This window comes from Metabacillus idriensis (assembly GCF_009674765.1).
GTDB lineage: Bacteria > Bacillota > Bacilli > Bacillales > Bacillaceae > Bacillus_P > Bacillus_P idriensis.
Genome location: NZ_WKKF01000010.1, coordinates 57672 through 105824 on the forward strand (window position 1 = coordinate 57672; position 48153 = coordinate 105824).

Genomic DNA, 48153 nt, shown 5'->3' on the forward strand with positions numbered 1-48153 from the left:
TCGAAAAAGGCTTCGCAATATTTGGAGATGAAAAATCAATGGTCAATACCTTTGTTTTTTCAGGAATCTGATAGGGAACCTTCATTTTTAGACATTCCTTGCTTATTATCTCTCTGTTAAGATGAAAATTGACATAGGGCCCTGCAGCTGTTGCACTTGTAATAAATTCATCTTTGATTGTTTCTGCAAGCTGGCGTGCAATTTGAATCGGATTTTTTTTATAAATTGAAGCAAGGGCGAAACAAGGTAAGCTGTAATCTCCAAACTGTCTGGTCTTCGGAATTTCAAGAATATCCACTATTGTTTCAAGGCTAAAATCGTTGTGTAATGAGGAATGAATAATGGATCCCAGTTTCTTTTTCATTTGTTATCCTCCTTTATAAAAATAGGCTGTTTTCACATAGAGTGTTGTTTTTCATGATAAATGTGGTCCGTTCCTTGTAGCGAGAGGAACTTGCTTTCCGCGGGGAGCATGGGAGCCTCATCGGCGCCTGCCTGTGGGGTCTCCCAATTTGCTCTATTTCCCGCAGGAGTCAAGTTTATCCTCTGCAATCCACTCAAGTTTTTTAACATTTTTTCTAATAGCAACAATATTTACGAAAAGAGCCTAAAAATAAAAACGCCCGTCTCTTTTTTTACAAAAGAGACGGGCGTTTTCCCGCGGTACCACTCTGATTGTTCATTTCTGAACCACTCGCAGCGTATTAACGGACAGCCGGCCGGCATGCCCTACTGGAAAAATTTTCAGGCATGCTCCTAGAAAGTGCGCTTCATCATTCCGTTCATTTTAGGCTTCCACCATTCCTAAATCGCTGATAGATGAACTTGATATGACTACTCTCTTCATCATGGGATTTTTTTCTATTAAGAGTTATTATATGTGAATCATTGAGGATTGCAAGAGTTTTTTGATTTACCCATACAATTTAGGCAGCGGACCATCTGGATTGGTGATATCCTGCAGATCATAAATGGAGATCGGGAAATACAGAAATCCATAGGCATAAGCTGCGATTTCATAGAGCTGAAAATAAATGACAAGGGACTTATCAGCTAAATAAAAATCCTGATCAGGGCGAATCGATTTAAAGGGAGGATCAAGTAAGGTAATCTCCCTTTCTTTAAGCTGTTTTGCAATAATAGAAGATAAACGTTCAATATAGGCACTGTCTTTTTTAAAAAGATCCTGAAGCTTATATTTCTTTCCTGTCTGGGTATCGTATGTCAGCCCTTTTAGAAAAGACATGCCATGAGCGCCTCCGGAATACACATAATTCAGCAGCGTTAGGCTTAACAAGTCACGCTCATTCGTCTTGAGTTCATACGTTCCTTGCATATCCGTCTGCACTCCGCCGTCATACCCACCAAAATGAATCAGATCCTGAACATTCTTAAGGATGTCTGCATTGATTTTTTGCTGACTGAATGGTTGGGGACCAATTATAGAAGGATAGAAAATCAAAAGGTTTTTCCCTTCAATTTTATGTGTTATGACTCCGGCCGGCAATACAGTCATCTGGTCGCCTCCTTGTTGCTTTTATACAATCATATGACTGGATTTGAGCAATCATCCTTTTAAGGCAGATTGTTTTTTTGAACAAAAAAAGAAGCCTTAATGGCTTCTTATTTTAAGTAGCGTTTTGCTCCAAGGTATCTTGCTTTCCAATAAGAATTATCTAATTTAGAGATCGTAACACCTGATGAACTCGCATGAATAAATTCTCCATTGCCAAGATAAATTCCCATATGAGACGGGCCTGCCTTGTATGTAGTGAAATAAACGAAGTCACCTTTTTGCGGAGAGCTGACTGACGTCATAATGTCCCAATATCCAGCAGTGCTGAGACGGGAGACAGACGTCACTTTGTTCAGTACATAGTACATGAATCCGCTGCAGTCAAATCCAGAAGGAGTATTTCCAGCCCAGCGGTATGGAACTCCAACATGTTTCTTGGCTTCAGCAATCATCGTGTCTATTTTACTGTTTGCAGATGGCTTTGTTTCTTCCACCTTACTAGGCGAAGCTTGGCTTGAACCTTTCACTTTAAGGACCTGGCCAGCGTAAATCACATCTGATTTAAGATTGTTCATTGCTTTTAATTCAGGAACGGTAAGATCGAATTGATTTGCGATCTTTCCAAGATAATCACCAAGCTGCACTTTATATGTTGCTGCAGCAGGCTTACTGGCAGCTGGTTTCGGAGCAGCAGCGGCTGGCGCTTGTACAGCACTTTTGCTTACTTTTAAAGTCTGTCCTGGACGGATCAAATCTGACTTCAATCCGTTTAAACTCTTAAGCTCATTCACTGATACATTATGGTTTCTTGCAATGACCCAGAGGGAATCGCCTGATTTCACTTTGTATGTAGAGACAGAGGTTTTAGCAGGAGCAGCAGATTTTTGAACACTTGATGCGGTTTTTTCAGCAGTTCCGGATATCTTCAGGACTTGCCCTGGAAAAATCATATCTTTAGAAAGCTTGTTTGTCATTTTAATAGTTTCAACTGATGTTTTATACTCGCGTGACAACTTCCATAACGAATCGCCTTTTTTAACGGTTATGCTGTCTGCAGAAGCTGCGGATCCAAGCAAGCCGGAACCGATGACTGCTGAAGCAGTTAACCCAATAATTTTCTGTTTCATTGTTCGCTAAGTACCTCCTTTTTTCTTACATGATTATTTTAATAGATTAGGGCATTAATTACTACAAATTTCTAAAAATAGCACTATATTCTTACTAAAATAGCTAATTTTCTCTCTTGCTATCCCGATTTTCTTGCAAAAATTGACAGCATTAGTCATTTTTGGCCGATTTTTGAGATAGCATATCCAAGCTGAATTTCATATAGTAATAAAAAAGAAACAGGGTGTTAAAAATGGCGAAGAGAAATCGGGGAAAGACTTTATACAAAATGGCTTCAAGAGCCCGCGGCACTTGTCCAATTTGCGGAACAGAGAGAATTAAACTGCTCTACCCTAATCTGCAGGCGGATGGGAAGAAGCTTACAGTTTGTAAGAAATGCAGAGAGAAATAGAAAAGCGGAACCGCCCAAATTAGATATTAAAGCATGTTGTCTCCCTCCAAAATCGGCATTTTGACGAACGAACTTTGGTTTCCAGGTGTAATTTCGTGCTGCAAAATCGGTTATGACGGTATTTTCACTTCGCCGGCAGGATCTTCCGCTCCCCTCTATATTCCACGGGATTCAAGCGGATACAGTGAAGATCCACATATTTATCTCATTATTTCTAAAGCAACAAACTTTAAGAAAACAGCCTTATAGATACACAAAAAAGAGAGGAGCTCCCCCCTCTCTTTTACTTGCTTTCACTTAAACTGCCTACTTCTGTTTTTTGAAAATATTTCATTCCATAGGTGACGACCATCAAGAGCGATAATGTTCCAAAGATAAGCACCATGAACTGCAGGCCGATTGTATCAAGGAACAGACCCGTACCGAGGAGAACAACCTGGAACATCACCCTGTCAAGCATATTTCTAAACGAGAAGAAGCGGCCGTGATATTCTTTTGGGATCTTTGTTTGGAAAATGGTCGAAACAATCGGAAAAAAGCAGCCTACCCCAAGTCCGAACAATCCAAATGAGATGAGCGACATCCACATGATATCACTGAAAAATAAGCTTAGATGTGCGATTGAAATGATTAGAGCAAACGCAAACAGCATGTGAACGGATGAAAACCGGTGGGTTATTTTTTTGACAAAAAAAGCGCCGATCATAAACGCTATGCCTTCTACTGTATATAGGAGCCCTTTAATGGACGTGCTGTCCTGAAGCTCGCTTATGTTTATCACCATCAGATTAAATCCTCCGATGAACAAAACAGGAATGATTGTCAGGACTAGAGCTGTAATGGCGATAGGCGTCGCTTTTAATACGGGAAGGACTTCTTTAAAGCTGCCGGACTTCCCTGATTTTGACTGCTCTCTCTTCTCTTCTTTAAAATCAAGCAGAAAAGTAGCACCAAAAAGAACGGCGTATGCAGCCATCGACAGGGCATAAATAGAGGTCAGACTCATAAAGACTAAAAGCGCGCCGGCAAGTGCTGTGCCGATGACTCTTGCTATAGTCGCAACATTCATGTGCACCCCGTTCATCTGTATCAGATCATTGTCTTTTACAATAATCGGAATCACTGCCTGAAGAGCAGGAAAATAAAAGGCTGCAGATAATTGAATGCTGATCATAAACAGGATCATAAAGAAAAGAGAATCAAATTGTATCGCCATAAACATAAAGATGACGCTGAGCATTCTTCCAAGCCCTGAGTAGATAAGCACCGTTTTTTTGGAGCAGCTGTCAATCATTTTCCCCGCAAGCGGCCCGACAAGCACCCCCGCGAGCAGCCCAATAAATAAAATAAGCGATTTCATAAAATCAGATGGTACGTTTTTCTGCATAAATTCCAAGTTTCCAATTATGCCAAACCATAAACCAAGACCGGCAATAAATTCACCGCTCAGCACAATCCAGACGTTTTTATTTTTCCACATGGTGAGATCTCCGTTTTCTGTTTTTTTACTATATCTACTATAGCATCTGAGCATTTATTTCGACCAGCGAAACTTTTTACAAACAAGAAAAAAGCCCTGAATAGGGCCGGTCAAATCATCGTATAGAAATTAATCAAGAAGGCAGCTGTAATGACATACATCATCCAATGCAGTTCTTTTGTTCTGCCGGTAAAAACTTTTAATAATGTGTAAGAGATAAAACCAAATGCCACCCCTTCTGCAATGCTGAACGTGAGTGGCATCATAATGAGTGTTAAAAAGGCAGGAATCAATTCGGTTAAATCATCAAAATGAATCTCCTTCAATTCTGTCATCATAAAGGCTCCAATGATAATTAATACAGGTGCTGTCGCAGCGTTTGGGATGAATTGAATCAGAGGTGTAAACAAAAGCGTGAGCAAAAACAGCAGAGCAGCAAATACTGCTTTTAATCCTGTCCTTCCTCCTTCTGCGATTCCGGTCGCATTTTCAATGTAAGTATTCATCGCTGTACTTCCAAACACCGCACTGATCATTGTGCCGAGCGCTCCGGTCGTCAATGCGCGTTTCATGTTAGGTGTTTCGCCATTTTCATCATTCAAATTTGCTTTTTTTGTTAATCCGATCAAGGTAGCCAATGTATCGAATAATTCTACGATCGTAAATGAGAAGATGACTGAGAAAATACCGTATCCGATGGCAGCCATTATATCAAGCTTCATAAATGTTAATTCAACAGAAGGCCAGTCAAAGGACAGAATATCCCCTGCTGAATTAGGCACAGGCGAGTGGCCGATCAGCATGGACAGTGCGGTAATGACAAAGATACTTAAGATCAAGCCGCCTCTGATATTTCTGGATACAAGCACTGCAGCAAGGATCAGCCCTGCAAGAGCTAGCCATGTTCCCTGATCAGCAATATTTCCGAGTGCCACATATGTAGCTTCATCAGGAACAATGATGCCCCCGTTTTTCAGGCCAATAAATGCTACAAATAATCCGATTCCTGCTGTAATGGATGCTTTTAATGTTTTAGGAATAGCAGAGACAACTTTTGAACTGACTCCTGTGACAGATAATAAAAAGAAAACAAAGCCCGAAATAAATACGGCACCGAGAGCCGTTTCCCATGATAATCCCTGACCGAGGACAACCGTATATGTAAAAAAGGCATTTAACCCCATGCCTGGCCCAATGACAATCGGCAGGTTTGCCCATAACCCCATTAAAAGTGTCGTGATCACGATAGCTAAAATGGTACCGGCAAGCGCTGCTTCCTTTGGCATCCCGGCTTCAGATAAGATAATCGGGTTGACAAGGATGATGTAGCTGACAGTCATAAATGTTGTCAGAGCAGCAATAAATTCCATTTTTACGGTAGTTTTCCGTTCATCTAAACGGAAAAACGAGTTTAAAAACGAATGTAGGTTTTTCTTGTCTTGCATTTTTTCTTCCTCCTCATAAATAGAAGAGCGCTGTCTTATCATGCTGATGGCTGAAGCAAATCATGAAGGCATAGCTCATAAAGTAAAAACTACATTATAAAGGATTTTTTTTAATATGAAAAGCATTTATTCAGAGCTGAATGGATACAGCCCGCCATTTATCGCAAATGACATCTTCCCTGTTTCTTCCGATACAACAAGCGCGATCGCATCTGTTGATTCTGTAATGCCAAGGGCAGCCCGATGCCTTGTTCCGACCTTATCATCTGAGGTTTTCGTTGAAAGCGGAAGTACATTTGCTGCTGAAATGATTTTGGTTCCTGAAACGAGTACGGCTCCATCATGAAGCGGATTTCCCGGATAAAAAATACTTTCAAGCAATGACGCCGATAAATAAGCATCAATCGGCACGCCGTTTTGAAGAAATGAGATAAGAGGATCTTTTCTTTCTATCACTATTAAACCGCCGTGTTTATGATCAGACAGCTGCTGAATGACTCTAGATAGCACGGCATAATGCGGAGTGTATTCAGATAAATAAGACTGCAAGTAAAAAGATGATGCCTGCGACTGCAGCTGCTGAAATATCTTATGGAGGTCTTCCAGCTCACAAAGCAGACAATGGTCTTTCTCATGAAGTGAGTTCATCAGCTGCCGAGATTCTTCAATGATGTTTCCCAGCTGGTCATAAATATGTTTTTTTATCGGATCGATTAATTCGTGTTCCAAAACGTACAGCTCCTCTCCGCCATGTTTCACCGTTTTTCTTATTGTTTGAAAAATCTCCGCATTCCATGCAATAATTTCCCATTTGGGGTTCATACTAAAATAAAAAAAACAGCAGTCTTGTCCAAGCTGCTTACAAAACGGAGGTTTGCTTTATGACAACAGTTAAAATCTTTCAATATCTTTTTTCTGGTATGGGTGTAATGATCTTAAGTTATTTTTATTATCAAATGTTTAAACCCGAGAAAAAAGAGCTTGAAGAGAAGTCGAAATAGTCACGAGTTCTATTTTTTCATGTTATAATTCTTTCGTTACTCTACGAAATCGAGGATATTTAACATGAATCAAACCTTCACTCTTTGGGAGAAAGGCAAGCAATTTTCTCTCATCCTTTTGCCGATTTTGATTACACAGCTCGCTCTTTACTCAATGAATTTCTTTGATACGACCATGTCAGGAAAAGTCAGCCCTGGAGATCTTGCAGGCGTTGCAATTGGATCAAGCATCTGGGTTCCTGTCTATACCGGACTAAGCGGCATCCTGCTTGCAGTAACTCCGATTGTTTCCCAATTTGTGGGTGCAAAACAGAAGGAGAAAATTCCTTTTACGGTCATTCAAGGCCTGTACCTTTCCGTTTTACTGTCCATTGTCGTTGGAGTAATCGGAATTTTTGTCATTGACCCTATTTTAAACACAATGACACTCGAGGATCATGTCAGAGAGACGGCTAAGCTTTATCTGGCTGCTTTGGCTTTTGGCATTCTGCCGCTCTTTGCTTATAATGTATTGCGGTGTTTCATAGATGCGCTCGGGTTTACGAGAGTCTCCATGATGATCACTTTATTATCTCTGCCGATCAATGTTGTATTCAATTATCTATTTATCTTTGGAAAGTTCGGTTTTCCGGCTCTGGGCGGCGTAGGAGCTGGTGTTGCTTCAACCATTACATACTGGAGCATTTTTCTGATTTCCGCTTTTGTCATCTTGAAAAAGGACCCTTTTGTGAACTACGGCATTTTCAAGAAACTGTATCCTGCTTCTGCAAAAGCATGGATTAGTCTCTTAAAAATCGGAATTCCAATAGGGATTGCCATATTTTTTGAAACCAGTATTTTTGCAGCTGTTACCTTATTGATGAGCAATTATGACACGGTCACGATTGCCTCCCATCAAATCGCCATCAATTTTGCCTCTCTTCTGTACATGCTTCCGCTGAGCATTTCAATGGCGCTGACAATTGTCGTCGGTTTTGAAGTGGGCGCGAAACGGTACAGAGATGCGAAGCAGTACAGTTATCTGGGGATTGTCATGGCTGTTATTCTGTCGCTTATTACCGCAGCGGTTATCTATTTCCTAAGAAGTGAAATTGCGGCGATCTATACGAACGAAGGCATTGTCATAAAACTCTCGGCTCAGTTTTTGATCTATGCGATTTTCTTCCAGCTGTCAGATGCAATAGCCGCTCCGATCCAAGGAGCACTGCGGGGCTACAAAGATGTGAATGTCACCCTGGTGATGGCGCTTGTTTCTTACTGGGTTATAGGTCTTCCTACGGGATACTGGCTCGCAAACAATACGGCTTTCATGGCTTTCGGCTACTGGATCGGCTTGATTGCAGGTCTTGCCGCTGCCGCTGTTGCACTGTCTGCAAGGCTGTGGTTTATTCAAAATAAGGTTTATACACTAAGTGAAAAACAAGAATAAGCATTGAACATAAAAAAGATGATCTCGAAGTAACGAGATCATCTTTTTTATTCATCATTCCATTTATACGTCCAGAAAATCTCCTGTTCCACCCAATGCATGACTTCAGGATCTTTATTCTTAAACTTTTCTTCCATTTGCTTAAGCATGCCTTCTGTCTGGCTGCGATGTGCGCGCAAAGCATTTAACTTCATTTCAGCAACACTTGAGATATCAATAGTGACATCATGCTCGCCAAGCACTTCTGCACGATTTCTCGTAATGGCAACACAATAAGTCTCAGGACGCTCTTCAAGCGGCATTCTGCTTAATGCGCGAATGGTTGCAGCGCCTGTTGCATCATGATCAGGATGTACACCGTGACCAGGGTAAAACGTAACAACTAGAGTCGGCTTCACTTCCTGAATAATTTCTTCAATGATATCTGCAAATCGGTCGATATCTTCAAATTCAAGTGTTTTGTCGCGCAGGCCAAGCATTCTTAAATCCTGAACATTAAGTGCATCACATGCATCTCTCAGTTCTTTTTTGCGGATTTCAGGCAGGATCTCCCGGTTTGCAAACAGCGGATTACCCATGTTTCTTCCCATTTGGCCAAGTGTTGCACAGGCATATGTTACAGGAATCCCTTCATTTCGTTTTAACGACATTAAACCTCCAACTCCAAATGACTCGTCATCCGGGTGAGGCAAAACGACTAATACATGCTCTCTCATTTTCATTCTCCCTTTCTACTCTGCAAACGGAGTCTCGCTGATTTGAAGCGCAATGGCAAGCTTTCCTTCGCGATCATGCCCTGCCATCAGCAGCTGATTATTTTCATTGTATACCCAGTCTGTCAGGCCTTCTGCATAAATCCAGCCATGATCTATTTTAAGACCTACACGGTAAGGACCCTGTCCGGTGATCTTAGCCTGGTCAAAAGAAACCTTTGCATTTCTGATAAATGCCACGACTGTCATATTATTTTCATTCATATGGGCAGAGTAAGCGCCTGTCGTTGTTTCGAGGTGAACATAAACTTCCTTGTTCACCAGAACATCTAAATGTTTTTGAATGTCATCTTTCGTAATGGGGACCATCATTCTGCTCCTTTTTATGTAGATTGTCTGATTTCTTCATACACTTTTATATGCAGGTCAATCAGGATCAGCTTTTCCTGATCGCCAAGGCTTGCCATGGAAATACGTTTGACTGCTGAAAAAAACTTCTGCTCTGTATTTTTCCGCAGGCGCGGATGGGTCAATTCATCCTGCAGTTCAACTTTAATGGCGCCGAGAAGTGTCTGCATATCATCATCACTGACCTCAAGCTGCCGATTTGACCAAAGCTTCCGGTATACCTCTAAAAGCTCGCGGTTCTCCGTCATCTCCTGTCATCATTCCTTTCCTGACTCTCTTATTGTATACTGAAAAATCATTTCAATGAAAGAAAAAAGCCTTGCACAGGGCAGGCTGTTTTACATCTCCATTGTTTTCTTCTTCTTCAGCTTCCATGCATGTTCCTTCATTCCTCTTACATGTGAGAATGAAAAGAGCACAAGTGCACTCCAAATTAACGAAAACGTAATAATTTCAGTGCTCGTAAATGATTCATCATATATTAATACTCCAAGTAAAAGCGTGATGGTTGGGGCGATATATTGTAGAATGCCAACCATGAACAATGGAATATGCTGTGCTCCTTTTGCAAACAGCAGCAATGGAACCGCCGTCACGATTCCCGCTCCAATTAAAAATGCATTTGTACCTATACTAAAGGCGAAAAATGCAGACTCCCCTTTATTTGCAATCGTGATTAAATAAATAAGGGCAACAGGCATGACCATCATTGTCTCAAGTGTAAGTCCGATTGAAGCATTTAATTTCGTTACTTTTTTCGTTAAGCCGTAAAAACCAAAGCTCAGTGCCAGTATGATTGCTACAAATGGAAATTTCCCATATTGCATGGTCATGAAAAGAACACCAGCCGCAGCAAGGATAAACGAAGCATATTGCCATCTATTAAGTCTTTCTTTCAAAAACACCATGCCAAGGAGAACACTGATTAAAGGATTAATATAATACCCTAAGCTAGTTTCCAGGATGTGATTACTATTAACGGCCCAAATGTATAAGAACCAGTTAATGCTGATCAATACTGATGATAGAATAAGTGAAAGCAGAAGAAGAGGTTTTTTTATCATTCTCTTGCAGACTTCCAGCAGCTGCGCCCATTGTTTATTGAGCTGAATCAGCCCCATCATGAAGAGAAACGACCAGAATACACGGTGCGCCAGAATTTCTTCAGCCCCGACATGATCGATAAGCTTCCAATAAACCGGAAGGATCCCCCATAAAAAATAGGCTAGTGCTGTGTGCATCAGGCCTGTGCGATATGTATCTATATTTCTTTGCTCCATTTTACAGCACCTTCCTTTTCAAAACTCCAAGCTCATTATAATCCCGATACAAGGACTTCTACAAGAAAAAAAACTTAACCATGACCCATCCTTTTACATATAGTGAAGTATACCTGTAAAAAAGGGCGTGAACATTCATGTTTCCCTGGAAAAAAAACTTTCCATTTAATCAATCCGGGCAAATGCCTGATGCTTTTAAAAATATGAATCCTAAAAATGTAGAGGATTACATTCAAAATGTCATGGGAAATGTTTTCGGTGAGGGCTTTCCTCAGCAGTTCCCTTTTCAGGGCAATATGCAGGGCAACATCCCGCAAAACAATAAACAGCAGCAAACAAATCAAATCAATACTGAGCTTTTTGAAACAAACGATCACATCTTCGTCAAAGTGCAGGCTTCAGATGAACAGCTGAAAAATCTCCGCATACAGCACAGCAGCAATCAGCTTTTCATCTTAGACTACCCCTCAAAAGGTGAACAAAAAAAAATTGTTCTGCCTACTCTTGTTAAACGAAAAGGAACAAAAGCATCTTACCGGAATGGGATTCTTGAAATTAAACTGCAAAAAAATGAGGATCTGCAAATTTCTGAGATTGAAATAACGAACGACTGACAGACATTTATTATTTTGAGGTATCCTGAAGAATGATAGTGAGATTTATTCACTTTTTCCAGCAAAATTAAAACAATCGACCAGAGAGCCTGCTCTGGTCGATTGTTTTTATGATTATGCTTCCTCTAATGTTCTTCTTAATACGGCCCTCCTGGATATTGTCCTCCCGGATAACCAGGATATCCGCCCGGTCCAGGTCCTGGGTAGCCTCCATAAAAAGGAGCCGGCGGCGGTGGCGGCGGATAATAATAAGGTCTTGGATAGTTAAAAAGCGCACTTCCAAGGAATCCTCCCACCAATCCTCCTACAAGCGGAGCTCCAAATCCGAAAAAGAAAGGTCCTCTATTTCCTGCGCTGCGATAGCCTCGTGCTGTATAGTGCGGGTACATGCATTCCCCTCCTCCATAAATCACTTACCTTATAAGGGTATTCACCTAAATGGTTTTTGAGTGGGCGAATATCTCAGGGAAAATCATTTTTATGAAAAAGCATTCCCCTTATGCGTTGATTTTGGTTTCGACTGAACCGTCCTTTAGATGTACGACCAAGGTGCAGTTATTTTGCTTCACTAGCTCTCTTCCTTTTTCGAGCGCCTCTTGTTTCGTACCAAAGCGATAACTGGCCCGTTTGTTTCCGTCTTTTTTCAGCATCCATCCATCGTCATCAGCCATCAGGAGATATTCATCTTTTACTGAATCATTGTCAGCCCATTTTTCAGCCTGTGAAACAGCAATCGGAATGGCTCGTCCCTCTTCATAACCATCATCAAGCAGGGCATTGCCGATCTCAATTGCTTTTTCACGGGTTTCATCAGGAAGGTTTTTCATTGAACTTGGGTAATCTTGTTTTGTCCAAGGCATTTCAGACTCATTCCTTTCAGGGTTATTTATTCCATCTATACCCGGGTGAAATGAATTCAAACGAAATGATTGGAGATTTGATTAAATAGCCTTATGTATCAAGTGATAGCCTGTTTCACGGTGTTGGTTTTTCGTTGAATCGCACATAAATTAGAAATTGAGAAAAATCCCCCCAACTTCTATGGTGAAAACTTTTCTGAACCCTATGTCCAGCCCAGTGTTTTAATTTTAAAACAAAGGCTGTTTTCGCATAGATTGTTGTTTTGGTGATAAATGTTGTCCGTTCCTTTCCGCTCCAGTCACTAATAGTTTTAAACTTCTAGTCTAAAACAACACTGTTTACGAAAAGAACCAAAATAAAAAAAGACTGCTTATCAGCAGTCCTTAATGTTCATATATCATCTTTCTTGTCATCCCGCCGTCTACAACTATATCTGTACCTGTTACAAAATCATTTTCAGGATCTGTTAAATAAAAACATGCTTTGGCAATATCAGCTGGCTTGCCAACCCGTTTTGAAAGGTGCTGGTCGTGATCGATTTGTCTGAGGTTCTCGTATTCCTTTGTTTCGATCCATCCAGGTGAAATGCTGTTAACCTTAATCCGGTCTTCGCTTAAGGAAACGGCAAGCGCATGGGTCAGCGCAACGATTCCGCCTTTTGTTGCGGCATATGCCTCTGTTCCCGATTCTGACATCGAAGCCCGTGTGGAAGCGATATTGACAATAAAACCGCCGGCAGTATTCTTTCTCATCACTTTTGCTGTCTCTTTTGAACAAAAGAATGTGCTTCTTAAATTTGTGTTTATGACATGATCCCAGTCTTCTAAAGTAAGCTCATAAGGAGATTTAAATTCAGACACACCTGCATTATTAATTAAGATATCGATGGTTCCAGTCAGAAGTACAGCTTCTTTTATCAAATGTTCAATTTCCTGAACATTTTTTACATCTGTTTGAACAAAATGTGCATTTTCAGTGCTGCTTTCTATGCTTTTACCCTTTTTTGCATCAATATCTGCAAAAATAACGGCATCACCGGCTGCAGCATACTGTCTGACCAATTCTTCGCCGATTCCGTTTGCGCCGCCTGTGATAATGACTGTCCGTTTCATTCCTTTTTCCCCTCCTCAAAGCAATAGCGATCTGCCCAATCTTTCACTTCTAACATCACTTTTTCTAAGGAGCGGCCCATTTCGGTCAGCTGATACGTAACCTTTACTGGTGTATCAGGAATGACAACCCGCTGAACAATTCCCGCTGATTCCAATTCTTTCAATCGTTCCACAAGCATTTTTTGGCTAATACTAGGAATGGTATCTGTTAAATCCTTAAATCGCTTTGGTCCGTCTAACATGACATGGATGATTAAGCCCGTCCATCTTTTCCCTAAAAATCCGAATGCTTTTTCCATTTTGGGACATAAATTAGATTCCATCCTGAATCTCCTTTACAGTCTTTTTCTTGACATATAATCTTAATCATTTTATGATAACAAAAGTCAATTATTTAGCTTACAAAAAGTTAGTCTGTAACTTTTTGTATATTATACCTTATTTGTAAACGATATTCAACAATGGAGGTTTTCACAATGTCAACAGCTACTACTGAAAGTATTTTATCTATTATGTCTGAACGCAGTTCTGTGCGCAATTATGATCCATCTGCAAAAATAAGCAAGGATGAACTCATAGAAATTCTTGAGTTTACAGGCAAGGCTCCATCTGCATGGAACCTGCAGCACTGGAATTTCATGGTTTTCCACAGTGACGAGTCTAAAGAAAGACTTCTTCCTATTGCTTATAACCAAAGTCAAATTACTGAAGCGTCAGCGGTAGTTGCCATCTTAGGCGATCTTGAAGCAAACAAAAATACAGATCAAGTTTATAATCCTCTTGTAGAAGCAGGTTTTATGAAAGAAGAAATCAAAGACACACTAGTAGGCCAAATTAATTACGCTTATCAAAATCCTGTATACGCCCGCGATGCAGCTTTCAGCAATGCATCACTTGCAGCTATGCAGTTAATGCTTACAGCTAAAGCTAAAGGCTACGATACTTGTGCGATCGGCGGTTTTAATGCACAGCAATTATCTGAAACATTTAAAATTGAAGATCGTTTTGTCCCAGTTATGCTTATCTCAATTGGAAAAGCGGCAAAACCTGCACACCAAAGCTCTCGCATCAGCATCGATGAATTGAGCACATTCTTATAATTTTTTACACCGGCAAAGGTAATACTTTGCCGGTTTTTGTTTTATTTAGTTTCTTTAGGGGAAATTAATCCTAGGTAAATCTACTAAAGGAGCTTAAGCAGCATGATAAACATCATTATCGGTTTAGTTTTACTGATGGTGCTTGCCTATTTGGGCTGGTCCATCATCTGGATTGCCCCTCTCATAGCTCTGATTGTAGCAGCGCTTGAGGGCATTGAACTTCTTCCGGCTTATACAGAAACGTATATGACAGGATTTGTTGAGTTCACTCTGAAATGGTTTCCGATATTCCTTCTTGGAGCAATCTTCGGAAAACTTATGGAAGAAACGGGAATGGCGCAATCGGTTGCATTTAAGATTACCCAGTTTATCGGAAAAAAACGTGCGGTTCTGGGAGTTCTGGCTGGAGCGGCAGTCCTTACATATGGAGGAGTAAGCCTATTCGTCGTTGTATTTGCGATTTATCCTCTTGCAATTGCCCTTTTCAGGTCAGCAGATGTATCGCGCAACCTGATTCCAGCTACAATTGTACTTGGCGCTTTTACATTTACAATGACGGCACTTCCGGGTACTCCGCAGATTCAAAATATTATTCCAACGGACTATTTTGGGACGACTCCTACTGCCGGTCCGATCATGGGAATTGTTTCAGGATTGATTATGGCTGTCGGCGGCTACTTTTATCTCGCATGGCGAGGAAAGAAATTACATAGTAAAGGCGAAAAGTTCACAGACCCCAAAGGCGGCGATGAAGTGAAGGACATCGATCCTTCTACTCTGCCTAATGCCTATTTGTCAATTATCCCTCTTATCGTTGTTGTTGTCGTTTTGAATGTGTTCAAGCTTGATATTCTGCTGGCTCTGGTTATTGGAATAATCTCTATAATGCTGCTCAGCATTAACAAGTTTAAAACGTTCATCAAATCGATAAACGGCGGAGCAGCAGGATCTGTTATGGCAATCGTCAATACGAGTGCAGCCGTTGGTTTTGGAGCGGTTGTAACCGCTGTGCCAAGTTTTGAACAGCTCACAGATTTAATCTTGGGTGTTAAAGGCAATCCCCTTATCTCAGAAGCGATTGCCGTTCAGCTTTTGGCAAGCATTACAGGATCAGCTTCAGGCGGTATGGGAATTGCATTAGAAGCGCTCGGAGGTCAATATATGGAACTTGCAAAAAGCACAGGAATATCTCCTGAAGCCTTTCATCGTGTAGCAGCCGTTGCCTCAGGGGCATCGATTCTGCCGCATAACGGGGCTCTGCTCACCCTTCTTGCTGTAACGGGACTTAAGCATAAACAAACATACTTAGACGTTGCTGTAGTCGGTCTGATCATTCCTATTATCGCCGTCATTGCAGCCATCGTCCTCGCATCACTTGGCATTTATTAAAACGAAAAAGGAGATATAAATTATGTTAACAGATAAAGTCGTTTTTATTACAGGAGCAGCACAAGGTATTGGTTATGAAGTAGGTGAACGCTTTGCAGAAAATGGAGCAAAAGTTGTTCTTACTGATGTAAATGAAGAAGGCGTAAAAAAAGCGGCTGACCAGCTTGCACAAAAAGGCTATGAAACACTCGGACTGAAATGCGACGTAATAAGTGAAGAAGAAATCAAAAAAGCAATTGATGATACAATCGCTCATTTCGGAGAATTTCATATCTTGATTAATAATGCTGGCCTTCAATATGTTTCTCCTATTGAAGAATTCCCGACAGAAAAGTTCGAACTTTTAATTAAGATCATGCTGACAGCGCCATTCCTAGCTACAAAACATGTATTTCCCCACATGAAAAAACAAAAATACGGCCGCATCATCAATATGGCTTCCATCAATGGCGTTATTGGCTTTGCAGGAAAAGCAGCTTATAACTCTGCTAAACACGGCGTCATCGGCTTAACAAAGGTTTCAGCTCTTGAAGGAGCAGCTGACGGAATTACCGTTAATGCCCTATGCCCCGGCTACGTGGACACACCGCTAGTACGTAACCAATTACAGGATCTGGCTAAAACAAGAAATGTCGACCTAGAAAAAGTGCTGGAAGAGGTCATCTACCCTCTCGTACCGCAAAAACGCCTTCTCTCAGTTGATGAAATTGCTGACTACGCTGTCTTCCTGGCAAGCGAAAAAGCTAAAGGTGTAACAGGTCAAGCCGTATTGCTTGATGGCGGGTACACTGCTCAGTAACTAGAAAAGCGGAACCGCCCTGGTCAGCTCCGACAGACAGAAAAGGCTTCGCCAGGAAAGACGCTTTTTGCCTTTCCAGGCGAAGACGTTCTGACCGAGGAGTTGGGCGGTGGAGATAGACACCACGAAAAGCGGAACCGACAGTTTAGCGCAGGCATGACAGATAAGGATCCGACAGAAAAGGCGCTTTTTGCCAATACTTTCGGATCCGTTCTGGCCGAGGAGCTGGGAGATGGAGCTAAGCACCACGAATAGCGGAACCGTATAACCAACTGCATCAAAAAAGGAGCGCCTAACCGGCGCTCCTTTTTTGATGCAGATTTCACTTTAATTTCTCATTATACCAAGCAGATGCAGCCTCTACTTCTGATGAAGTGAGCTGATGTCCGTGATTTTCCCAGTGGATGACGACTTCCCCACCCGCTGCTTTCAGGATATCAGCAAGATCATGCGTTTCCTGAGGCAGGCAAATCGGATCGTTCATGCCTGCTCCGATAAAAATAGGTGTCCCGCTTAAAGATGGAATATCAATATTTCTTCTAGGAACCATTGGATGATGAAGAATGGCAGACTTCAAAGAATTTTCGTAATGGAAAAGCAGGCTTCCTGCGATATTTGCACCATTTGAATAGCCAACTGCTACCATTTCTGAGCGGTCAAACGAATACTCTTCAGCTGCTTTTGTTAAAAATTCATTTAATTCACCTGTACGGAAAATCAGGTCCTCTTCATCGAATACGCCCTCAGCCAATCTTTTGAAGAAGCGGGGCATTCCATGTTCAAGAACATTTCCCCTTACACTTAAAATATTGGCATCTGCATCAATATGCTTAGCAAGCGGAATGAGATCATTTTCATCCCCGCCTGTTCCATGGAGAAGCAGTAATGTCCGGTTTCGATTTCTGCCTTTTTCAAAAATGTGTTTCATGCTTGATCACTCCTGTATAGAAATCAAAAGGTTTGGCTTGTAAGCCAAACCCTTTTATTATTTTTTATTGCATGCCTTTTTTAATGGATTCAGCAATTGTAACAGTCCGTTTAGCCTGATGCTTGACTGCTGCTTCAACATTTTCTTTTAAATTTCCGTCCTGATCAACTGTGACAGAGGTACCGTAAGGATTTCCCCCTGCTTCAAATAGAGACTGATCCGTGTAGCCTGGTGCGGCTACAATCGATCCCCAGTGATACATCGTTGTGTATAAACTTAAGATTGTTGCTTCTTGTCCGCCGTGCGGATTGCTTGCAGAAGCCATGGCACTCACTACTTTATTCGCAAGTTTCCCTTGGAACCACAAGCCTCCGGTTGTATCAAGAAACTGCTTCATTTGTGCAGGAACATTACCAAATCGAGTCGGGACGCTGAAAATGATGGCGTCTGCCCATTCCAAGTCATTTAATGTCACTTCAGGAACATCTTTCGTGGCTTCAAGGTGTGCTTTCCATGCAGGATTTGAATCAATTGCTGATTGCGGTGCAAGCTCAGGAACTTTAAGCACTTTTACCTCGGCGCCAGCTTCTTTTGCTCCCGCTTCAGCCCAAGCTGCAAGCTTGTGGTTCGTGCCTGTAGAACTGTAGTAAATGACAGCTAATTTTACATTTGACATTCCGATCTCTCCTTGTGTAATGTACTTTTTTCAAGAACAACTATCTTTAATCAATATATCTCGAATTCAAGTTAATTATAAGTTGTCCTAAATCGAAAGTCAACTCATAACAAATTGATTTCCATTATTACTATACCCTTCATAGAAAAGAAAAAACTCCTTAATATGGAAAAAAAGCGGGCATCCATTAAATCTATAAAATGAAGCATAAAAACGAATGTTTTTTTCTGCCTGCTTTTTTCTGTAAAAAATGATTAATGGTTTCAGTCCCAGTAGTATTACCACTTTTGAAGGTTCAAAGCTTAAAAACAGGCGTCAGTCTCCTTAGTGGGGCAAGGTCCCAACAAAAGAAGGAGCTGTCCAATAAGTCAGTAAAAAATGACTTTATTGGACAGCTCCTATTAAAACCTATTCTCTACATCTGTTCATTCAATCTTTTGATGGCTTCTTCCATCTGAGTATCATTTTCTTTCAGCTGCGCCTGGAGTGTTTCAAGCATTTTGATTGTGGTTTCTCCGCTGATTGTTCCAGTCGTTTTCAGGCTGTTTTTTGTTTGGAATTCTGTGACAGCCTGTTTTGTTGTTTCTTCATAAAATCCATCTGTTTTTACTTTTTTGTATCCTAATGCCTGCAGCATTTGCTGAGCAACTTTTACTTCAGCAGATGAATCTCCCTGCTTTAATTCTTTTTCCGGATTTAAATATGGAAGATTTGCGTATGCCGGGAGTGAAGCTTTATACTGCGGCTCGATTCCTTTTTTATGAATCCATGTTCCGTCTGGCGTCAGCCATTTCGCAATCGTGTATTTAATTGAGGATCCGTCCTCAAAGCTTTTTGCTGTTTGGATTGTCCCTTTTCCAAACGTTTTTTCTCCGACAATCGGAATACCGGCTGATTGATGCAAAGCACCGGCCATAATTTCAGCAGCACTTGCAGTTCCATTATCTACAACGACGACAACCGGAACATTGACTGCTGAATCATTTTGTGATTTTTGGACTTCTTTTGATCCATCTTTGTTTTCGATTTGCATGATGGTTTTTCCTTTAGGGACGAAAATATCGCTCATTGCAATCGCCTGATCAAGCAGACCGCCGGGATTTTGTCTTAAATCAAGCACAAGCCCCTTAACTTCCTGCTCATTAAGCTCGTTTAAAGCATCGGCAAGTTCTTTACCGGTCGTTTCTGAAAACTTCGTAATCTGGACCTTGCCAATTCCGTTTTCAACCTCTGTATAAACGGTCTCCAAAGGAATGGTATCTCTTGTCAGATTAAAATCGAGCTCACCAACACCGTCACGTTCAATTACAAGCTGAACCTTTGAGCCTTTTTCTCCGCGAATCAGCATAACAGCTTCATTTACCGTCATGCCCTCAACGCTTTTGTCATCAACTTTCAGAATCTTATCTTTGGGCTTTAATCCAGCTTTTTCAGCCGGTGAACCTTTAATCGGAGATACAATCATAATTTTCCCATCAGATTCCTGAACCTCAGCACCAATGCCTTCAAAAGAAGATGAAATATTCTCATTGAAGCCCTTTGCTTCCTCTTGGTCCATATAAGTTGAATATGGATCATCCAAAGATTGAAGCATTCCTTTAATTGCACCGTCTACAAGTTTTTCCTGATTTGTATCCTGATAAAATTCGCCTTTAAGCGTGTCGTATGTAGAATAAAGCTTTTCAAAGGGGTCATCGCTTTTCCCCTCTGCCTGACTCAGGCCGCTGTCTTTCTGAACGACCGCAAACGTAATACCTGCGCTAATGATGGCAGTTAAAAGGATTGCAAACAGAAATTTCACATTGTTATTTTTAAACAAATTAACACCACCCTCATTATGTAATCATTATGAGTAACGAACACAAAAACGTCAAGAACAAAGGCGGATTCGTTCTGACTTAGGATCTAGCTGCCGGTTCTTGCTGCAGATATATTCATTTCAACATCCACAGCATTAGACTTTTATCAATTCTTATGCAGCTAAAAATCCAGTGAATCCCCTGTTCCCTCAAACAGTATTTACTATTAAGCAGAAACCATTCTTCCTGTTTTTATTTTATCTCTTACTTATTTAGATTTCCGGACAAATCAGAGTATCCCGCTTCACCGGATATGAAGAATCAGCATAATTTAATTTGAAAGGAGTTCATGCAAATGCCTGGCTATCTTGATTTACTGGCACATCTTGGAGTTGGAGGCGCCCATCCCGGCGGCTTTATGCTGACAAAAGAAATTACCCAGCTTGAAATGATTCCTGAATCAGCATCCATTCTTGATGCTGGCTGCGGCACTGGCCAAACCATGCAGTTTCTGAAATCGCTGAATTACAATGTGACTGGTTTAGATATTGATCCCATTATGCTATTAAAAGCCAAAAACAGATTAAAAGAAGATACGTGCCTTGTTCAAGGATCATTAGAGAAGCTTCCATTTGAAGACAATCAATTTGATTTCATTTTTTGTGAGTCTGTATTAAGCTTTACAAATACTGCTCAGTCATTGAGAGAACTGAACCGTGTGCTGAAGGATAACGGCGTTCTGCTTTCGGTTGAAGTAACAAAAGCAGACCAGCCTGACCGCAAATTAAGTGAAAAAATCCAGTCATTTTACGGATTTTATCATCTATTTGATGAACAGGAGTGGAAGTCTGCATTTAAAACAGCAGGCTTTAAAAAAATTGAAGTCCGCACAGAAAATGACTATATAATAGAAGAAGATGAACCTACAACAGATTTTGATATGTCAGAAAATCTGGATTCCGTGTACTTTGATATGCTTGCTGAGCATGAAAAATTGCGGGAAGACTATCATCAAGCTGTTCAATTCCGCATTTTCAGGTGTATGAGATAGAGCCTATCGGGGTATTCGTACAAACCCTTCTCTCCTTTTTTTCATAGTTTATGAAGAAGCAGGTTGAAGGGAGGAAAAAAAATGTCTCAAAATTATTATAACCTTTGCTGTCAGTATCATGGAAAAGTTGTACGCATCAGTGACCGATTTGGAAATCAGCATGTTGGCAGAATCACGAATGTTACTAGACAAAAGGTCTTCATCCAGCCTTTTGGAGGACGCGGACGCGGCGGTTACGGCATAGGATTCTATGGCGGCGGCTACGGCTATGGAGCTCCATATGGAATCGGGCTTGCATTTGTAACAGGCATCGTTTTAGGCGGTTTGCTTTTCTGGTAAAAAATTAAATGACAAAAAAGCAGGCTCTCTTCATTTGAGAGACTGCTTTTCTTTTAGGAGTTTTGTTAATTCCGTGTAGATGCCGACGATTTCATCCTGCTTCATTCTCACAAGACCGCTTGAAGAAGGAGCTGTGAATTCCATGATGCCCCGCGCAATCGAATCAGGCTGAAGGCCCCAATCTGCTTTCTTTTTCCCGCTATACGATAAATAAACACCTTTACCGACAAAGCAGGCTATTTTTGGCTGATAGAACAAAAGCTTATTCAAAAGCTCTTTTTTGCCTGTCCGATATTCTTCAGCAGTTATTTCAGCAGCAGCTTTCGTTGGCCGGTGGACGATATTTGTAAAACCAAATCCTTTTTCAAGCAGCTCCCAATCTTCACTGGGCCTATATAGCCTGTCCGTTATTCCTGCCTGATAAAGAATTCTCCAAAAACGATTGCTTTTACTTGCATAATGGTGCATGACTTCTGCCGAATATAAACTCGGATTAAACCCGATGAAGATCACATCCAGATCAGGTCTCAACAGATCAAGATCAGGGTGATTCATTAAATTTTCTTCACTTTATCAAAAAATTCTTCGAGCGTCAGATCGTTTTCATAGATTTCAGCAGCTTCATTTACTCCAATATAGCGCAAATGCCATGGTTCGTAAGCAAACTGAGTAATATCTTCTTTTCCTTTTTGATAGCGGATAATAAAGCCGAATTTATGGGCATTCTCTTTCACCCATTTCCCTTCAGGCGTATCCCCGAATTTTTCGGTGATGTCCATACCTGCGCTTCTGCTTGTAACATCCATTGCAAGTCCTGTCTGATGCTCGCTTTGACCCGGAAGTGCGACTGTTTCCAGTGCCACTTCATCACCTTTTCGTGCTTTCTCAACATTTAGAATGCCGGTTTGGCGTTCATATGATCTGTAGCCGGAAACGGCAAATAGCTCAATGCCTTCTTTTGTCGCCTGTGCAAACATCTTTTCAAGAGCAATGGCTGCTTCTTTGCGAATGTAACGCTGAGGAACATCCGTATCTCCGAATGAAAACTCAACATTTGGAGAAACAAGGTCAGCAGGCTCATATGTTGAAGGAAGAGAGTATTCCTTATTCACGAGCACCAATCGATTTTCAGGATTCTTAATCGTCGGCTTTCCATTTACTTCTTGAATCTTGTTGAAAAACTGCTCTTCTAATTGAAATTGAGCGGTTTCTTCTTTAGGTTCTTCCACTGTGCTCTGTTTTTCCTGCTGAGTTTCAGATTGCCCTTCTTTAAATGGATTAAGATCCTTTGACAGCTGAATTCCCGAACATGCCGAAAGGAAAAGCGCCATTGGAATAATAGTCGTTACAGTTGCTTTTTTAAAGTTCAAAATTAGTTCACCCTACCTGCCTGTATATCTTTCATGGTTTCATTTTATCACTATTGCCTAAAATGAGAAAAACTATATCTGTCAATTGTGGCAGATCTTGTCGAAAAAAAGAGAAAACGCACGAAAAAATTTTCGCGCGCTTCTTTTTATGCTCTTTTCTTAAAGTTTGTTGTGATCATTCTTTAGTAAAAAGTTGGCTTTTGGATTTAACACTTTCCAGCAAAGTCATTTATTTAATTGCTGCCTCTAAAGCAATTTCCATCATCTCATTGAACGTTGTTTGACGCTCTTCAGATGTTGTTTCTTCGCCAGTTAATATGTGATCGCTTACTGTCAGCACGGATAATGCCTGGCGGCCGAATTTAGCTGCAAGAGTATAAAGTGCTGCTGACTCCATTTCGATTGCAAGAACACCGTATTTTGCCCATTTTTCAAGCTCGGAATTGTCATTATAGAACATATCTGCTGTAAAGACGTTGCCGACTTTTAATTTTAACCCTTTTTCAGTTCCAGCATCATATGCATGCTTCAGTAATTCAAAATCTGCTGTCGGTGCATAATCTACTCCGCCGAAAGTCAGTCTGTTCATTTGAGAATCGGTTGATGCACTCATTGCAAGAATCACATCTCTTACTTTAACATCCTGCTGAATCGCACCGCATGTTCCAACGCGGATTAATTTTTGAACATTATAGCTTTGCATAAGTTCATTAACATAAATGGCGATGGATGGAACACCCATTCCTGTACCCTGTACAGAGATGCGATGGCCTTTGTATGTTCCAGTAAATCCGAGCATGCCGCGTACTTCGTTATAGCATACTGCATCTTCTAAAAACGTTTCTGCTATATATTTAGCACGAAGCGGATCTCCAGGCAATAAAATGGATTCTGCGATTTCATTTGGTTTTGCTCCTATGTGAACACTCATTGTTCATACCTCCAGTTATATGTATAAAAAGGTGCTTTTTCAATATACCATAATCTGCGCTAAAAAATCATTTCTCCTTCTACATTTCCGATTTACCCTGCATCTTATACATGAAACTTATTTACTGTAGTGAAAATCGCTCATTATGTGAAAAATAGAATGGACAAGGAGGGATTACTTTTGGGCAAAAAACATCGCAATCGCATCAATGGACAGAAAAAGAACAATCATATACCGCCTGAAGCAATTGAAGCAGAGGAAAATGCACACGGCAAAGAAGAAACTTCAGCCAAACGTAAAAATGGGCCTGGCCATAACCTTTAAACTAAAGAAAGGCAGCGATGTCAGATCGCTGCCTTTCTTCATCTGAGATGAATCCTGTTAATTTTCTTCCAGCCGCCGGATAATAGCTAATATTAACTTTGACCACACCTTGCTTCGTATGGCACATTTTTTTTGCTGCCAAAAGACTTAACACCATGTCAAATCCCACTTCTAGTCATCACCCATATGTATTAGAGGAAAAAAAAGCAAATTTCCTTCATCTAAGCTCGTCTAATTTTGTCAATTTTAGAATTTATCGTTTCATACATTTTTATTAGGATAAGAAGCCATACCATTCCTGCAGAAAACCCCGCTAATATATCAAATAAGTAGTGAACGCCAAGGTAAATCCTGCTTATTCCGATTAATCCGACAAGGACAGCAGTCATACAAATCCACCATTTTCTTTTGCGGTCCTTTGCAGAAGTGCCTTCAAGGATTAAATAACAAAGAAAGCCATAAAATGCAGTTGAATTCATCGCATGACCGCTTGGAAAGCTGTAATGAGCGGCATGAATAACAGCATCAAACGATGGCCTTTCACGGTGAAAAAAATCTTTCAGCTCAACATTGATAAAACGAATGGAATAAAATGTGCCCCATAAAAAGAAAACAGGCAAAAATTTTCTGAAAAACAAAAGAAAAATAGATGCGATTATCATGAGGGGATATTCCACTTTTATCGAACCAATATCACTGATGGTAATAAAAAAAGAAGTAAACGCGTCATTTCGAAATTCTTCCGCACCTCTTACAACCGAATTATCCAGCATCTGTACGCCATCCACCCGGTAAAGTACAGCGAAAAATATAAAAAGAAAAAGAAAAAGTGCAATATTTTTCAATGTTTCTCCTCCCCCGCTGCATCCCTAGATTTTTTTATGTTTTTTTTGTTCTTTATGTCCAGGAGCCGGCTTTGCTTTATGAGCAATCTCAGCTGAAAACTCTTCCTGATGCTTTGCAGGCTGTTTTTTTGCCTTTTGCTCAGCACTATTTTGATGTTTATGCGCCATAGAAGTTCCTCCTTTATAAAAAAAGTTGTCACCCTATTATGTTTTCAAAAAAGACGCAGAAACATTCACATAAACGCTTTGTACATTAATGGCATATAGTAGGATAAAAGACTCAGTTTCAGTCAGAAAGGGTGATTTAACTGAGATATCTCGTGACCCTCATCTTTTTTCTTTCTTTTATTGTCCATTATGCCCTGGCGGCTGATTCACAAGCCGCAGGCGGAAATCTCCTGATTGCACATAGAGGACTCTCATCGCAGGCCCCCGAAAATACGATGTCATCATTTGATAGGGCCGCACGTGAAGGATTTGATATGATTGAGCTTGATGTTCAAATGAGCAAGGACAAACATTTAATCGTGATGCACGACATCTCCCTCAAAAGAACAGCAGGTCTTGATGAAAAAATAGCAGATCTGACGCTGAAAGAGCTAAAGGATCTTGATGCTGGCTTGTGGTATAACGAATCGTTTGAAGGTGAGCAAATCCCTACACTCGATGAGGTTTTTTTAAAATATAAGAATGATCATCATCTGCTGATTGATTTAAAACGCCCCTCTTTATATCCAGGCATTGAAAAAGTCTTAACTGATTCGATTTTAAACGCCTACTCTCCCCGCGAATTATCTTCGCTCTCTATACAATCCACTGAACTAAAGAGCATCATGCTTTTAAACACATTGCTGCCGCAAATAAACAAAGGACTCGTCATTTCCTATCCAATTCCCTATCATCAGTTAAACGAGCTAGGTGCAGAAATTGATTTTATCACTCTGCATAAACGGTGCCTGAATCTTTATTTTTATCAGCAGGCCAAAAGGGCGAAGCTGACTCTGTATATTTGGGGCATACACAATAAATATGATTATAAGAACGTAAAAAGACTAGCTGTAGATGGTGTTGTTGTGAGGGAAAGGTTTGATTAGCAGTCAGAAATACAACTCCCAATTTGGCTTATATAAAAAATCCGCTCAACTAGAACGGATTTTTTTTCGGCGGGTGATAAGGGACGCTGCCATTTTTATGTATAATAACCCTATAAATATAAACAGAATGACCATTCCCAATACCTCAAACCCAATCAGTTTCATTCCTACACTTATTGCTGTGAAAAAATACAGCATCCCCAGAAGCAATTTCATTTCTGCATGTTCAAATTTGTCAGTCATATAAGCTCCGGCCTGAGCCCCTGCAAGTCCTCCTGCAATCAGTAAAGCCCCAGTCGATAAATCAATCGGAGATTTTACGAAATATGTAATAAAGCCTATGCTGACAATAAATAAAACACTTAGAAGACTTGTCCCTATTGCGTCTTTTGGATGAAAACCGGATAACGATATCAACAGCGGCACGATGATAAACCCTCCCCCGACACCAAGCAGTGTTGAGATAAATCCGCCTATTGCTCCAGTAAGAATCAAAAGAACAATTGCCCACTTCTTAATTGGCTTTCCTTTACTATTCTTCGTTTTCTTCCTAAATAGCAGGCTCCAGCCAAAATAACTCAACAGGAGAATATATGCCAGCGGAATCACAGCATCATCATAACCATGTTGATTTAAGAAATAAACGAAAGGATTGGCTGCCTGTGTTGCTGCCATCCCGCTTAAACCAATAATGAAAGCTTCTTTCCATCTCACGTTTTTCATTTTAAGATGCGCAAACATCCCCGAAAGCGATGTACCGATTGTATATAATAAACTGATCGTTATGGCTGTGATTGGCTCAGTATTCATCAGCAGCAGGACAGGCGTTAAAATAAAACCGCCGCCAACACCAAAAAACCCGGATAAAATCCCAATCAGCAGTCCCATTGCGATAAAAAGAATGAAAATAAGAATCACACCTTAAAGCAGATTTAAAACTCATCTCTTATTTTATCGATGGGTGCTGCAAAAGAAAAGGTCATGCCTTATTTTCAGAATAGAAGTATAATTTTAGAATGAAAATTATGATAGGCGAAAATTCTTCAAAGTGTTCATTAAAAAAAGGCTGAAATCTTCAGCCTTAATCAAACGGTTAGTTAACGCGGTCTGGCAATTATGCCGTTATGAACTTTAATAAAACCGTGTCTTAAGATATCGAAACCGTTTTCATAAACATACATTCCCATTTGCTGAATCGTCATTAATTCCCTGTATGTATGGTTCATGACATCAGCCATTATTTGATAATATAATTTGGACTTCAGCTGAGCCCTGGGAGTTGTTAAGATCGCATATCCTCCATCTTTCAAAAACTTTCTGTGCCAATCAATCGATTCTGGTTTCTGCTCATCCGGAAAATGTTCAATCATCCCTACACTGATAACGATATCGAATTCCTTTCCAAATGGAAGTTTGCGAATATCTTCAACTAGATAAGTGATATTAAAATCCTTCTTATACCAAACTTTTAATGCGCCAGTCACAGGGTTTTCACCTAAAAAAGGATAATGCCGAGGAAATTCGGCAAACCGGCTGTCCCGGCAAAAAGGATCATAGTCCACCATGACAATTTCACCGGCAGGATACATGGCAGCAAGCTGCATCGCCTCATAGCCTTCTGCAGCACCTAAAAATAGAATTCTTGGCCTTGATACATGCAGCCCCTCAAACAAAGCTCTTTTCCCCCGCGGATCCCAAATGCCATCTTCAATGCGGTGAATATAATTCCAAAGCCTGAGTTTCATAGATTTACCTAGAACTTCCTTAACCTTTGCCGGACGGAATGCAGCAAAGTTTTTCTTCAGTTCATCGTTTAAAACATTCATTTCTTCAGGTACATCTTTTACAAACCATTCATGGAACGATTTATTAAAGTACTGCCAGGATGTATGAACGGGCATCGGCTTTTGATTTTCGTTTTCCCATTCCTTTCGATCTTTAGCATATGTTTTGACTTCGTATGGCTTTCCAACGTCCTTCCACGTAAGGAGCGACCAATCCCGCACCAGGTTTGCTGAAAAAAGCTCGTCTTTTTCTTCCTCCGTATAGGTGCGAAGATCAATCTTAAAACTTTCAGATAAAGCCGTTTTTCCAATATCACTTTCTGTAAAGGGACGTACAGCAGCTTCTGTCGGCATGGAAAACCTCCATTGTATTCTGAATTTTAAGTTAATTTTATCAACCTTTGTCCGTATTAGCAATGAATTGTTCAGCGCCCGGCGCCGATGATCATTTTACTTGATTACTGGACGGGAGATGTTTTTATGCATCCACTCATTGTGTGCGAATCTTATCTTTAATTGATTATTTAGAACATGATTTATTTAAATTACATGTTCTCTGTCCTATCGATCTGGGAGGTCACTATTTTCTAAAAAATAATAAAAAACCTTGAAAAACTACGAAAAACAGAGAAATTGGGTGATTAACCAGTTGTAATCGCTTTATTTGACCTTATACAGATTATTCTGAATGTTTAGTTATTGTAAAGATTTTGTTAAGATGAATTTACTCACTCATAGGAAGGCGTGATTCCAATGACGACGGTAAGCGAAGCATATCAGAATCACATCTGGCAAAAAATCAGCCCGTGAAAACTGATTTTGAGATGTGTGGATATGCGGGGAAACGGAAATCTGACTGAGGGGATGATTCCAATGACGACGGTGAGCGAAGCATGCTAAGATCATGATGCAGATGAAAATAGCCCGTGAAAACTATTTTCGCACCATGTGGGCATGTGGGGAAATCAAAAAAGCATACGAATAAACTGATCGAATCCGTGCAAGACATTAATTGAAAGAAATCAATTGATTCAAAGCAACGAATGGTTATTAGTAAGAAAGGAAAGAACAAAAAAGTGAATATGTTTGATTCAAGATAAGACGCTGTTTATGTTCTGTATACATAGACAGCGTTTTGTTTTGTGCTTTTTTTGAGTCCTTCACGGGTGAATTTATTACTAAAACAATGCGAAAAAAGCCCTATAAAAAGACGTTTCTAAAAATAGAAACGCCTTCAGCGGGTCTATTCAGTTGTTTGCGTTTCCACAGACTGATATTCTTCCTCTAAATATTGAAGGAAGCGGTCTGCTGCATCATGCACCGGTCCAAATTTCCCCGTATCCTGAATCCGCTGTTTAGCAGCATCTATATATGGATAATAAGCAGCCTGAATTTCCAGGTCCTTGATTAATTGCTCCCGCGTTTTATCCAATACTGTATACTTTCTAGTCCAAAGATTTTCACACATATCCACTTTCAACCCTTCCCTTTTTACAAGAAGCACAGAGCTCGCTTCGTTTCTCTTTATGTATATAGTTTGTCGATATTAACCTGCTGTATCTATTTATTATTTCTGCTAAGTTTAAACTGTTTCTAATAGTGTCGAAGACAAAAACGGAAATTTTTCAGCTGTTTCTTCGCCGTATTCCTCTGTAAGAGCTGCTGCCAGCATGCTTGAGACTGTTTCTCTTTTTTGAATATCAAATGACATGATTTCATTGGCATTTAACCCAAATGTAAGGCCAGTATGCGTGTAGCCAATAAAAAAGCGGTCAGTCTGCAAGCTTTTAATGACATCTTTTTTCTCTATTCCGAGAGTAACTAAAGATAACTTCCCTTTTTCTGTGCCGATTTCAATTTCGTAGATCATGGCTGCATCCTCCTTAAAATGTAACGCTTTAACAGTATCTAATATTGATGACAAATCGTTTTCATTCAGTCAGAAATGAATTGCCTTACTATACTATTCGTTTCGGACTGCTCTTTTTTTGTCTGTTCTCTTAAAATGGACCAGTTTTTCCTGCTGAAAAGAGGATGGAAAAGGGGTTCTTTACTCATGCCATGCCTTAACAGGGCGGTCATCAGGATAACCGAACCTTTCCCTGTATTTTTTGCGCTCCGCGGTAAAATCCCACCAGTTTTTATCACTGTCCGGATGATTCGCATGATGAACCACACATCGCATGACATCTTCTACACAAGGATCCATCCACACTCCGTATTTTTTCTCAAGTTCGTGAACAAGCTCTTCCCCTCTCCTGTTCTTTACTTCATCTAAAGACGAGAAACAAAGGTCCACAGCTAGATTATGGGCAAGCTTTGGGCCAACTGATGGAATTGACTGAAAGACAGCATGTCCGATCAATTCCCGTGCACGTTCGTTTGGAACATCAATTAAAGCAGCTAATTCGGCTGGTTTCATCTCTTTTATCTCAGTTCGTTTTATTTTGTTCTTTCTCAGCTGTTCCCTCTCTTTATTAGTAAGCGGAAGCTTGGGAGATTTTTGTTTCATTTTTGTTCTTCTCTCCTTTTCAGTATAATAAGCAAATCAAAGAGGCTCTTTTCGTAAACTTTGTTGCTTTAAGACAAAATGTTTAAAACCTAAGTGGAGCGGAAAGCAACGGACAACATTTATAATCGAAAAAAAAATCTATTTGAAAACAGCCATCAAAAAACAGCAGTGAATAAACGCTTCACTGCTGTCACTTTGTTTAACTATACCGCTGAATGACATCTTCAAGCGTTCTTCTGATTGCTGCCTGATCCGGGTTGGTGATCATGACTTTTACCAGCGATTCATCCATTTCGAGTGCTTCTGATAAAAAGCCTCCAAGTCCTCTTGCCCGGCGATCTACCTCGAGCAGCAATTCTACGCCCTGTTGGCTTACATTAGAAATAACGACTTCAAGTTCATCGAGCTTCCCGCGGAATGGCCCTGCGGTTGGATAGAATTCAAATTCCTGAATGAATGGCAGTCTTTTTCGCAAATGATAGGGAGCTGCCTCGTTTTCTACTTTTCTCAGGTTAAAGCCAAGGTCTCTCAGTGCGGAAAAGATGGTTTGCACGAGCGGCGGCGGTGCCACCTCTAAAAAGTCTTTATCACTCGGATCAACTGCGCCTTTAATATCAAGGCCTGTTTCAAGCCAAACCTTTGAGGAGCCAAGGGTGATAGGTGTATCGGAAGGCAATGGAAAAGCAAAAGGAATTTCTTTTATTTCATTTGCCATAATCACAAATGGTTCATTTATTTTCACCTTTGTAATAGTGGCAGTCTGATGGTATTTCTTATCATCTGATTCTTTTAAATAGGTTGTTTGAAGAGACAGATAGATTTCATCGATTTGCTGTTCGATGTCTCCGCCTTGAACGTGAATGATCCCTTTCAGCTCTTCACCCAATACAATTTTATCAGAAGCTAAACGTGCATCTACCTTCGCTGCACCTATTCCGACACTTGAAAGGATTTTATTAAAAAATGACATTCTGCTCTCTCCCATCCGCACACTTCAATACTTCCTCCATAAGCTCATCGATTGAATCATATGGCTTTAGAAGCTTGAGCATCCGTTTTATAATTTCTTTGCCGAGTGCTGATAATTCAAGTTCATCTTCCCAGCTTCTGTTCTTTCCGGAAGAAGGAACATAGCCTGAATACAATAAAAAAAGCACGAAATGTCCCAAAGCAAAAAAATCGCTTTGATAGGAAACCTCTCTGAAAAGCATCTTTTCTTCGGAGTATTTTGTTTCCGATTTACATACTTCTCTAGAATCACTCAGTCTTCTTGCTAATCCAAAATCAATAATATGAATGGATTGATTTTTCATGAGAATATTCGGTATTCTTAGATCCCTGTGAACAATTCCATTGTCATGAAGAATCTTTATAGCCTTTAATACTTTCAACAATATATGAAAGGATTCCTTCTCTCCAAATGATTCTTTCTGAATAAATATTAAATCCTCGAAGGTATCGGCTTCTACAAACTCCATTGAAATAAAATGTTTCTTCTCCCATTGAAAGGATTCGTAAAAATCGGGAAATGCTGCATTACAAAGGTTTGATTGAATATCTGCCTCCCGCATGAATGACTGCAGCCCTTTGCCTGAACGCGCTTTATACGCTCTAAGCTGCTTTACAACGGCATACTTTTGATCATGAAGATCTTTGGTAAGATACGTAATGCCATAGCTGCCCTTGCCCAGCACTTTTATTATGAGATATTTGCTGTTAATCGTCTTGCCTGGTTTTAACGGCCTTTCCCCATACTTTAATAACAGGTTCCTCATTAACTGCTGTAAGATCTTGAAAAACGGCTTGATCCAGATTTCCGCTTATAATGCTTATGGCCATATTTTGCGGGATTTGAGTAATGTCTGTTCCTGCGGTCACTGCTGCTGTATCTGCGATGTGATTTTTTCCCTAAAAATGAATTGATCAGTTTTTTTAACATATTAATCCCTCTTTCCTTATTTACTACGTTTCATAAGAACAAAAGTTTCAGCTTTTTCATATGTAAGTAGGAGGCACGGATATAGGAGCTGGCTAATATGAGGATCCTCCCGCTTTTTAAGAAAAAAGCATTACCTGTCCTTTTACCCAATGCAGAAAAAGTAAACCTGGAAAAAACTCTGTCAGAGTCTTTGGAAATGAAAAGTCCCCTTGTACTATACGGTGAAGACAGACTTGCCGTTCAGGAAATAAAAGCTCAGACTGCCGCGCTGAACAGGAATAACCTGACAAGAACAGAAGCTTATTTAGCTTTTTATATCAAACACCCTGAAATTCATTGGGCATTTCTTGCACATATGGTGTCAAGAAACGGAGGCTACAGCATGACCGATTTGAAAAATGGACTCGTCGGGCAGTTTCTGCCTGAAAAAGAAATGGCCGCAATTTTTCAATTTCTTGAAACCGCAAACGCCCTCATTTTCCATGATGCCTATCCTCAGCTGCTGTTATACGAAAAAAGCCTTTTATCGGGGAGGCCTCTTTTTCATTTATTGCCGGCATTAAATGTTTCGCGATTTATGAAACCAATGTGGGAGCTGTTTTTTAAAAAGAGACAATCTGACGTTCTTACCCTTGCCTTAATTACAAACGAACAAAATTATGTGGAGAAACAGCTTGTGTCAAACTCCTCCATCTTGAAAACATTCCCTTATGCGGTGCAGGAAAAATGCGGACTTACAAAGGTTGTTTTTCCTTACAAAAAGCATTTTTATGATACTAAATATTCGCTTGCAGGTACGGAAGTAGAAAACTTTATTAAACCTGAAGCAAGAATCAAAATAGGCAAGACACTTTATCAAACACTTTTCCATCCAGCCGTCTTTAAAGAAGCCTTGTTTTTTTCAAAATATACGCCTCATACAGGCTCCAGAAGCGACTACTGGCCTCACCTCTTCACTCCAAATAAAGAGAAGCTTAAAATTCAGAGCCCAAAACTGCAGGAAGTGTGGGAAGATGTTCCCCATCCTTTTCAAAGATACAGCGATTGGCTGCTAAATACAGAGCAGATCTCAGAATTTGACGCATTTCAGCAAACAGGCACTTATAAGGACATGACAAAGAATGTAAAAATGGATTTGCTTAAACTGGGCTCACTCCAATTGTTTACGAAAAAAATCTTATGAATTGATGTAAAAAAAGCGTAATCGCCTGGGTAGCGCAGGCAGACATCAAAGCGCAGAACTTTTATGCCTGCTTAAAACTTAAAAAACGACGAGAACCCTCGTCGTTTATTCTATGTCTTCCAAATCTTCATCAATTATGCATTTTTCGAGTAAATAATCGAATGCGATATCTGCTATTGTATCCAGTTCTAGTTCTGAGGGAATGAATCCCCTTTTCGTCAGCTCATTGTAAAAGAATTCTGCCATTTCTTCTGTATCAATAATAACTTCAATTTCTTTCACAACATCGCCCCCTTAGTAATTGTTTATATGTCCCTTTTTTCAAAACTATGTCTGGAATGAATAAGCTTTCAATAAATTTTCTTGTTCATAATCTGTCCCTTCCTGCATACCTTGAAGTAAATGGACAAGCCAAAGAGGAGATGAATGAAATGAAGAACTTACAAGCGGTTTCAAAAAAAGAAAATGAAAACAGCGTCCTTCAATTTATAGACGGTGAAGGATTTGATCATTTGCTTGAGCAAACGATTAAATTCCTGCAGGGAGCCATGATATTTGGGTGTGTGCCGTATTTTATTTATTTGCTGATTTCATTGATTTCTTAGTGATCCTTTGTATATTTATTTAAACTATCGATGATAAAATCCATCATTTCTTTATACTCAGCATCGCCAAATATTTCGTACAATGATAAATAATCGTTGTATATATCAAGAAGTTCATCAACAATATCTCTTTTGCTTCGCTTTGTTTTGCGTACAGCCGGTTCTTGCTTTGGCAGCTTTTCTTTGGCAAGGAGCTGTTCCATCGCTTTGCTTTCTGGAGAAACAATATGCATCAGACTCAGCTGCTGCACAAATGTGCCTGCCTGTTTTTTCCCCATAACGAACACAAGTTCTTCCTCGGATGCTTCAAGCCATTCCCCGTCGTTGATGCGCATGAGCTCATAGATAATATCTTCCCAGCCATCTTCTGTATATCTCCAGATTTCTGTCCGAAATCCGACGACCTTGAACAATTCTTCATCATAGCCCTTTACTTGTACAATATCTCCAATATGATACTGAAATTCAATTTCTATTTTTTCGGAATCAATGACTTTTCCGTTGTATTCTGAGTAAAGCTGGATCGCGTTTTCAAAGTATAAAATCTCGCTGTGATTCACTTCATATAGATAATGCTGATCGATTTGATGAACGTTTGTGACCGTTCCGACCGTACTATACATAACAATCACGACAATATCACCGACTTTATACTTCGGAATTTTTTTGTTCACTAAAAGATCCTCCTCTGCCGCGATTCATAAAAGTTAGAATAGTATATGCCGCTCAACACCAATGCGTAATAGGCAAATCAACAAAGGATTTTCTAAAATAATATCCAATTTCAACTTAAGTGACTCATTTTTTCGCGACAGTTGGAGACAGTAAAAATAAGCAATCATTCAAGGAGGTCTTTTTTTATGGAAAACACAACTAATTTCGTTCAAGACTTACACGAAAAACAGCAAAAAGACGAACAAAACAGACAGCACCAGGGCAAAGGAAACCCGGGAAAGAAAAAGCCTAATAAGACGAATAAGTAAATAGAAAAGCGGAATCGCCTGGTTAGCTCCGACAGACAGATAAGGATCCGGCTGAAAAGGCGCTTTTTGCCTTTACAGACGGAGCCGTTCTGGCCGAGGAGTTAGGCGATGGAGCTGGACAAATAGAAAAGCGGAGCCGACTGGTCAGACTCAGGCAGGCAGATAAGGATCAGCCAGTGAAGGCGCTTTTTGCCTTTGCTGGCTGTTCCGTTCTGGCCGAGGGGCTAGGAGGCGGAGCTGGACAATGTGTATTACGAAAACCCCGTTTAGCTCCGACAGACAGATAAGAATTCACCCAAAAATTCCGGTTTTCGCCTTTTTGGGAGAATTTGTTCTGGCCGAGGGGCTAGGCGATTGAGCTGGACATTGAGAAAAGCAAATCCCCTAAAAGTTCCTTTTTGACTTTTTAGGGGATTTTGTTTTGACTGTGAATATTAATTGGATAGAAAACGGTCCCGCATTATCATCTAGGAGGTTTTTGGAAAAAAGATCACACTGAATATCTGCAACGACAGGAATCAGCTCTCCGTCTTTTTTCAGCCAATTATCCATAAGACCTGCGTGCTTAAAGAATTCAATTCGTGCTTCTTCAAAATAAGAAATTGGTGCGGTATTGTTCATATGCCAGTATTTCCGCTAAATTGGCAAGTATCTTACCAAGGCCCGCAAGTTAAAGAAGAAATTTGGAAAGTATTTCACCCGTTTCAGCGAGTAAATCAACAAACGTCTTGAATCCCTGTGTTAAATCCACATCTGAAATAGATATTCATACTATCATGAACCAGCATGCCTTCTATACACCCATTTTTCATCAAGATCTTTGTTCTTTAAGCTTAATACACCCATATAAAAAGAGAAAACTCGCAATCATAAAAGCCTCCATCCATAGCAAATACCACGGCCAATTCCCAAGGAAATCTAAAAGAGAGGCATTCTCAGGTTTTTTCATGATATATAAATAATTTGAGCCGATAATTTTATTAAAAAGATAAATGCAGCCGGCATATACATTGACGATCAGCACCGAAATCCACAAAGAGCGCCAGGATGGAAGAAAGTGATAGGCCAGTATCATAAATAAGCATGCAAGAATCACTCCTCCATGTGACAAAAAGAAAACGACATACTGAAAATGCGGAAAAGAAAACGGCCCAAGGTCCGGTGTAAGTATGGCCTGAATCGAGCTTGCAATTCCCGCAAAATACAGAAACTGAAACATTCTGAAGCTTTTAGCCATCAGCATAATGATGGCCAGGAGAACAGCAAGATCACTGAGCTGAAGCGGAAGTGAAGATTTGAGTGTCCATGCCCTTTCGCTTATCAGCCACAGCTGCTGCACAAACATGGAAAGAAAAAGAAGAACTGCGAATGCAATACGGACGGGGCCTCTTATTAATTTTACCCTTTCCTTAAAAACAACTAGAAGCACAGTCAGAAAAAGGATGATAGCCAATGTCCATATATGTTCCGCTGAAAACAAACGGAAATCTTCAAGTTGTGGGTCGTGCTGAAAGTATTCGTTCATTCATGCCACTCCGTTTTTCTCATTAGTTTGCGGCAATAGCGACAAGTCTATGCTGAAAAGCAGTGCAAAAAAAACGAGCTGACCCAAAGTCAGCTCAGAATCCTCTATTACGTTCCTGTACTCGCATATGCCCGAAGACCGTACAGCCAGAAAACATAAGCAAGTGCAATGCTCCCCACTCCAACCAAAGGCGAGACTGCACCGACAAATGTGTATCCATTTCGGTCCAAAAACCAAGCTGCCGGATAAAAGGCGGTAAAACCATAAGGAATGATCCATGTCAAAAATACGCGAATGGTCTTGTTATATATGGTAAGCGGGTATTTCGCAAATTCACTTAAATTAAAAACCGCATAGACAACAGGAAGACTATCAACCATCCAAAACGAAAACGTGGCAAAGAATAAATTAATGGCGATGTAGATCAGACCGCTTGAGATAATCATTATTACAAGCATGACCCAGTCCATCACCCCGAATATAAGGTCCAAATGCGGAAAAGCAGTTGCCAAAATAATGATTCCAATGGCAAGCTGTCCGAGACCATCCTGCTGCAGTCTGTCAGCACATACATGGAAAAGCGGATTAATCGGTCTGATTAAGAGCCGGTCCATTTGCCCCGGGCGGACATACTGCCAGCCAAGGGTCCATAAATTGTCAAAGAAAATATGATGCAGCGATCTTCCCGCAGCTGCGATTCCATAAATAAATAAGATCTCATAAAATGTCCAGCCATTGATTTGCTCAATATGGTCGAAGACAACTTTTACAAAGAAGATGCTTGCAAACTGCTGCAGCATAACACTGATCACACCGATAAAAAAATCCACTCTGTACTCCATCATTACTTTTATATGATTTTTAGCAAAAATATAATATAGCTTTGCATATCGTTTCAGCATAATTCCGCCCCCTTACCCGCCAAAAATCGTTACCTTTTTAATTGCCTGAGCCCAAATCAGCTTCATGACAAGGAACATCCCAAGGCACCATCCAAGCTGGATCAGCACGGCCAGATATACATCTTGCCCATCAATAATCCCTGTATATATAGACACAGGCGTGAATACCATTGCCTGAAACGGCAAGTAAGAGCTGATTGTCTCAAGCCATCCTGGAAAAAGAGTAATCGGAACGAGCGCTCCTGAGAAAAATGTAATAACTCCTTCTTTCAAAACCCGAAGACCCCATACGTTTACTGTCCAAAAAGCGACAATCCCGATCATCAAATCAAAAAATGTTCCAATCCAAATGCCAAGACCGGCACTGATTACAAATAAAATCGCAGCTTCAGGCGAAGCAGGAATTGTAATATGTATAAAGATAAATGCGATGACCATCAGCGGAAGAGTTTCTCTGAATAAGTGAGTGATTTTTCCTCCAAAGTCCATAAAAATCAGTTTAAAAATCACATCATAAGGCCTCATTAGTTCAATGGCGATATTTCCATGTCTAATTTCTTGTGCAAGCTCATTGCCTGCACCTGATACATAGCCTTGAATGAACATCGCAACAACGATGTAGGTCAGCATATCCTGAAGCGTCAAATTTTGGATCATGTCCTTGCCCGCATATACGGCATGCCAGAAATAAAACATAATCATCAGGCGCATGACAGATGAGATTGTTCCGGCCCAATACCATGCAGAATAAGCTGTATTGATCTGCATTTGGGATTTGGCGAACATCAAGTATTTTGTCAACTCTCATACCCCCCTAAAGTCCGCGGTTATATATTTCTTCCACAATCGTCTCTATCTTGGGATCATTTAACGAAAGATCGATAATTTCATTTTCAGCAAGAACAGCTGAAATCACTTCTGATGCAGAGATTTGTTTTTGTGAAAAAGCAAGTATCACCTTCTGCTGCTGTTCTTCATCAATCATGCTCATTTCCACCCGTTCTTTTATAGACTGGGGATATGAAAACGATTGCACATTTTTTACTTCAAAATGGATTTCTCTCTTCGCTGCAAACTTGTCTTTAATGGCATGCAAATCCCCATCATATAAAATCGCACCATTATCGATGATAATGATTCGATTGCAGATTTCTTCAATGTCCTGCATGTCATGGGTGGTAAGCAGAACAGTCGTTCCAAATCGCGCATTCATTTCTTTAATAAATTTGCGGATTCTCACCTTTACTGCAACATCAAGACCAATGGTCGGCTCATCCAAATAAACGACATCAGGTCTGTGCAAAAATGCAGCTGCAAGCTCACATCTCATTTTTTGCCCCAATGACAGCTGTCTCACGGGAATGGACAGCAGCGGTTCCAGCTGAAGCACCTCTGTAAATAGCCCCAGTGTCTCCTGGTACTGCTCTTCCGGAACTTCATAAATGTGCTTCAGCAAATCAAACGACTCAGAAACCGGAATATCCCAAAACAGCTGGGTCCTTTGGCCAAAAACGGCGCCAATCTGCTTTGCATTTTGTTTTCTGTTTTTATAGGGAACAATTCCTCCTACCTTTACTTCACCGGAAGAAGGCGTCAGAATGCCTGTCAGCATTTTTATCGTTGTCGACTTTCCTGCTCCATTAGCGCCGATATAGCCAATCATTTCCCCTTTTTCAATCTTAAAATTAACCCCTTTTACCGCTGTCTTCGTCACATAAGTCCGTTTGAAAAGGGATTTCATCGCGCCTCTAAGACCCGGATCCCGTTTCACCAGCTTGTATTCCTTCTTTAAATCTCTTACTTCAATCACTGTTTGATTCCCCCTTTCAGAATCAGAGTCTCTATTTAACTATAAAATTATAGAATGATTTGAAATTTTTGTAAATCATTTTTTATGCGCTTACATGGAATAATCGAACTGTATTTTAGTAGATAAATAGATGTACGCAGTTTTTTCTCCGGCCAATAATCCCTGTACAAAATCCGACTATAGTAGAATGTGACAAAGTTGTACAAATGGTAAAATTCACTATATATACTAACCGTGAATTTGAGGAGTGAGAGGCATGAATAGGCGGATTTGTATAGTTGGCAGCGGTACAGCAGGTCTTCATCTGGCTTATGCTCTTAAAAAAGATTTTGATGTGACAGTGATTTCTCATCGCACACCCGAACAAATCAGAAATGGCAGAATTCAGTCTACACAAGTGCATTTTGGCTCCACACTTGAAAGAGAAAGTCGATTTTCCATGCCAAAATGGAGTGCACAAACACTCATTGAAAGCATCCATATAACCATCGGGCAGCAAAAGCTGTTTGCTGGAATGCTTACTGAACCTGCACTTTCTGTTGATCAGCGCTTCTATTTTTCACATTGCATGGAGGAACTAGAAGCCAGTAAGGTAAATATTCTATTAAAAAAAATTAATGATGAGAATATCAATGAAATAATTGAAGAATTTGACTTGGTTATTGACTGTACTGGTAAAAAAGGTCCCCTTTTCCCCTTTCCGATTGAGAGAGATTTATCACCCTTTCATATACCTCATAGAAAATGCATCGTTGGATACTTTAATGGCATAGAGCCGCTTACACCTCAAGGAATAAATGTAGCCATTCTGCCAGGGGAAGGCGAAATGTTTGAAATACCTGCATTAACAAATAAAGGGCCAGTAACAATCTTGTTTGTTATGGCCATTCAAGACAGGAAATTAGATGTATTTAGAGCAATCCGATCATCAGATGAATTCACTCTAAAAATGAGGGCGGTTTTAGATGACTTTTTCCCGGAAATTGCAAGCCGTATGGACAAGGCAAACTTTGCATTGAATGACGAAAAAGGGTACCTTCAAACGGCGATCACATCCGTTATTCGAAAGCCTTATACCCTAATAAAAAATAAATTGGCAGTTGGGTGCGGAGACAGCGTGTTTCTGAATGATCCAATTACAGGACAAGGCTGCAATCTTTCTTCTTATTGCGCTGAAAAACTCTATGAGACGTTGATTGAATTCAAAAATGATCCTTGGAATGCACAGCTAGGGGAGTCATATTGGAAGAGAACGAAACCATTTGTCAAGCAAGTGACAGAATGGACAAACGCGATGACAATGCCTTTGCCTGAGCATGTTATCGAACAGCTCCTTCAAGGTTCAAAGGATCAGACAAAAGCCGATCGAATTGCCGGCTGGTTTGCTGATCCAAGAACTGCTTATCAGGATATTTTTCAAGCAGCAAAATCCAGTTCTTAAGTAAGAGGAAGGGTGAATCCCAGCGGTTCACCCTTCTTTCATTCTAGCGGCATTACGAAAGCGAATAATGGAAAAATCCAAAGAAGATAAAAGAATATGATTGCGGATTGGATATAAGTTTGGAGTAAACCTCAGCTCGGCGTTTTCCTTCAGAAGCTTCTCCAGTAAATCTCCTGCAGGCTCAACTTTAATCGGAACAGCTTCTTCACTGGATACATAGTATCCGGCTGTTTTCGCTCCTTCAAACAGCTCGAATGATCCCGGATTAAATGAATATAGATATAAATTTGTCCTTCGGATCCGCTCAAGCCATGAGGTTTCAATGACAATAATCTTATCTGCTATACTCTCTGCAAAGAATCTGGCTGAATCCTCTTCCGTCGTTTTTTCACCCTTCCAATAAATAACCCTTGGACAATCGCGCGGAAAATAATAGTGAAGTGCGTGCTCCTGATCTATTGCCCAGACTACTGGATGAAGACTTGGAAAAGAGGCAGATTGCCTCGGTTTAAATATGTCTATAGAAGGATCTTCACTAAAGTGATACAGCATTTTTTTAGGGCTCCTATTCTTTTTTTTAAAAGGCTGTTTTCTTATAGATTATTGTTTTTTCGTATTGCTAAATCAGTTTTGACGCCGTAAATTGGGTATGGAGGTATGAATTTCGATCTGTTTCTTTATAAATGTTTATTAAGCACGGTTTGCAGTATTTTTTTTCATGTTGCGCAGCTTTTTTTGCTGCATTCGCTAACACCTTCTCCTTACTCAAACATCAGCACCCCAGGATCTTTGTCATAACAATGCACGAGCATCGCGTGCAGCTGGCCGCGATGATGATACAAATGAGCTGAAATTTCCAGCAGCCATTCAAACCGGGTATATACGGTTCCCCAATAAGAGGTCATTTTCTGATGAAGTTCTCTTTCGTTAAATTGATTGAACCGTTCTGATAATAGATTGTAATTCTTCATCAATTCTTCTTTTATGTCTTGAAGGTTATTTAAAGTATAAAAAGAATAAAAGCTGGCCATCTCATCCCCGCTTGCTCCATCAGATATCAGCAGATCCGCTTGACAGATCATCGCCATGTGTTCAAGCAGTTCTCCGATTGAATGTTTGTCAGCTGTCGGCCTTTTCATCAGATCACTATCTTCTAGCGTATCAATAATTTTAATAATCGTATCAATGGCCACTACAATTTGATGCAAGGCATTTTTAACATATGGATTCAAGCGTTAAACTCCTCCTCACCTGTTACCTCTTTTAATTAATTATCGGCTAATTACCATTCCTCTACAAGAAAAAAAAGCCGCTCTATTCGTTAGAATAAAGCAGCTGATTTCAAAAGGTTAATATAGCTTGTTAATTAGATCATTTTCCAAAAACATCGTTGATAATTCGATGTCTTTATACAACTTGTTATAGTTCTCTCTGCATGCCTCAATGTCTGTTTCTTTTTTAGTTTGATTATCAATGCATTTACCAGATGAAAAGACCCCATCATGTGAAGCAATGTAATCATAGTCATCCGAGTAGAAAGAATAGCGGGTCGTCTCATATGCAAAGCCCGCAAAGCCCTCATGTTCAGCATCAAGCGGTTTCCCGAACTGAATCAGCTTCTGATCAATTCCAAGCAATGACGTAATCGTTGGAAAGATATCCATCTGGCTCGCAGTTACTTCATTGACAATCCCCTCTGTCTGCTCTGGATGATGAATGATCAGCGGGATGTTGAATTGTTCTTTTTCATTAAAATCAACACCAAGCAGCTTACCAATTTCCTCTTTATCCATTGGAAGCGGTCCATAGTGATCGCCATACACAACAAAGATTGTATCATCCCACAGGTTTTTCTCTTTCAAATCTTCGATAAATAGACCAATTGTCTCATCGAAATATTTTGTAGCCTGCAAATAATGACCTGTATTTGTACCTTCAAATCTTTTTGGAAGATTTAAATATTGATAATCTTTCGGCATAACAAACGGACGATGGTTTGTAAGCGAGACAATGAAGTTATAGAAAGGCTTTTTGTCTTCCGTGTAAATCTCAGCCATTTGATTAAAGATGCTTTCATCTGAAATACCAAGCCCAATCATTTCATCGGCTTTAATTTTCGGATGATTCTTATGATAAAACGTTTGATATCCCTGTTCCGGATAAGCCTGATGACGATTCCAGAAATCGGGATTATTGCCATGTGTCGCACTTGTTGAATAGCCTTCACGCTTTAATACATTTGCGAGTGACATGTATTCGTTAAAAGGATAAGCATTATATACACCTTTAGGTGCCATCGGATACAAAGAATTATTGGAAACAAATTCAGCATCAGATGTGTTTCCGCGACCTATTTGCAGATAGGCGTTCGGATAATAATGACTTTCTCCAATCAATTTGTTCAGATTTGGCGTAATCTCTTCCCCGTTCACTTTCATTCCAACCGGGAACGTGTTTAAAGATTCCGCTTGAACAACGACAACGTTTTTCCCTTTAAATTTACCGTAATAAGGTGACTCTTTTTGCAGCTCCTGATTTTCACTAAAGTATGCCCGCAGCTCTTTTACTTGTTTTTTGTCATTCAGGAAGGTTTCCTTGGCAAAAGCCTGTTTCAGCATATTTTGTTTTAAATCGTAAATGTGTGCAGGAAGAATACCTGTCAGGGAAACTTTATATTGATCGGAAAATGTGTCTTTCAAAGGATAAAAAGACGTGAACAATAGTGCTGCAGCCCCAGCGGCAAAAGCAATTCTGCTGAAAGCTTTCCGGGGTTCATCCTGTTTGATCACATAATAGACGCTTAATAAAACAGCAAAGAGAACGACATCAATCCAGTAATAATAATCGGCCGGATAGACAAGGGATATAATCGAATCTTTCACATGACCTAACTGATCAGCCTGTCCAAGCAGCTTTACGTTTAAAATGGCATCATAATACCGTTCATACACAGCGTCTGCATATAGGAGAAAAGATAGGATGAAATAAATGAAGAAAGCGGTGATGAATTTAAATTTCGATCTTCCAGTTACTAAGAGGCTTGTTAAACATAAAGCAAAACCGGCAGAGGCAAGCAGGATATATTTCTTATGAGGTGATAATTCCAGTTCGTTTACAAAGTACAGGGTTTTGAACATCCAAAAAACCGTAATAACCCCTATGGTCAGAAGAAAAAGCACCATATTCTTTCTGTTTATTGATGTCAATCTATATTCACACCTTTACGTAGATTAATAAAAAAATAGATCTTTATATTCAGTTAATCATAGCAAAACAAGCTAGCTTAATAAAGACAAATTTAACAAAAACTTAACATTCCTTTACAAACAGTTAAAGTATGTGACATCTATTATTTACATCGGCGTAAACCACTTAACCGTATAAGGATTTATGCTTATACAAAAACTTCACAAAACTTTAACACATTCAGGAATGAAAAATGAATAAATTTTATGATATAGTTTTCTTAGTCAAATTTGACCAAAGAATAAGGAGGACACCATTTATGTTCGAAAGTTTTCTCAAACGGGGAAAATTAATTATTATTTTATTTTTCGTCATTATTTTAGTTGGCGGGTATTTATTTTATCAGCTTCCAAAACGGGAATTGCCGGAGTTTTCCGCCAATATTGTATCCATTTCAACTGTTTATCCGGGTGCAGATGCCGAGGCTGTCGAAAGTGATGTGACGGAGGTTTTAGAAGATGCTCTCAAAAATTCAGAAGGCATTGAAAGCATGAACTCCGTTTCCGCACAAGAATTTTCAAATGTCATCATTGAAGTGGATGACAGCGGCGATTTTGAAAAAATATCTGGTGAGATTAAACAAAAAGTCTCAGACAATGTCTCAAAACTTCCAGAGGATGCGTTTGATCCTGAAGTGAAAAAGGCTGCCACAGGACTGCCGGTAGGTTCCTATATGTTTACTGCTGATAATGCGGACTCATTAAAAGAGAGCCAAGAGGAAATCCTCAAATTAAGAGAAAAGGTTCAGGATCTTGACGGTGTATCAGGCGTTACGATTAAGGGTTTTAAAGAAAAAGAAGCCATCATAAAGCTTGACAGTGATAAGTTAGCTGAAAACGGACTGAACGTCTCAGCGGTTATTGAGGCAATCAATAATGAGTATAAAACGACGCCTCTCGGTGAAACGAAGCAAGACGGAGAAAATGTCCGCCTTTCGCTGAATCAATATAAAGATATCGAACAAATTAAGGAGCTTGCCGTCCAATCTCCGATTACAAAAGAGCTAATACAGGTCGGTGATCTCGCGGAACTGGCTTTTGAGGAAAAAGACAAGGAAGATATCGTTTCTTACAACGGTAAACCTGCCTATTCATTTACAGTCACGATTGACTCAGGACTTGATATTCCCGCTGCTTTTACTAAAGTAGACAAGGAAATCAAGGATGAACTGAATTTGCCTGAAGGAGTAGAGCTCGAAACGTATTACTCGCAAAAAGCAGATGTTGATACGATTTTTGATGATTTGATCAAAGAGGCAGTTATTGCAGTGCTTGCCGTTATTTTGATTACAACTCTTGGATTAACATTAAGCGGAGCGTTTATCGTTTCTCTCGCCATCCCCTTATCCATTACCTTGGGGACAATACCGCTTCCGTTTCTTGATGTTGATTTGAACCAAATTTCAGTGATTGGTCTAATTATCGCACTTGGTATATTGGTAGATGATGCCATTGTTGTCAATGATAATATTTTGCGGCAATATAAGCTTCAGAAAAATGGAAATGCCCTGCAGGCAACGAAAGATGGCGTGAAAGAAGTGTGGGGTTCGATTGTCACGTCAACGCTTGCAGTCGTTTTTGCCTTCTTGCCGCTTACCTTGCTTTCAGGTTCGAATGGTTCCTTTATCCGGTCGCTTCCGTCCGTTCTTATCTTAACGGTTGTGGCATCTATGATTATCTCTCTGACGCTTGTTCCGGTTTATCAATATGCGGTAAATAAGAAGAAAATACGCTCAAGCGAGAAAGAGCCGGGCTTTTTAGGAAAGCCGCTTAAAAAACTGTCTGACTTTTACGCGGATACTCTCCTTGCGAAAATTGTAAAGCGTCCAGTCATAATAGGCGTGGGCGGAATTGTCGCCACATCTTTGATCTTTTTGCTGGCGTTTTACGTGCCATTTGAGTTTTTCCCATCAGCTAATAAAAAAGAAGTCACGGTTACTGTCACAATGCCCACAGACTACACGCTCGAAGAAACAAACAGTGTTCTAGAAGAGCTGGAAAAAGATTTGATTGAAATTAAAGAAACCGAAGAAACAGCGATTTTCACCGGTACAGGCGTACCTGGCCTCTTTAGTGAAACGGTTGAAAACGCAGGTCCAAACACAGGTCAAATTGTTGCACGGATTGATAATGAAGCCGTGACGGCGGATCAATATATAGAAGAAAACACACATGGCCTCAGGGAAAAATATCCTGATGCAGAAATTTTCTTAACCACAATCGTACAGGGTCCTCCAACAGGCGCACCTGTAACCGTGAAATTAAGCGGTGAGGACTTCGACAAGCTAAATGATATTAAAAATGAGCTTGCAGGTGAAATTCGGAAAGCTGACAACGGCTTGATTATTGATAATGTAAAAGCACCCCTGTCATCAATTCAATATAATCTTGACCGCGATGCATTAACCGAAAATGGTTTAGACCCAAAATTCATCAGTGATCAAATACGTTTAGTAACAGAAGGCCTCCCAATGGGCACCTTCAAGTCTGATAATGAAAACATTGATTTAGTGATAAAGCAGGATACAGAAATTCATCAGGAAGGCATACAGCTTGATGAAATCGAGGTTCCTCTTCAAACGGAAGATCCTGTTCCGCAAACAGCGCCACTCAGTGACTTTGCGGATACAGATACAATTGAACAATATCAAACGATTCCCCATGAAAATGGCGAACGGACTATTACACTAAAAGCATATCCAGGTAAATCGGAAACGTTTAAAAAAGACGTTGCAGCGATTGTGGATGAGTTTAAAGATCGATATACTGATGAAGGCTACAGCCTGACACTTGGCGGAGAAAATGACGATCAGACTCAGTTCTTTATTGAAATCAGTCTTCTCTTCCTAGTCGTACTTGTCCTGATTTACATTACGATTGCGTTCCAGTTCAATTCCCTTTCCCTGCCGCTGCTTGTCCTTGGAACGGTTTACTTAGCGGTAGCAGGAGCTGTCGCGGGACTGTTTGTGACACAGACTCCATTCAGTTTTATGGCAACAATGGGCATCGTATCTCTTGCAGGTATTGTAGTCCGAAACTCTGTCGTCTTGTTTGAATTTATTGAACAGCGGATCAAAGCGGGCTATGACCGTACGGAAGCTGTAATGGAAGCCGGAAGAGCAAGAATACGTCCTATCCTTCTGACGGCATTTACTGCTTTAGTGGCTCTTCTGCCTGTAGCATTCAGCAACGATCCATTATTCAAGCCGCTTGCAATCAGCATCGTATCCGGAGTCCTCTTCTCAACGATTCTGACGCTGCTGATCGTCCCTGCTTTATATATAGTAGTTGATAAGCTCCGTGCGAAAAGAAGAAAAGCATAATGAATTAGGCTGCCTTTTATTGGCAGCCTTTTTGTTTCATAGTATAGTAAAAGAATAGAAAATCAGATTGGGGGATCTACCTTGTTCGTACATAAAATAGATGATGAAGTTTCATTAAAATTAATGGATGTAAACGATGCAGAAAAGCTGTTCAGCCTCACCGATCATTCAAGACAGCACCTGCGTGAATGGCTTCCATGGCTGGATTTCACAACAAAACAGGAGGATACAAAATCCTTTATTGAAGGCTGTCTTCGTGCTTATGCAGAAAATAAAAGTTTGAATGCAGTAATTTTACATAAAGGCGAACTTGCTGGAACAGCAGGCTTCAACCAAATCAACTGGTCGAACAAAACTGCTTATATCGGCTATTGGCTCGGGTCAGAGTTTCAGGGCAATGGCATCATGACAAAAGTTGCCGGAGCATTGACCGATATAGCCTTTCAGGAATACAACTTGAACAAAGTTGAAATCCGGGCGGCTGTTTTGAACAGTAAAAGCAGAAGCATTCCTGAACGGCTTGGCTTTGTGCATGAAGGAACCATCAGACAAGCTGAATGGCTCTATGATCATTTTGTCGACCATGCCGTTTATGGCATGCTTGCTGAAGAATGGAAGCAGAATTAAGAAGAGCGGTTAGCGCCGGCAAACAGCTATTGATCCGCTATAAAACCGTATTTTTTTCACTTTCTTCTATCTTAAATCAAGGCTGTTTTCGCATAGATTGTTGTTTTACATGATAAAAGTTGTCCGTTCCTTGCAGCGAGAGGAACTTGCTTTCCGCGGGGAGCATGGAAGCCTCCTGATATGAACGAAACTGTCAAGGCTCCCACTCTAAATTGGTAATTGTCTTATTTTTGGGTAACTTTAAGAAGAGA

At 40.2% G+C, this 48153-nt stretch carries 56 protein-coding genes and 1 other annotated feature (1 of these 57 cut by a window edge); of the genes, 15 read left to right on the plus strand and 41 right to left on the minus strand.

Annotated elements, in window-relative coordinates:
* The 6 genes from argS to cdaS all read right to left on the minus strand — a co-directional run.
* Positions 1-364, minus strand: the 5' end (the start) of a protein-coding gene (gene argS / locus GJU41_RS20015) for an arginine--tRNA ligase (RefSeq protein ID WP_070875930.1). 1301 nt of this gene lie to the left of the window's left edge; only the first 364 of its 1665 coding nucleotides appear in the window; it begins with the start codon at positions 362-364; its stop codon lies beyond the left edge, outside the window.
* 275 nt (positions 365-639) lie between these two features.
* Positions 640-859, minus strand: a binding site (T-box leader).
* A 54-nt stretch (positions 860-913) separates the two neighbouring features.
* Positions 914-1516, minus strand: a complete 603-nt coding sequence (locus tag GJU41_RS20020; RefSeq protein WP_154319367.1) for a DUF3298 and DUF4163 domain-containing protein — start codon at positions 1514-1516, stop codon at positions 914-916.
* A 107-nt stretch (positions 1517-1623) separates the two neighbouring features.
* Complete coding sequence (locus tag GJU41_RS20025; protein ID WP_154319368.1) at positions 1624-2643, minus strand: C40 family peptidase; 1020 nt, start codon at positions 2641-2643, stop codon at positions 1624-1626.
* Positions 2644-3318: 675 nt separating this feature from the next.
* A complete protein-coding gene (locus GJU41_RS20030; protein WP_154319369.1) occupies positions 3319-4515 on the minus strand; it encodes an MFS transporter in 1197 nt (398 codons plus the stop codon).
* Between the two features lie 110 nt (positions 4516-4625).
* Entirely contained in the window at positions 4626-5960 is a 1335-nt protein-coding gene (locus GJU41_RS20035; protein WP_070875935.1) for an NCS2 family permease, read from the minus strand.
* 126 nt (positions 5961-6086) lie between these two features.
* Positions 6087-6689 carry a sporulation-specific diadenylate cyclase CdaS gene (cdaS, locus tag GJU41_RS20040; protein ID WP_282958554.1) on the minus strand — a complete coding sequence of 201 codons (603 nt, stop codon included), beginning with the start codon at positions 6687-6689 and terminating at the stop codon, positions 6087-6089.
* A gap of 336 nt (positions 6690-7025) precedes the next feature.
* On the opposite strand from cdaS, the gene GJU41_RS20045 reads away from it, so the two are divergent.
* Entirely contained in the window at positions 7026-8390 is a 1365-nt protein-coding gene (locus GJU41_RS20045) for an MATE family efflux transporter (RefSeq protein ID WP_154319371.1), read from the plus strand.
* Between the two features lie 47 nt (positions 8391-8437).
* Here GJU41_RS20045 and bshB2 read toward each other — a convergent pair whose 3' ends face one another.
* The 4 genes from bshB2 to rarD form a co-directional block, all read right to left on the minus strand.
* Positions 8438-9106 carry a bacillithiol biosynthesis deacetylase BshB2 gene (bshB2, locus tag GJU41_RS20050; protein ID WP_070875937.1) on the minus strand — a complete coding sequence of 223 codons (669 nt, stop codon included), beginning with the start codon at positions 9104-9106 and terminating at the stop codon, positions 8438-8440.
* A gap of 15 nt (positions 9107-9121) precedes the next feature.
* On the minus strand, positions 9122-9472 hold the full coding sequence (locus GJU41_RS20055; protein WP_070875938.1) for a YojF family protein: 351 nt from the start codon (positions 9470-9472) through the stop codon (positions 9122-9124).
* A gap of 14 nt (positions 9473-9486) precedes the next feature.
* The gene (locus tag GJU41_RS20060; protein ID WP_154319372.1) at positions 9487-9759 is read right to left on the minus strand and encodes a hypothetical protein; all 273 of its coding nucleotides are present in this window, start codon (positions 9757-9759) and stop codon (positions 9487-9489) included.
* Between the two features lie 90 nt (positions 9760-9849).
* Positions 9850-10791 (minus strand): EamA family transporter RarD, encoded by a 942-nt coding sequence (rarD, locus tag GJU41_RS20065; RefSeq protein ID WP_154319373.1) that lies wholly within the window; start codon positions 10789-10791, stop codon positions 9850-9852.
* A gap of 137 nt (positions 10792-10928) precedes the next feature.
* Here rarD and GJU41_RS20070 point away from each other — a divergent pair, with 137 nt between their 5' ends.
* Positions 10929-11405 carry an Hsp20/alpha crystallin family protein gene (locus tag GJU41_RS20070; protein ID WP_070875941.1) on the plus strand — a complete coding sequence of 159 codons (477 nt, stop codon included), beginning with the start codon at positions 10929-10931 and terminating at the stop codon, positions 11403-11405.
* A 137-nt stretch (positions 11406-11542) separates the two neighbouring features.
* Here the strand turns inward: GJU41_RS20070 and GJU41_RS20075 are convergent, their stop codons facing one another.
* From GJU41_RS20075 to GJU41_RS20090, 4 genes are all read right to left on the minus strand, one after another.
* On the minus strand, positions 11543-11794 hold the full coding sequence (locus tag GJU41_RS20075) for a hypothetical protein (protein WP_154319374.1): 252 nt from the start codon (positions 11792-11794) through the stop codon (positions 11543-11545).
* Between the two features lie 108 nt (positions 11795-11902).
* On the minus strand, positions 11903-12265 hold the full coding sequence (locus GJU41_RS20080; protein WP_154319375.1) for a DUF2188 domain-containing protein: 363 nt from the start codon (positions 12263-12265) through the stop codon (positions 11903-11905).
* 384 nt (positions 12266-12649) lie between these two features.
* Positions 12650-13378 carry an SDR family NAD(P)-dependent oxidoreductase gene (locus tag GJU41_RS20085; RefSeq protein WP_154319376.1) on the minus strand — a complete coding sequence of 243 codons (729 nt, stop codon included), beginning with the start codon at positions 13376-13378 and terminating at the stop codon, positions 12650-12652.
* The gene (locus GJU41_RS20090) at positions 13375-13701 is read right to left on the minus strand and encodes a winged helix-turn-helix transcriptional regulator (protein ID WP_070875945.1); all 327 of its coding nucleotides are present in this window, start codon (positions 13699-13701) and stop codon (positions 13375-13377) included. Before GJU41_RS20090 ends, GJU41_RS20085 begins: the two co-directional genes overlap by 4 nt.
* 153 nt (positions 13702-13854) lie before the next feature.
* Between GJU41_RS20090 and GJU41_RS20095 the strand changes: the two genes are divergently transcribed.
* The 3 genes from GJU41_RS20095 to GJU41_RS20105 all read left to right on the plus strand — a co-directional run bounded on the left by GJU41_RS20095 (position 13855) and on the right by GJU41_RS20105 (position 16666).
* Positions 13855-14478 carry a nitroreductase family protein gene (locus GJU41_RS20095; RefSeq protein ID WP_154319377.1) on the plus strand — a complete coding sequence of 208 codons (624 nt, stop codon included), beginning with the start codon at positions 13855-13857 and terminating at the stop codon, positions 14476-14478.
* A gap of 102 nt (positions 14479-14580) precedes the next feature.
* Positions 14581-15867: a GntP family permease gene (locus GJU41_RS20100; protein ID WP_154319378.1), complete on the plus strand. Its 1287-nt coding sequence runs from the start codon at positions 14581-14583 to the stop codon at positions 15865-15867.
* Between the two features lie 22 nt (positions 15868-15889).
* On the plus strand, positions 15890-16666 hold the full coding sequence (locus GJU41_RS20105; protein WP_154319379.1) for a 3-hydroxybutyrate dehydrogenase: 777 nt from the start codon (positions 15890-15892) through the stop codon (positions 16664-16666).
* Between the two features lie 322 nt (positions 16667-16988).
* Here GJU41_RS20105 and GJU41_RS20110 read toward each other — a convergent pair whose 3' ends face one another.
* The 3 genes from GJU41_RS20110 to GJU41_RS20120 all read right to left on the minus strand — a co-directional run bounded on the left by GJU41_RS20110 (position 16989) and on the right by GJU41_RS20120 (position 20089).
* Entirely contained in the window at positions 16989-17594 is a 606-nt protein-coding gene (locus tag GJU41_RS20110; protein ID WP_154319380.1) for an alpha/beta hydrolase, read from the minus strand.
* Positions 17595-17658: 64 nt separating this feature from the next.
* Complete coding sequence (wrbA, locus tag GJU41_RS20115) at positions 17659-18270, minus strand: NAD(P)H:quinone oxidoreductase (protein WP_154319381.1); 612 nt, start codon at positions 18268-18270, stop codon at positions 17659-17661.
* Positions 18271-18685: 415 nt separating this feature from the next.
* Complete coding sequence (locus tag GJU41_RS20120; protein WP_154319382.1) at positions 18686-20089, minus strand: S41 family peptidase; 1404 nt, start codon at positions 20087-20089, stop codon at positions 18686-18688.
* A gap of 335 nt (positions 20090-20424) precedes the next feature.
* On the opposite strand from GJU41_RS20120, the gene GJU41_RS20125 reads away from it, so the two are divergent.
* The gene (locus GJU41_RS20125) at positions 20425-21120 is read left to right on the plus strand and encodes a class I SAM-dependent methyltransferase (RefSeq protein ID WP_170292860.1); all 696 of its coding nucleotides are present in this window, start codon (positions 20425-20427) and stop codon (positions 21118-21120) included.
* A gap of 81 nt (positions 21121-21201) precedes the next feature.
* On the plus strand, positions 21202-21459 hold the full coding sequence (locus GJU41_RS20130) for a hypothetical protein (protein ID WP_070875952.1): 258 nt from the start codon (positions 21202-21204) through the stop codon (positions 21457-21459).
* Positions 21460-21489: 30 nt separating this feature from the next.
* On the opposite strand, the gene GJU41_RS20135 is transcribed toward GJU41_RS20130, so the two are convergent.
* The 3 genes from GJU41_RS20135 to deoD all read right to left on the minus strand — a co-directional run bounded on the left by GJU41_RS20135 (position 21490) and on the right by deoD (position 23760).
* Positions 21490-22014, minus strand: a complete 525-nt coding sequence (locus GJU41_RS20135; protein ID WP_154319384.1) for a mismatch-specific DNA-glycosylase — start codon at positions 22012-22014, stop codon at positions 21490-21492.
* Positions 22014-22790, minus strand: coding sequence for a M15 family metallopeptidase (locus tag GJU41_RS20140; protein ID WP_154319403.1), 777 nt, complete (start codon positions 22788-22790; stop codon positions 22014-22016). Before GJU41_RS20140 ends, GJU41_RS20135 begins: the two co-directional genes overlap by 1 nt.
* Before the next feature lie 268 nt (positions 22791-23058).
* Positions 23059-23760: a purine-nucleoside phosphorylase gene (gene deoD, locus GJU41_RS20145; RefSeq protein ID WP_070875955.1), complete on the minus strand. Its 702-nt coding sequence runs from the start codon at positions 23758-23760 to the stop codon at positions 23059-23061.
* 180 nt (positions 23761-23940) lie between these two features.
* Here deoD and GJU41_RS24765 point away from each other — a divergent pair, with 180 nt between their 5' ends.
* Positions 23941-24084, plus strand: a complete 144-nt coding sequence (locus GJU41_RS24765; protein WP_165970898.1) for a hypothetical protein — start codon at positions 23941-23943, stop codon at positions 24082-24084.
* Between the two features lies 1 nt (position 24085).
* On the opposite strand, the gene GJU41_RS20150 is transcribed toward GJU41_RS24765, so the two are convergent.
* Genes GJU41_RS20150 through GJU41_RS20160 form a run of 3 tightly spaced genes read right to left on the minus strand, consistent with a single transcriptional unit; the run spans position 24086 to position 25097 of the window.
* Entirely contained in the window at positions 24086-24253 is a 168-nt protein-coding gene (locus GJU41_RS20150; protein ID WP_154319385.1) for a hypothetical protein, read from the minus strand.
* 52 nt (positions 24254-24305) lie between these two features.
* Positions 24306-24929 carry a phosphatase PAP2 family protein gene (locus tag GJU41_RS20155; protein WP_154319386.1) on the minus strand — a complete coding sequence of 208 codons (624 nt, stop codon included), beginning with the start codon at positions 24927-24929 and terminating at the stop codon, positions 24306-24308.
* Between the two features lie 24 nt (positions 24930-24953).
* Entirely contained in the window at positions 24954-25097 is a 144-nt protein-coding gene (locus GJU41_RS20160) for a hypothetical protein (RefSeq protein ID WP_154319387.1), read from the minus strand.
* Between the two features lie 152 nt (positions 25098-25249).
* Between GJU41_RS20160 and GJU41_RS20165 the strand changes: the two genes are divergently transcribed.
* On the plus strand, positions 25250-26023 hold the full coding sequence (locus GJU41_RS20165; RefSeq protein WP_154319388.1) for a glycerophosphodiester phosphodiesterase: 774 nt from the start codon (positions 25250-25252) through the stop codon (positions 26021-26023).
* A gap of 45 nt (positions 26024-26068) precedes the next feature.
* Here GJU41_RS20165 and GJU41_RS20170 read toward each other — a convergent pair whose 3' ends face one another.
* From GJU41_RS20170 to GJU41_RS24770, 8 genes are all read right to left on the minus strand, one after another.
* The gene (locus GJU41_RS20170) at positions 26069-26941 is read right to left on the minus strand and encodes a sulfite exporter TauE/SafE family protein (RefSeq protein WP_154319389.1); all 873 of its coding nucleotides are present in this window, start codon (positions 26939-26941) and stop codon (positions 26069-26071) included.
* A gap of 179 nt (positions 26942-27120) precedes the next feature.
* Complete coding sequence (locus tag GJU41_RS20175; RefSeq protein ID WP_154319390.1) at positions 27121-28161, minus strand: class I SAM-dependent methyltransferase; 1041 nt, start codon at positions 28159-28161, stop codon at positions 27121-27123.
* A gap of 889 nt (positions 28162-29050) precedes the next feature.
* Positions 29051-29281 carry a hypothetical protein gene (locus GJU41_RS20180; protein ID WP_070875959.1) on the minus strand — a complete coding sequence of 77 codons (231 nt, stop codon included), beginning with the start codon at positions 29279-29281 and terminating at the stop codon, positions 29051-29053.
* A 108-nt stretch (positions 29282-29389) separates the two neighbouring features.
* Entirely contained in the window at positions 29390-29677 is a 288-nt protein-coding gene (locus GJU41_RS20185) for a hypothetical protein (protein WP_070875960.1), read from the minus strand.
* Positions 29678-29857: 180 nt separating this feature from the next.
* Positions 29858-30319, minus strand: coding sequence for a helix-hairpin-helix domain-containing protein (locus tag GJU41_RS20190; protein ID WP_070875961.1), 462 nt, complete (start codon positions 30317-30319; stop codon positions 29858-29860).
* A 199-nt stretch (positions 30320-30518) separates the two neighbouring features.
* Positions 30519-31289 (minus strand): sporulation protein, encoded by a 771-nt coding sequence (locus tag GJU41_RS20195; RefSeq protein WP_154319391.1) that lies wholly within the window; start codon positions 31287-31289, stop codon positions 30519-30521.
* Positions 31276-32094 carry a serine/threonine protein kinase gene (locus GJU41_RS20200; RefSeq protein ID WP_154319392.1) on the minus strand — a complete coding sequence of 273 codons (819 nt, stop codon included), beginning with the start codon at positions 32092-32094 and terminating at the stop codon, positions 31276-31278. The genes GJU41_RS20195 and GJU41_RS20200 overlap by 14 nt, the downstream gene beginning before the upstream one ends.
* Positions 32094-32258: a hypothetical protein gene (locus tag GJU41_RS24770; protein WP_170292861.1), complete on the minus strand. Its 165-nt coding sequence runs from the start codon at positions 32256-32258 to the stop codon at positions 32094-32096. The genes GJU41_RS20200 and GJU41_RS24770 overlap by 1 nt, the downstream gene beginning before the upstream one ends.
* A gap of 97 nt (positions 32259-32355) precedes the next feature.
* On the opposite strand from GJU41_RS24770, the gene GJU41_RS20205 reads away from it, so the two are divergent.
* Positions 32356-33441, plus strand: coding sequence for a DUF2515 family protein (locus GJU41_RS20205; RefSeq protein ID WP_154319393.1), 1086 nt, complete (start codon positions 32356-32358; stop codon positions 33439-33441).
* A gap of 105 nt (positions 33442-33546) precedes the next feature.
* On the opposite strand, the gene GJU41_RS20210 is transcribed toward GJU41_RS20205, so the two are convergent.
* Positions 33547-33723 carry a YozD family protein gene (locus GJU41_RS20210; protein ID WP_070875964.1) on the minus strand — a complete coding sequence of 59 codons (177 nt, stop codon included), beginning with the start codon at positions 33721-33723 and terminating at the stop codon, positions 33547-33549.
* 149 nt (positions 33724-33872) lie between these two features.
* Here GJU41_RS20210 and GJU41_RS20215 point away from each other — a divergent pair, with 149 nt between their 5' ends.
* Positions 33873-34046 (plus strand): hypothetical protein, encoded by a 174-nt coding sequence (locus tag GJU41_RS20215; RefSeq protein WP_154319394.1) that lies wholly within the window; start codon positions 33873-33875, stop codon positions 34044-34046.
* Here GJU41_RS20215 and GJU41_RS20220 read toward each other — a convergent pair.
* Positions 34043-34720: a hypothetical protein gene (locus tag GJU41_RS20220; protein ID WP_170292862.1), complete on the minus strand. Its 678-nt coding sequence runs from the start codon at positions 34718-34720 to the stop codon at positions 34043-34045. The genes GJU41_RS20215 and GJU41_RS20220 overlap by 4 nt on opposite strands.
* A 186-nt stretch (positions 34721-34906) precedes the next feature.
* Between GJU41_RS20220 and GJU41_RS20225 the strand changes: the two genes are divergently transcribed.
* Complete coding sequence (locus GJU41_RS20225) at positions 34907-35029, plus strand: DUF4023 domain-containing protein (RefSeq protein WP_070875965.1); 123 nt, start codon at positions 34907-34909, stop codon at positions 35027-35029.
* 384 nt (positions 35030-35413) lie between these two features.
* Here GJU41_RS20225 and GJU41_RS20230 read toward each other — a convergent pair whose 3' ends face one another.
* The 5 genes from GJU41_RS20230 to GJU41_RS20250 all read right to left on the minus strand — a co-directional run bounded on the left by GJU41_RS20230 (position 35414) and on the right by GJU41_RS20250 (position 39266).
* Positions 35414-35650 carry a hotdog family protein gene (locus GJU41_RS20230; protein ID WP_154319395.1) on the minus strand — a complete coding sequence of 79 codons (237 nt, stop codon included), beginning with the start codon at positions 35648-35650 and terminating at the stop codon, positions 35414-35416.
* A gap of 190 nt (positions 35651-35840) precedes the next feature.
* Positions 35841-36554: a YwaF family protein gene (locus tag GJU41_RS20235; protein ID WP_154319396.1), complete on the minus strand. Its 714-nt coding sequence runs from the start codon at positions 36552-36554 to the stop codon at positions 35841-35843.
* 107 nt (positions 36555-36661) lie between these two features.
* Positions 36662-37456, minus strand: coding sequence for an ABC transporter permease (locus GJU41_RS20240; protein ID WP_070875967.1), 795 nt, complete (start codon positions 37454-37456; stop codon positions 36662-36664).
* A 12-nt stretch (positions 37457-37468) separates the two neighbouring features.
* Entirely contained in the window at positions 37469-38257 is a 789-nt protein-coding gene (locus tag GJU41_RS20245) for an ABC transporter permease (RefSeq protein ID WP_224771375.1), read from the minus strand.
* 13 nt (positions 38258-38270) lie between these two features.
* Positions 38271-39266 (minus strand): ABC transporter ATP-binding protein, encoded by a 996-nt coding sequence (locus tag GJU41_RS20250; RefSeq protein ID WP_170292863.1) that lies wholly within the window; start codon positions 39264-39266, stop codon positions 38271-38273.
* A 256-nt stretch (positions 39267-39522) separates the two neighbouring features.
* Between GJU41_RS20250 and GJU41_RS20255 the strand changes: the two genes are divergently transcribed.
* On the plus strand, positions 39523-40707 hold the full coding sequence (locus GJU41_RS20255; protein ID WP_154319397.1) for a styrene monooxygenase/indole monooxygenase family protein: 1185 nt from the start codon (positions 39523-39525) through the stop codon (positions 40705-40707).
* A 27-nt stretch (positions 40708-40734) separates the two neighbouring features.
* Here the strand turns inward: GJU41_RS20255 and GJU41_RS20260 are convergent, their stop codons facing one another.
* From GJU41_RS20260 to GJU41_RS20270, 3 genes are all read right to left on the minus strand, one after another.
* A complete protein-coding gene (locus GJU41_RS20260) occupies positions 40735-41259 on the minus strand; it encodes a DUF6886 family protein (RefSeq protein WP_154319398.1) in 525 nt (174 codons plus the stop codon).
* A 209-nt stretch (positions 41260-41468) separates the two neighbouring features.
* A complete protein-coding gene (locus tag GJU41_RS20265; protein ID WP_154319399.1) occupies positions 41469-41939 on the minus strand; it encodes a DinB family protein in 471 nt (156 codons plus the stop codon).
* A gap of 117 nt (positions 41940-42056) precedes the next feature.
* Positions 42057-43913, minus strand: a complete 1857-nt coding sequence (locus tag GJU41_RS20270; RefSeq protein ID WP_154319400.1) for an LTA synthase family protein — start codon at positions 43911-43913, stop codon at positions 42057-42059.
* 299 nt (positions 43914-44212) lie between these two features.
* Between GJU41_RS20270 and GJU41_RS20275 the strand changes: the two genes are divergently transcribed.
* Together GJU41_RS20275 and GJU41_RS20280 are read left to right on the plus strand one after the other, a co-directional pair.
* A complete protein-coding gene (locus tag GJU41_RS20275) occupies positions 44213-47275 on the plus strand; it encodes an efflux RND transporter permease subunit (protein ID WP_154319401.1) in 3063 nt (1020 codons plus the stop codon).
* Between the two features lie 81 nt (positions 47276-47356).
* Entirely contained in the window at positions 47357-47902 is a 546-nt protein-coding gene (locus GJU41_RS20280; protein WP_070875973.1) for a GNAT family N-acetyltransferase, read from the plus strand.
* Positions 47903-48153: the final 251 nt, after the last annotated feature.

Excerpts from the sequence above, each read along its gene's own strand:
- GJU41_RS20205 (WP_154319393.1), top strand. The coding sequence starts at position 32,356 with ATGAGGATCCTCCCGCTTTTTAAGAAAAAAGCATTACCTGTCCTTTTA.
- GJU41_RS20105 (WP_154319379.1), top strand. The coding sequence starts at position 15,890 with ATGTTAACAGATAAAGTCGTTTTTATTACAGGAGCAGCACAAGGTATT.
- GJU41_RS20215 (WP_154319394.1), top strand. The coding sequence starts at position 33,873 with ATGAAGAACTTACAAGCGGTTTCAAAAAAAGAAAATGAAAACAGCGTC.
- GJU41_RS24770 (WP_170292861.1), bottom strand. The coding sequence starts at position 32,258 with ATGTTAAAAAAACTGATCAATTCATTTTTAGGGAAAAAATCACATCGC.
- GJU41_RS20045 (WP_154319371.1), top strand. The coding sequence starts at position 7,026 with ATGAATCAAACCTTCACTCTTTGGGAGAAAGGCAAGCAATTTTCTCTC.
- GJU41_RS20070 (WP_070875941.1), top strand. The coding sequence starts at position 10,929 with ATGTTTCCCTGGAAAAAAAACTTTCCATTTAATCAATCCGGGCAAATG.
- GJU41_RS20130 (WP_070875952.1), top strand. The coding sequence starts at position 21,202 with ATGTCTCAAAATTATTATAACCTTTGCTGTCAGTATCATGGAAAAGTT.
- GJU41_RS20260 (WP_154319398.1), bottom strand. The coding sequence starts at position 41,259 with ATGCTGTATCACTTTAGTGAAGATCCTTCTATAGACATATTTAAACCG.
- GJU41_RS20080 (WP_154319375.1), bottom strand. The coding sequence starts at position 12,265 with ATGCCTTGGACAAAACAAGATTACCCAAGTTCAATGAAAAACCTTCCT.
- GJU41_RS20035 (WP_070875935.1), bottom strand. The coding sequence starts at position 5,960 with ATGCAAGACAAGAAAAACCTACATTCGTTTTTAAACTCGTTTTTCCGT.
- GJU41_RS20240 (WP_070875967.1), bottom strand. The coding sequence starts at position 37,456 with ATGCTGAAACGATATGCAAAGCTATATTATATTTTTGCTAAAAATCAT.
- GJU41_RS20060 (WP_154319372.1), bottom strand. The coding sequence starts at position 9,759 with ATGACGGAGAACCGCGAGCTTTTAGAGGTATACCGGAAGCTTTGGTCA.
- GJU41_RS20225 (WP_070875965.1), top strand. The coding sequence starts at position 34,907 with ATGGAAAACACAACTAATTTCGTTCAAGACTTACACGAAAAACAGCAA.
- GJU41_RS20055 (WP_070875938.1), bottom strand. The coding sequence starts at position 9,472 with ATGGTCCCCATTACGAAAGATGACATTCAAAAACATTTAGATGTTCTG.
- GJU41_RS20110 (WP_154319380.1), bottom strand. The coding sequence starts at position 17,594 with ATGAAACACATTTTTGAAAAAGGCAGAAATCGAAACCGGACATTACTG.
- GJU41_RS20230 (WP_154319395.1), bottom strand. The coding sequence starts at position 35,650 with ATGAACAATACCGCACCAATTTCTTATTTTGAAGAAGCACGAATTGAA.
- rarD (WP_154319373.1), bottom strand. The coding sequence starts at position 10,791 with ATGGAGCAAAGAAATATAGATACATATCGCACAGGCCTGATGCACACA.
- GJU41_RS20190 (WP_070875961.1), bottom strand. The coding sequence starts at position 30,319 with ATGAAACAAAAATCTCCCAAGCTTCCGCTTACTAATAAAGAGAGGGAA.
- GJU41_RS20135 (WP_154319384.1), bottom strand. The coding sequence starts at position 22,014 with ATGAATCACCCTGATCTTGATCTGTTGAGACCTGATCTGGATGTGATC.
- GJU41_RS20175 (WP_154319390.1), bottom strand. The coding sequence starts at position 28,161 with ATGCCGACAGAAGCTGCTGTACGTCCCTTTACAGAAAGTGATATTGGA.
- GJU41_RS20185 (WP_070875960.1), bottom strand. The coding sequence starts at position 29,677 with ATGATCTACGAAATTGAAATCGGCACAGAAAAAGGGAAGTTATCTTTA.
- GJU41_RS20140 (WP_154319403.1), bottom strand. The coding sequence starts at position 22,790 with ATGGCGCTTTTCCTTTCGGCATGTTCGGGAATTCAGCTGTCAAAGGAT.
- GJU41_RS20025 (WP_154319368.1), bottom strand. The coding sequence starts at position 2,643 with ATGAAACAGAAAATTATTGGGTTAACTGCTTCAGCAGTCATCGGTTCC.
- deoD (WP_070875955.1), bottom strand. The coding sequence starts at position 23,760 with ATGAGTGTTCACATAGGAGCAAAACCAAATGAAATCGCAGAATCCATT.
- GJU41_RS20125 (WP_170292860.1), top strand. The coding sequence starts at position 20,425 with ATGCCTGGCTATCTTGATTTACTGGCACATCTTGGAGTTGGAGGCGCC.
- GJU41_RS20275 (WP_154319401.1), top strand. The coding sequence starts at position 44,213 with ATGTTCGAAAGTTTTCTCAAACGGGGAAAATTAATTATTATTTTATTT.
- GJU41_RS20075 (WP_154319374.1), bottom strand. The coding sequence starts at position 11,794 with ATGTACCCGCACTATACAGCACGAGGCTATCGCAGCGCAGGAAATAGA.
- GJU41_RS20020 (WP_154319367.1), bottom strand. The coding sequence starts at position 1,516 with ATGACTGTATTGCCGGCCGGAGTCATAACACATAAAATTGAAGGGAAA.
- GJU41_RS20255 (WP_154319397.1), top strand. The coding sequence starts at position 39,523 with ATGAATAGGCGGATTTGTATAGTTGGCAGCGGTACAGCAGGTCTTCAT.
- GJU41_RS20090 (WP_070875945.1), bottom strand. The coding sequence starts at position 13,701 with ATGGAATCTAATTTATGTCCCAAAATGGAAAAAGCATTCGGATTTTTA.
- GJU41_RS20095 (WP_154319377.1), top strand. The coding sequence starts at position 13,855 with ATGTCAACAGCTACTACTGAAAGTATTTTATCTATTATGTCTGAACGC.
- GJU41_RS20085 (WP_154319376.1), bottom strand. The coding sequence starts at position 13,378 with ATGAAACGGACAGTCATTATCACAGGCGGCGCAAACGGAATCGGCGAA.
- GJU41_RS20100 (WP_154319378.1), top strand. The coding sequence starts at position 14,581 with ATGATAAACATCATTATCGGTTTAGTTTTACTGATGGTGCTTGCCTAT.
- GJU41_RS20235 (WP_154319396.1), bottom strand. The coding sequence starts at position 36,554 with ATGAACGAATACTTTCAGCACGACCCACAACTTGAAGATTTCCGTTTG.
- GJU41_RS20200 (WP_154319392.1), bottom strand. The coding sequence starts at position 32,094 with ATGAGGAACCTGTTATTAAAGTATGGGGAAAGGCCGTTAAAACCAGGC.
- wrbA (WP_154319381.1), bottom strand. The coding sequence starts at position 18,270 with ATGTCAAATGTAAAATTAGCTGTCATTTACTACAGTTCTACAGGCACG.
- GJU41_RS20160 (WP_154319387.1), bottom strand. The coding sequence starts at position 25,097 with ATGGCGCATAAACATCAAAATAGTGCTGAGCAAAAGGCAAAAAAACAG.
- bshB2 (WP_070875937.1), bottom strand. The coding sequence starts at position 9,106 with ATGAGAGAGCATGTATTAGTCGTTTTGCCTCACCCGGATGACGAGTCA.
- GJU41_RS20195 (WP_154319391.1), bottom strand. The coding sequence starts at position 31,289 with ATGTCATTTTTTAATAAAATCCTTTCAAGTGTCGGAATAGGTGCAGCG.
- GJU41_RS20030 (WP_154319369.1), bottom strand. The coding sequence starts at position 4,515 with ATGTGGAAAAATAAAAACGTCTGGATTGTGCTGAGCGGTGAATTTATT.